General features: G+C 40.9%; 54 protein-coding genes (1 of these 54 running past the window's edge). 29 read left to right on the top strand and 25 right to left on the bottom strand.

Going from position 1 to position 57,671, the window contains the following annotated elements; all coding sequences use genetic code 11:
- Positions 1-49, top strand: partial view of a phosphoenolpyruvate carboxykinase (ATP) gene (gene pckA, locus C7972_RS02230; protein WP_110354562.1) — the 3' end only. It extends 1,568 nt beyond the left edge of the window; the window shows 49 of its 1,617 coding nt (coding positions 1,569-1,617); its start codon lies beyond the left edge, outside the window; it ends in the stop codon at positions 47-49.
- Positions 50-103: 54 nt separating this feature from the next.
- Here the strand turns inward: pckA and C7972_RS02235 are convergent, their stop codons facing one another.
- Positions 104-850 (bottom strand): uroporphyrinogen-III synthase, encoded by a 747-nt coding sequence (locus C7972_RS02235; protein ID WP_110354563.1) that lies wholly within the window; start codon positions 848-850, stop codon positions 104-106.
- The gene (locus C7972_RS02240; protein WP_110354564.1) at positions 847-1,512 is read right to left on the bottom strand and encodes a DUF4271 domain-containing protein; all 666 of its coding nucleotides are present in this window, start codon (positions 1,510-1,512) and stop codon (positions 847-849) included. The genes C7972_RS02235 and C7972_RS02240 overlap by 4 nt, the downstream gene beginning before the upstream one ends.
- Positions 1,513-2,056: 544 nt before the next feature.
- Here C7972_RS02240 and C7972_RS02245 point away from each other — a divergent pair.
- From C7972_RS02245 to C7972_RS02255, 3 genes are read left to right on the top strand one after another with little or no spacing between them, the layout of a single operon-like run.
- The gene (locus C7972_RS02245) at positions 2,057-2,785 is read left to right on the top strand and encodes a polyprenol monophosphomannose synthase (RefSeq protein ID WP_110354565.1); all 729 of its coding nucleotides are present in this window, start codon (positions 2,057-2,059) and stop codon (positions 2,783-2,785) included.
- Between the two features lie 2 nt (positions 2,786-2,787).
- Entirely contained in the window at positions 2,788-4,128 is a 1,341-nt protein-coding gene (locus C7972_RS02250) for a dihydroorotase (RefSeq protein WP_110354566.1), read from the top strand.
- The gene (locus tag C7972_RS02255) at positions 4,128-4,556 is read left to right on the top strand and encodes a DUF4296 domain-containing protein (RefSeq protein ID WP_110354567.1); all 429 of its coding nucleotides are present in this window, start codon (positions 4,128-4,130) and stop codon (positions 4,554-4,556) included. Before C7972_RS02250 ends, C7972_RS02255 begins: the two co-directional genes overlap by 1 nt.
- On the opposite strand, the gene C7972_RS02260 is transcribed toward C7972_RS02255, so the two are convergent.
- Positions 4,537-5,544: an NAD-dependent epimerase/dehydratase family protein gene (locus tag C7972_RS02260; protein WP_110354568.1), complete on the bottom strand. Its 1,008-nt coding sequence runs from the start codon at positions 5,542-5,544 to the stop codon at positions 4,537-4,539. The genes C7972_RS02255 and C7972_RS02260 overlap by 20 nt on opposite strands.
- Positions 5,545-5,649: 105 nt before the next feature.
- Between C7972_RS02260 and tyrS the strand changes: the two genes are divergently transcribed.
- Together tyrS and C7972_RS02270 are read left to right on the top strand one after the other, a co-directional pair.
- A complete protein-coding gene (gene tyrS, locus C7972_RS02265) occupies positions 5,650-6,945 on the top strand; it encodes a tyrosine--tRNA ligase (RefSeq protein ID WP_110354569.1) in 1,296 nt (431 codons plus the stop codon).
- A 69-nt stretch (positions 6,946-7,014) separates the two neighbouring features.
- On the top strand, positions 7,015-7,545 hold the full coding sequence (locus C7972_RS02270) for a hypothetical protein (protein WP_110354570.1): 531 nt from the start codon (positions 7,015-7,017) through the stop codon (positions 7,543-7,545).
- On the opposite strand, the gene C7972_RS02275 is transcribed toward C7972_RS02270, so the two are convergent.
- The 5 genes from C7972_RS02275 to C7972_RS02295 form a co-directional block, all read right to left on the bottom strand.
- Entirely contained in the window at positions 7,540-8,517 is a 978-nt protein-coding gene (locus tag C7972_RS02275) for an acyl transferase (protein ID WP_110354571.1), read from the bottom strand. The two genes, C7972_RS02270 and C7972_RS02275, sit on opposite strands and share 6 nt — an antisense overlap.
- Positions 8,518-8,793: 276 nt before the next feature.
- Positions 8,794-9,117: a T9SS type A sorting domain-containing protein gene (locus tag C7972_RS02280; protein WP_110354572.1), complete on the bottom strand. Its 324-nt coding sequence runs from the start codon at positions 9,115-9,117 to the stop codon at positions 8,794-8,796.
- Between the two features lie 182 nt (positions 9,118-9,299).
- Positions 9,300-9,617, bottom strand: coding sequence for a T9SS type A sorting domain-containing protein (locus C7972_RS02285; protein WP_110354573.1), 318 nt, complete (start codon positions 9,615-9,617; stop codon positions 9,300-9,302).
- A gap of 170 nt (positions 9,618-9,787) precedes the next feature.
- Positions 9,788-12,616 (bottom strand): TonB-dependent receptor, encoded by a 2,829-nt coding sequence (locus C7972_RS02290; RefSeq protein WP_110354574.1) that lies wholly within the window; start codon positions 12,614-12,616, stop codon positions 9,788-9,790.
- A gap of 94 nt (positions 12,617-12,710) precedes the next feature.
- Positions 12,711-14,129: a hypothetical protein gene (locus tag C7972_RS02295; RefSeq protein WP_110354800.1), complete on the bottom strand. Its 1,419-nt coding sequence runs from the start codon at positions 14,127-14,129 to the stop codon at positions 12,711-12,713.
- Between the two features lie 326 nt (positions 14,130-14,455).
- Between C7972_RS02295 and C7972_RS02300 the strand changes: the two genes are divergently transcribed.
- The 19 genes from C7972_RS02300 to argH all read left to right on the top strand — a co-directional run bounded on the left by C7972_RS02300 (position 14,456) and on the right by argH (position 34,972).
- Positions 14,456-15,142, top strand: a complete 687-nt coding sequence (locus C7972_RS02300; protein ID WP_110354801.1) for a response regulator transcription factor — start codon at positions 14,456-14,458, stop codon at positions 15,140-15,142.
- Positions 15,142-16,188 (top strand): cell wall metabolism sensor histidine kinase WalK, encoded by a 1,047-nt coding sequence (locus tag C7972_RS02305; RefSeq protein WP_110354575.1) that lies wholly within the window; start codon positions 15,142-15,144, stop codon positions 16,186-16,188. Before C7972_RS02300 ends, C7972_RS02305 begins: the two co-directional genes overlap by 1 nt.
- Positions 16,189-16,355: 167 nt before the next feature.
- Positions 16,356-17,702 carry an NAD(P)/FAD-dependent oxidoreductase gene (locus C7972_RS02310; protein WP_110354576.1) on the top strand — a complete coding sequence of 449 codons (1,347 nt, stop codon included), beginning with the start codon at positions 16,356-16,358 and terminating at the stop codon, positions 17,700-17,702.
- A 9-nt stretch (positions 17,703-17,711) separates the two neighbouring features.
- Positions 17,712-19,292, top strand: coding sequence for a 4Fe-4S dicluster domain-containing protein (locus tag C7972_RS02315; protein ID WP_110354577.1), 1,581 nt, complete (start codon positions 17,712-17,714; stop codon positions 19,290-19,292).
- A 134-nt stretch (positions 19,293-19,426) separates the two neighbouring features.
- Entirely contained in the window at positions 19,427-20,116 is a 690-nt protein-coding gene (locus C7972_RS02320; RefSeq protein ID WP_110354578.1) for a glycosyltransferase family 2 protein, read from the top strand.
- 1 nt (position 20,117) lies between these two features.
- Positions 20,118-21,602: a cellulose synthase family protein gene (locus C7972_RS02325; protein ID WP_110354579.1), complete on the top strand. Its 1,485-nt coding sequence runs from the start codon at positions 20,118-20,120 to the stop codon at positions 21,600-21,602.
- A 265-nt stretch (positions 21,603-21,867) separates the two neighbouring features.
- The gene (mptB, locus tag C7972_RS02330; protein WP_309148905.1) at positions 21,868-23,253 is read left to right on the top strand and encodes a polyprenol phosphomannose-dependent alpha 1,6 mannosyltransferase MptB; all 1,386 of its coding nucleotides are present in this window, start codon (positions 21,868-21,870) and stop codon (positions 23,251-23,253) included.
- A 217-nt stretch (positions 23,254-23,470) separates the two neighbouring features.
- The gene (locus C7972_RS02335) at positions 23,471-24,100 is read left to right on the top strand and encodes a GNAT family N-acetyltransferase (protein WP_110354581.1); all 630 of its coding nucleotides are present in this window, start codon (positions 23,471-23,473) and stop codon (positions 24,098-24,100) included.
- Between the two features lie 43 nt (positions 24,101-24,143).
- Positions 24,144-25,334 (top strand): argininosuccinate synthase, encoded by a 1,191-nt coding sequence (gene argG, locus C7972_RS02340; RefSeq protein ID WP_110354582.1) that lies wholly within the window; start codon positions 24,144-24,146, stop codon positions 25,332-25,334.
- The gene (gene argC, locus C7972_RS02345; RefSeq protein ID WP_110354583.1) at positions 25,327-26,301 is read left to right on the top strand and encodes an N-acetyl-gamma-glutamyl-phosphate reductase; all 975 of its coding nucleotides are present in this window, start codon (positions 25,327-25,329) and stop codon (positions 26,299-26,301) included. Before argG ends, argC begins: the two co-directional genes overlap by 8 nt.
- A gap of 107 nt (positions 26,302-26,408) precedes the next feature.
- Positions 26,409-27,203, top strand: coding sequence for a pyrroline-5-carboxylate reductase (proC, locus tag C7972_RS02350; protein ID WP_110354584.1), 795 nt, complete (start codon positions 26,409-26,411; stop codon positions 27,201-27,203).
- A gap of 59 nt (positions 27,204-27,262) precedes the next feature.
- Entirely contained in the window at positions 27,263-28,390 is a 1,128-nt protein-coding gene (locus C7972_RS02355; RefSeq protein ID WP_110354585.1) for an aspartate aminotransferase family protein, read from the top strand.
- Positions 28,387-29,583 (top strand): glutamate-5-semialdehyde dehydrogenase, encoded by a 1,197-nt coding sequence (locus C7972_RS02360; RefSeq protein WP_110354586.1) that lies wholly within the window; start codon positions 28,387-28,389, stop codon positions 29,581-29,583. The genes C7972_RS02355 and C7972_RS02360 overlap by 4 nt, the downstream gene beginning before the upstream one ends.
- Positions 29,584-29,618: 35 nt before the next feature.
- Complete coding sequence (proB, locus tag C7972_RS02365) at positions 29,619-30,380, top strand: glutamate 5-kinase (protein ID WP_110354587.1); 762 nt, start codon at positions 29,619-29,621, stop codon at positions 30,378-30,380.
- Between the two features lie 4 nt (positions 30,381-30,384).
- Positions 30,385-31,329 (top strand): acetylornithine carbamoyltransferase, encoded by a 945-nt coding sequence (locus C7972_RS02370; RefSeq protein ID WP_110354588.1) that lies wholly within the window; start codon positions 30,385-30,387, stop codon positions 31,327-31,329.
- Positions 31,330-31,348: 19 nt separating this feature from the next.
- A complete protein-coding gene (locus tag C7972_RS24130; protein ID WP_258364750.1) occupies positions 31,349-31,477 on the top strand; it encodes a hypothetical protein in 129 nt (42 codons plus the stop codon).
- 206 nt (positions 31,478-31,683) lie between these two features.
- A complete protein-coding gene (argB, locus tag C7972_RS02375; protein ID WP_110354589.1) occupies positions 31,684-32,463 on the top strand; it encodes an acetylglutamate kinase in 780 nt (259 codons plus the stop codon).
- Positions 32,464-32,465: 2 nt separating this feature from the next.
- Positions 32,466-33,533 (top strand): M20 family metallo-hydrolase, encoded by a 1,068-nt coding sequence (locus C7972_RS02380; RefSeq protein WP_110354590.1) that lies wholly within the window; start codon positions 32,466-32,468, stop codon positions 33,531-33,533.
- Positions 33,534-33,691: 158 nt separating this feature from the next.
- Positions 33,692-34,972: an argininosuccinate lyase gene (gene argH, locus C7972_RS02385; RefSeq protein ID WP_110354591.1), complete on the top strand. Its 1,281-nt coding sequence runs from the start codon at positions 33,692-33,694 to the stop codon at positions 34,970-34,972.
- Positions 34,973-35,256: 284 nt separating this feature from the next.
- Here the strand turns inward: argH and aqpZ are convergent, their stop codons facing one another.
- The gene (aqpZ, locus tag C7972_RS02390) at positions 35,257-35,946 is read right to left on the bottom strand and encodes an aquaporin Z (protein WP_110354592.1); all 690 of its coding nucleotides are present in this window, start codon (positions 35,944-35,946) and stop codon (positions 35,257-35,259) included.
- A 370-nt stretch (positions 35,947-36,316) separates the two neighbouring features.
- Between aqpZ and C7972_RS02395 the strand changes: the two genes are divergently transcribed.
- Positions 36,317-37,303 carry a metallophosphoesterase family protein gene (locus C7972_RS02395; RefSeq protein ID WP_110354593.1) on the top strand — a complete coding sequence of 329 codons (987 nt, stop codon included), beginning with the start codon at positions 36,317-36,319 and terminating at the stop codon, positions 37,301-37,303.
- 82 nt (positions 37,304-37,385) lie between these two features.
- On the opposite strand, the gene C7972_RS02400 is transcribed toward C7972_RS02395, so the two are convergent.
- The 12 genes from C7972_RS02400 to C7972_RS02455 form a co-directional block, all read right to left on the bottom strand.
- On the bottom strand, positions 37,386-38,231 hold the full coding sequence (locus C7972_RS02400; RefSeq protein ID WP_220020847.1) for a penicillin-binding transpeptidase domain-containing protein: 846 nt from the start codon (positions 38,229-38,231) through the stop codon (positions 37,386-37,388).
- Between the two features lie 104 nt (positions 38,232-38,335).
- Complete coding sequence (locus C7972_RS02405; protein WP_110354594.1) at positions 38,336-38,911, bottom strand: DJ-1/PfpI family protein; 576 nt, start codon at positions 38,909-38,911, stop codon at positions 38,336-38,338.
- Between the two features lie 1,118 nt (positions 38,912-40,029).
- Positions 40,030-40,590 carry a DinB family protein gene (locus C7972_RS02410; RefSeq protein WP_258364751.1) on the bottom strand — a complete coding sequence of 187 codons (561 nt, stop codon included), beginning with the start codon at positions 40,588-40,590 and terminating at the stop codon, positions 40,030-40,032.
- A 58-nt stretch (positions 40,591-40,648) separates the two neighbouring features.
- Complete coding sequence (locus C7972_RS02415; RefSeq protein WP_110354596.1) at positions 40,649-41,185, bottom strand: Crp/Fnr family transcriptional regulator; 537 nt, start codon at positions 41,183-41,185, stop codon at positions 40,649-40,651.
- A 12-nt stretch (positions 41,186-41,197) separates the two neighbouring features.
- On the bottom strand, positions 41,198-42,172 hold the full coding sequence (locus C7972_RS02420) for an NAD(P)-dependent alcohol dehydrogenase (protein ID WP_110354597.1): 975 nt from the start codon (positions 42,170-42,172) through the stop codon (positions 41,198-41,200).
- A 26-nt stretch (positions 42,173-42,198) separates the two neighbouring features.
- Positions 42,199-43,611, bottom strand: a complete 1,413-nt coding sequence (locus C7972_RS02425) for a BNR-4 repeat-containing protein (RefSeq protein ID WP_220020848.1) — start codon at positions 43,609-43,611, stop codon at positions 42,199-42,201.
- 6 nt (positions 43,612-43,617) lie between these two features.
- Positions 43,618-44,067 (bottom strand): N-acetyltransferase, encoded by a 450-nt coding sequence (locus tag C7972_RS02430; RefSeq protein ID WP_110354599.1) that lies wholly within the window; start codon positions 44,065-44,067, stop codon positions 43,618-43,620.
- A 447-nt stretch (positions 44,068-44,514) separates the two neighbouring features.
- Positions 44,515-45,111 (bottom strand): helix-turn-helix domain-containing protein, encoded by a 597-nt coding sequence (locus C7972_RS02435; RefSeq protein ID WP_110354600.1) that lies wholly within the window; start codon positions 45,109-45,111, stop codon positions 44,515-44,517.
- A 597-nt stretch (positions 45,112-45,708) separates the two neighbouring features.
- The gene (locus C7972_RS02440) at positions 45,709-46,551 is read right to left on the bottom strand and encodes a pseudouridine synthase (protein WP_110354601.1); all 843 of its coding nucleotides are present in this window, start codon (positions 46,549-46,551) and stop codon (positions 45,709-45,711) included.
- A 74-nt stretch (positions 46,552-46,625) separates the two neighbouring features.
- A complete protein-coding gene (locus C7972_RS02445; protein WP_110354602.1) occupies positions 46,626-47,531 on the bottom strand; it encodes a geranylgeranylglycerol-phosphate geranylgeranyltransferase in 906 nt (301 codons plus the stop codon).
- An 11-nt stretch (positions 47,532-47,542) separates the two neighbouring features.
- Complete coding sequence (locus tag C7972_RS02450) at positions 47,543-48,481, bottom strand: mevalonate kinase (RefSeq protein WP_110354603.1); 939 nt, start codon at positions 48,479-48,481, stop codon at positions 47,543-47,545.
- Between the two features lie 117 nt (positions 48,482-48,598).
- Positions 48,599-49,681 carry a diphosphomevalonate/mevalonate 3,5-bisphosphate decarboxylase family protein gene (locus tag C7972_RS02455; protein ID WP_110354604.1) on the bottom strand — a complete coding sequence of 361 codons (1,083 nt, stop codon included), beginning with the start codon at positions 49,679-49,681 and terminating at the stop codon, positions 48,599-48,601.
- Positions 49,682-49,775: 94 nt separating this feature from the next.
- Here C7972_RS02455 and C7972_RS02460 point away from each other — a divergent pair, with 94 nt between their 5' ends.
- The gene (locus C7972_RS02460; RefSeq protein ID WP_110354605.1) at positions 49,776-50,249 is read left to right on the top strand and encodes a TspO/MBR family protein; all 474 of its coding nucleotides are present in this window, start codon (positions 49,776-49,778) and stop codon (positions 50,247-50,249) included.
- Positions 50,250-50,641: 392 nt separating this feature from the next.
- Here C7972_RS02460 and C7972_RS02465 read toward each other — a convergent pair whose 3' ends face one another.
- Positions 50,642-51,196: a DUF1697 domain-containing protein gene (locus tag C7972_RS02465; RefSeq protein ID WP_181422799.1), complete on the bottom strand. Its 555-nt coding sequence runs from the start codon at positions 51,194-51,196 to the stop codon at positions 50,642-50,644.
- Between the two features lie 246 nt (positions 51,197-51,442).
- Between C7972_RS02465 and glpK the strand changes: the two genes are divergently transcribed.
- The gene (gene glpK / locus C7972_RS02475; protein ID WP_110354608.1) at positions 51,443-52,942 is read left to right on the top strand and encodes a glycerol kinase GlpK; all 1,500 of its coding nucleotides are present in this window, start codon (positions 51,443-51,445) and stop codon (positions 52,940-52,942) included.
- Between the two features lie 18 nt (positions 52,943-52,960).
- Positions 52,961-53,692, top strand: a complete 732-nt coding sequence (locus C7972_RS02480; protein ID WP_110354609.1) for an MIP/aquaporin family protein — start codon at positions 52,961-52,963, stop codon at positions 53,690-53,692.
- Between the two features lie 7 nt (positions 53,693-53,699).
- Here the strand turns inward: C7972_RS02480 and C7972_RS02485 are convergent, their stop codons facing one another.
- From C7972_RS02485 to C7972_RS02495, 3 genes are all read right to left on the bottom strand, one after another.
- Positions 53,700-54,986 carry an NAD(P)/FAD-dependent oxidoreductase gene (locus C7972_RS02485; RefSeq protein WP_110354610.1) on the bottom strand — a complete coding sequence of 429 codons (1,287 nt, stop codon included), beginning with the start codon at positions 54,984-54,986 and terminating at the stop codon, positions 53,700-53,702.
- On the bottom strand, positions 54,986-55,675 hold the full coding sequence (locus tag C7972_RS02490) for a glycerophosphodiester phosphodiesterase family protein (RefSeq protein ID WP_258364752.1): 690 nt from the start codon (positions 55,673-55,675) through the stop codon (positions 54,986-54,988). The genes C7972_RS02485 and C7972_RS02490 overlap by 1 nt, the downstream gene beginning before the upstream one ends.
- Positions 55,676-55,755: 80 nt before the next feature.
- Complete coding sequence (locus C7972_RS02495; protein WP_110354612.1) at positions 55,756-57,546, bottom strand: alpha-amylase family protein; 1,791 nt, start codon at positions 57,544-57,546, stop codon at positions 55,756-55,758.
- Between the last annotated feature and the right edge of the window lie 125 nt (positions 57,547-57,671).

Here is a 57,671-nt window from a genome sequence, read left to right on the forward strand (position 1 = left end):
TGCCAATGAGGAAATACGGCGTGGAGGGCCGCAACGATATGCATTCTAAAAGAAAAAACCCCGAGGCTTGCCTCGGGGTTTTTAATAATGGTGTATTGCCCAATTACTTCTTGTTTACACTAGTAATGTACCTCTGTAGTGCCATGGTCATGGACGGCGTTTCCGGGGTGGGAGCCTGAATATCTATTCTTAGGCCCGCTTCCGTGGCCGCTTTGACCGTTGAATTTCCAAATACAGCTATTCTGGTTTCGTTCTGCTTAAAATCAGGGAAATTCTTTAGCAATGATTCTATTCCGGACGGACTAAAGAATACCAAAACATCATAGTACACATCCCTTAAATCGGAAAGATCACTAATTACAGTTTTGTAAAAAATGCCCCTGGTCCAATCTATTCCCAGACTATTCAAAGTTTCGGGAACTATCGGTTTAAGAACATCTGAGGATGGCAATAAAAATTTTTCGTCCTTATATTTCTTGAACAAAGAATTTAAATCTGGAAAATTCATTTTCCCAACATAAATTTTACGCTTACGGTATACAACGTACTTTTGTAAATAGTAGGCTACTGCCTCTGATTGACAAAAATATTTCATGGTATCTGGTACCTTAAACCTCATTTCCTCCGCAATCCTAAAAAAATGATCCACCGCATTCCTACTGGTAAGTATAATGGCGGTAAAATTTTTAAGGTCAATTTTTTGTTGTCGGACCATTTTTGCATCAACACCTTCCACGTGGATAAAAGGTCTAAAATCTACCTTTATTTTCTCCTTATCAATAAGTTTGGAGTAGGGAGAATTTTCCATCTTGGGTTCTGGCTGTGAAACCAAAATCGTTTTTACTTTCATAGGTTTCGATCTATTAGATAGTTTCCAACTATAATAATTGGAGCTATTTCAAGAGCGCAAAGGTACAAAATAAAATACACAAAATTACTGGCGATGAATTTTTGATGATTTCTCAATGTTGTTATCCAACCAATGACGTTTATTAGGAATACCAATAAAAGACTTATAAAAATAACTGCTTTTGATTCCTTGAAAACATAATTTAATAGAAGATTGGCAAATAACATTACAATACCACTATAGTTAAGGTAGGAGAGTTTTTTAAAAATTATCTCGGAAATGATCTTATTGATATTGAAAATTATACCGTTGCCCAGTTGCAGGAGAATCTTTATGGTAAAAAATAATAAAAGCGTTATAAAAATAATGCCGTATGCAACAAACTGTTGCTCTTCTGGAATCTTAAAAAAAATTATATAGGTAAAATACAGGAAAAGGGAAAAATTAAGCAATTGGAAAATGCTGAAAATAATACTAAACCAATTAAATAGTTTGTCTTTCTTTTGGTAAAGGAAGATATATTTGTTGTTGAAAGGTAGGATGATATAGTTGAGGAAACGGCTATAAAAAATGGTTTTGGCAAGCACCATAAAAAAAATACTGGAAAATAGGATAATGGTTATCCAATCTACGGTATGCACATTTCTTAATATTGCTTCCATTTATACGGTCTAGTTTTTATTTCCCGATATATCCAAAAAAATCAAATTTCAAAATATCCCTCCCGATCTTCATGTTACGCATGGCCCTATGCTTTGGCGGCATTATTGTTAACAACGTACATTTGGGCTCCTTTAGTGCCATTGGCCAAATAATAGAATCCTATGGGCCGGACTCGGGATACTTGCCATTTTTCAGGGCGATTGGATAAATCAGTCCAAACCTAAGCTTTTTTAGAGCCAAATCCATGGAAAAAGATAAGAAACCATTTCAGGCTGTGAAATAAGCCCGTGAAGGCCAATGCCATTGGGTTTATAGGAACTCTTTCCCCTTTTAAAAACACTTGGTCATTGGTCACGCATCAAATATAATCCAATCTGGCCTATTTTTTCGGTAGAATTGCAAAGGTCTTGTCCAGGTGCTCCAAACGGAGGTCAAAACCATACATTTGTCCCTAAATGTAATCTTTAAAAAAATCATAAAACTTCCCTGATATTTCCCTACAGTTTTTAAAATACTATTTTTGCTAAAATTGCAATACCTAAGATGGCGGATAGCTTGGTCATTATTCCTACCTTCAATGAAATTGAAAACATTGAGCTCATTATTCATTCCGTCTTTGCTTTGGAGCAGGATTTTCATATACTGGTTGTAGATGATAATTCGCCGGACGGCACAGCTGAAGCGGTAAAAGCTCTGCAGGATCAATGTTTTAATAAACTATTTTTAGAGGTAAGACAGGATAAATTTGGCTTGGGAACAGCCTATATCCACGGTTTTAAATGGGCCATAGAAAAAAAATATGAATATATTTTTGAGATGGATGCCGATTTCTCGCATGCCCCTGCAGATCTTATAAGACTGCGACAGGCATGTATGGATGGGGCGGACGTGGCCGTAGGGTCGCGGTACAAAAAGGGAATCAATGTGGTAAATTGGCCCTTGCACAGAATATTGTTGTCCTATGGAGCCTCCTTTTACGTTAAGTTGATAACAGGTATGAAGGTAGACGATCCTACGGCCGGATTTGTTTGTTATAGGAGAAAGGTCTTGGAAACCATCAATTTGGATTCCATTAAATTTATTGGCTATGCGTTTCAAATAGAAATGAAGTTCAGGGCCCATCTTCAAAAGTATAAAATTCAGGAGGTGCCTATTATTTTTACCGATAGAATCAGGGGGAAATCCAAAATGAGCGCTTCCATTATCAATGAAGCCGTGTTTGGGGTACTGCAGATGAAGTTGCGAAGTTTGTTTCATAAAAAGAAGTTTTAAAGATGGGAAGAATACTTTTAAAAAACGCTACGGTCGTTAACGACAATAGAATATTCCCTGCCGATATACTGCTGGAGGATGAGGTTATTCTAAAAATCGAGGATCGGATTTCATCGGAGGGCGCAGTGAAGGTAATGGATTTGAAAGGCAAGTATATTATACCGGGGGCCATAGACGATCAAGTACATTTTAGGGAGCCCGGTCTCACCCATAAGGGTACCATTGCTACGGAAAGTAGGGCAGCGGTAGCCGGCGGAATAACTTCCTTTATGGAACAGCCCAACACCAATCCGCAAACTACTACCATTGAGGCTTTGGAGGATAAGTTTGAAATAGCGATAAATTCTGCCTTTGCCAATTACTCTTTTTTATTCGGAGGAACCAATGATAATTTGGAAGAGATCAAGAAATTGGACAAGAATGCCTGTTCCGGGATTAAACTCTTTTTAGGTTCCTCTACGGGGAATATGTTGGTAGACAATGAAGAGGTGATCGAAAAAATATTTAGGAATACCGAGATGGTCATTTCTGCTCATTGCGAGGATGAGTCCACAATTAAGGCCAACCTGGCCAAATATAAAGAGCAGTTTGGAGATGATATCCCTTTAAAATACCATCCTTTGATCAGAAGTGCCGAAGCCTGTTATCTTTCTTCTTCCAGGGCCATTGCCTTGGCCAAAAAAACTGGGGCAAGATTTCACGTTTTTCACCTTTCCACTGGAAAGGAAACGGAGCTTTTTAGGAATGATATCCCGCTAGAGGATAAAAAAATTACAGCTGAGGTCTGTATTCACCATCTTTGGTTTTCGGATGAGGACTACGATGCCAAGGGAACCTTAATTAAATGGAATCCAGCCGTTAAAACGGCAACGGACAGGAGACAACTTTGGGAGGCTTTATTGGACGATCGAATAGATGTTATTGCCACGGACCATGCACCGCATACCTTGGAGGAAAAGAACAATGTGTACACTTCCGCTCCCTCTGGAGGCCCTTTGGTGCAACATGCCTTGCCGGCAATGTTGGAGAGGTTTCATAGTGGACAGATAAGCTTGGAGAAAATTGTGGAGAAAATGTGCCATAATCCGGCTAAATTGTTCCAGATAAAAAAACGTGGTTTTATTCGGGAGGGATATTATGCCGATTTGGTGGTCTTGGATCTTAATGATTCCTGGAAAGTGACCAAGGAAAATATAGCCTATAAATGTGGATGGTCCCCTTTTGAAGGAAATTCGTTCAAATCCAGGATAACCCATACTTTTGTAAATGGCCATTTGGCCTATGGGAATGGTAATTTTTCGCAAGAGCGAAAAGCCATGAGGTTAACTTTTAATAGAGACTAATGCTAAAATATGTAATTGTCATTTTTCTGGGGTTGCTGCTTTCATGTAATGAAAAGGTAGTGGAGAAACCGGAAAACCTTATCCCGGAAGATAAAATGGCCGCCATTTTATACGACGTGGCATTATTAAATGCCGGAAAAATAATAAATGAAAGCACTTTAAACGAATATGATATACAGCCTATGGCCTATATCTATAACAAGTATGGGATAGACAGTGTTCAATTTGTAAAAAGTGATACGTATTATGCCTCCATTCCTACTGAGTACGAGGCCATCTATACGAAGGTAAAGGATAGATTGGAGCGGGATGAAAAGTTCTTTGAAGAGAAAAGGCAGCAGAAACAAGATTCTATAAAGGAGGCTAAAGAAAAGTTGAATCCCAATACTAAAAAAAAGCCAGTGGGTTCTAAGGATTCTCTTCCATAAATTTTTTGCAGGATAGCTCAATGGCGCTGTCCAAGGCTTCAAAGGAGTGCCCTAATTGTTTTTGGATCTTGTCCGCACTGAACAATTGGTTTTTACGCAAAGATTGAATCGAATTTTTGGTAAGTTTTCTTCCGCTGTTCCAGAAAATATTTCTAAGCCAATCCAATCTCCTAAACACCTCTAATTGCCAAAATTTGATTACCCTGCTTGGGGCTGGTTTGCCAAAGGCCTTTGTAATCATTGTTAGCATTTCTTGGTAGGTCAGATTTTGGGCCACGAGGATAAACTTTTCATTGATTATGGAAGACTGCATTAATTGGGTCATTACCTTGACCACATCATTTACAGTGACGAAACCTGTCCCTCCTGGCGGATAATATTTACGGGCCTTATAAGCGGTTTTAAATAAAATTCCAGTTCCCGTTTCCCAGAATCCAGGGCCCAAAATAACCCCCGGATTTACAATAACCGCAGGAACATTTTCCTGTGCTCCCCTCCACACTTCCAGTTCGGCATCCATCTTGGTCATGGCGTATACATTGCTTTGTTGGGTGGTCCAATCCGTTTCTTCAGTAGCCTCTTGGTTACCTACTGTTCTCCCTATGGCACCTATGGAACTGGTATAGCATAATTTTTTAACACCCTTGGTAATACAAAGATTGACAATGTTTTTGGTGCCTTCATAATTTACTGTACGCAACAGGTCATAATCATTGGGGTTGAAGGAAATTAAGGCCGCACAATGATAAACATGTGTCACATTTTCAAAAGCAATTTCCAAGGCTGGTAGGTCGTTAAGATCGGCCTTTACCCATTCAATTTTTTGAAACAGTTCCTGCGCTTGGTCGGTGTAATATCCAAATACCTTTTCAACCTCCCTTAGGTTGCTCTTTTCTCTATGGATGGCTTTTACCGTGGCACCTGTTTGCAATAAGTGCAAAAGAAGGTGCGCTCCTACCAAACCTGTTCCTCCTGTAACTAAAATCATAGCGCTAATTTACTCAATTGCCTCCAATTTATTCCGTTTATGGGAGGAGTTAAACAACCTATTATTTTATATTTGCCACAATTATTGAATTAGAAGATCTTAAGCATGACTACGAACTTTGTAGAAGAATTAACTTGGAGAGGAATGTTGCACGATGCAATGCCCGGTACGGAAGAACATTTGTTAAGTGGGATGCAATCGGCCTATGTGGGCATAGACCCAACAGCAGACTCACTACATATTGGACATTTGGTTGGCGTTATGATGCTTCGCCATTTTCAGTTGGCAGGCCATAAGCCTTATGCGTTGATCGGTGGGGCAACCGGAATGATCGGTGATCCTTCAGGAAAATCTACAGAGCGGAACCTTTTGGATGAGGCCACTTTGGCACATAACCAGGCCGGCATAAAAGCACAACTTTCCCGTTTTTTGGATTTTAATAACGGAAAGGATAACAGTGCCGTACTGGTAAACAACTATGATTGGATGAAGGGTTTTTCCTTTTTGGAATTTATACGGGATGTAGGAAAGCACATTACGGTAAATTATATGATGGCCAAGGATTCTGTAAAAAAACGTTTATCGGCCGAAGCCAAGGAAGGAATGTCCTTTACCGAATTTACCTATCAATTGGTTCAGGGGTATGATTTTTTACACCTGTACAAAGAGTATAATTGTACCCTGCAAATGGGGGGTAGTGATCAATGGGGAAATATTACCACAGGTACGGAACTTATTCGTAGAATAGGAGGCGGAAAGGGATTTGCCCTTACCTGTCCATTGATTACAAAGGCCGATGGCACCAAATTTGGGAAATCTGAAGGGGGGAATATTTGGTTGGATCCGGAAAGAACATCTCCTTATAAATTTTATCAATATTGGCTGAACACCTCGGATGGGGATGCCGAAAAATATATTAAAATTTTCACCTTTTTACCAAAGGACGAAATAGAAAATTTGGTAAAAACCCACCATGAAGCCCCGCATTTAAGGGTCCTTCAAAAGCGTTTGGCCGATGAGGTTACGGTAATGGTACATTCCCGGGAAGATTTGGACAATGCCGTAAAGGCAAGTGACATCCTCTTTGGAAAATCTACCTCGAGCGATTTAAAAAAGCTTAATGAAAAGACATTTTTGGAGGTGTTTGAAGGTGTGCCACAGGCGGAAGTTTCCAGGGAGGACTTAAACAATGGCCTGGATATGATTGCGGCCTTGGCGGCGAAAACCGGGTTTTTGGGCTCGAATGGGGAAGCCAGACGTGAATTGAAACAAAATTCCATTTCCGTGAATAAGGAAAAAGTCAAAGAGGACTATATCATTTCTTCAGAAGATCTTATCAACAATAAATTTGTTTTGCTACAGCGGGGGAAGAAGAATTATTTTGTGCTGGTGATTAGTTAAACACAGCATTTTTTCCAGTTATTCCCAATAAAATTAGGAGATTCCCGTTAGCCTAATAAATTGGAAAGAATGAAGAAGTATTTTATGTTGTTTGCCTTGGTGGGACTTTTTAGTTCTTGTGATAAATTGGACGAGCTTACAAAATTTGACATGGATTATGATCAGAGGGTGGTGATACCTTCAACAACAGGGGTGGATTTACCTTTTGAAGTCTTTACCCCTGAAAAAGAGACCAATTCATCTGCAGAATTTGAGGTGAATGATACTAGAAAGGATCTAATAGAAGAAATTGTCCTGAAGAAATTGGTGATGACGGTTGAGGCTCCTGAAGGGGAGGATTTCAGTTTTTTGGAATCGATTATTATTTATATGTCCGCAGAAGATTTGCCGGAGATTAAAATAGCTTGGAACGAAGACGTATCGGCCACTGCCGGGGAACAGTTGGAATTGGTTACCACGGCTGAGGATTTAAAGGAATATATTAAAAAGGATACTTATACCTTAAGGCTAAAAACGGTAACCGATGAGTTTTTGTCGTCGGACTATGAAATAAACATTGCCACTACCTTTTTTGTGGATGCCAAGATCTTGGGTTTATAATACCATTAAATTGCAGCCTCTAATATCGGAATGGTCAAATCTGCCCAGGATCTCGAAACTTCCATCGGAATGGACTTTTCCCAAATCCTGGGTGGCAATGAAGCTGCAGGAGTGTATGTTGGCCAGGTCTATGATATTTACACCTCCCGTTCTACCCTCTTTCTGCAAGCTTAAAGGGTCTTCGGTTTCTCTTGTCAAGACTTTCATCCATTTAGGGGAAAGGAAACGGCCATTGCCTTGGGAATAGGCTTGGGACAAAAGCTCTGTCATTCCATATTCCGAATGGATAGTCGGCACCCCAAACCCTTTTTTTAAGAGTTGGTGCAATTCCTCCCGGATCAATTCCTTTTTTCGTCCCTTCATGCCTCCGGTTTCCATGACAATGGTATTCTTTAGATTTAATTGGAATCTTTCGGCCATATCCAATAGTGCAAAGGAAACACCCAGCAGTAATATTTTGGTGTTATGGCCATCCAGGTCGACCATGGTCTTTTGTAAACGGTCAATATCATCCAAATAAAAGCCACTTTCCGGATGTCTACTTTTATTGATGAGATCGTTGGCCATATAGATTAAGGAAGATCCCTCCCTTTCCAGATAGGAGGGCAGTAAGGCCAATACACAATAGTCCTCTATTTCCCCATAAAACTGTCTGAAGGCGGATAGATAACTATTCTCATACAGCTCAACACTTTTTACATAATGCTTGCTTACTTCGCTTCCTGTAGTGCCACTGCTCGTAAAGGTTATCCGGGGCTCAAATGAACCGCAAATTACTTTTTTGGATTTAAAGAATTCTATCGGTAGAAAGGGAATATCTTCAATAGTTTTAACGGAGGACACACTTTTTCCTAGATGTCGACAAAACTCCCCGTACACCAAGTTTTCGTGAAATTGGACCTGAAATGTCTTCAATGCCAGGGCATTGAACTCTTCTTCCGTTGAAATTGTAAAAATATTTTCGAGAGGCATATTGTAAATCAACTACTACAAAAGTAATGATAACAACATAGTGGAAACCCTATTTTATGGTTTTATTGGTGAAACTCAATTTTGGGAAGTCGGTAAAACGCACTTAAAACTGCAAGTTGAACTAATCCCGCCTTTTTCGGCAGACAGGCCTGCCCTGAGGATTAATACCTTTTATTGGTATAGATTTAATTCTCCCTTCCCGTATTCCTACTATTGGACGTTTAAATAGTTATATTAGGGAAGGGTGTAGAAAGAAGAATGTACCTTCTGAAAGGCTTATTTTACGACCAATTTCCTGGTCATCTTAACCCTGTCTTCGGTAATTTGTAAGACATAAACTCCCGGTGCCAATTTGGATATATTTAAAAGCGTATTGCTTATCCGGTCTTCCAAGACAATGGTTCCAAAAACATCATAGATTACAACGTCCTTTATTCCATTATGTTTAGTGGTAATATAAACTACCTCCTGATAGGCCGGATTAGGGTATAATTTAAACGTATTGGCCGGGGCATTTCTGTCTGCAGGTTCTTCAACGAATTCCTGTGCAGAAACGGCCATAGAAAATACCACGAACAGTAGGGTGTAAAATATTTTCATAGGTTAGCATTGATTTGGGATCAATACAGTAAATGTAGGTAAACACGGCAATAAGTGGTAATAAATGTTGCAAAAGGGTGTTTTTTGTATGTGTAACCCTTTTTTAATAGTTGTATTGGGATAATAAGACCTGAAAATGAGGTGATTAAGGAAGTATTGAGCTGTTATTAATTTGGGAAAGGCTATTTTATAATCAACTTTCTCGTAGCTATTTTGTTTTTTTCGTTGACCCTGAGCATATAGACACCAGCATCCAAATCGTTGACATTCAATTCCGAACCAATAATAGTGGTTTCCAGTACCTTGGATCCAAAAATATCGAAAATTAAAATCTGTTTAGGAGCGTTCAGGGAAGTGCTAATATACACCCTGCCATTGGTAACAGGATTGGGATATATCTTAAACCCAGGAATATCCCCACCCCCAGCATTGCCTTTGGGTTCCTGTCCAAAGGAAATAGAGATAAAAAGTAAGGCTATAACTAAGTAGAGTTGCTTCATAGAAACTTTAACAACAAATAATATACCGTAAATGTAAGAATTTTAGGTGCAGCACATTGTCGGGAGCTAAATTTATACTCAAAAATTCGATGAAATGCAAAAAGAGGCCGAATTATATGTTAAAAAACATGGAACTCGACCTCTTTTTTTTCAAAATGGAAATAAACTTTTTAGAATTTTATATTGTATCCTATGGAGAATGACCTTCCAGGGCTTCTTTTGGAGAAAGTCTGATTTTGCGCCTTGTAGGATTCATACTCGCTTTCCACGTCATCGCCCAAGATATTGCTTATTTTAAAACTTAGGCTCTGATTTTGGTTTTCGCCAAAGCTTTTGGAGAAGTTAAAGTTTAAATTGTGAAAGGGCATGGTATACACATCCGGTACAAACCCGTTACCAACCACCTGTAATGTTTTTCCCTGAACATTGTAGTTCATTCCCATTTGAACACCGTTTTCGGCACCTTCGTAATTTAAACCGGAATTGATAAGGAAAGGGGATTGTCCCTGTAGTTCCCGGTCATTGCCCAAGGTTTCCCCATCCCTTAGTCCCAGTGTTCTTAAAGTACGCTCGCTTTCGCTATAAACTTGGGTAGATTTAATGATGGAGGTATTTACGTTTAGACTAAAATTTTGAAGTGCTGCTGCAAGGAACCCTAAATTTTTCCTTAGTTCAAATTCCAATCCAATTACGTCCGCATCACCCAAGTTTTGTGGGGTAAAGTTATCGGATGAAGATTCAAAGTACGTAAGTTCAATGGGGTCGGTGAATTTTTTGTAAAAACTGCTCAATGCGATCATCTCTGCACTTTCACCAAACCATTCAACCCTAAAATCGAAATTGTTGATGTAAGTAGGATCCAAATCAATATTACCTATGAAGGTGTTGTTGGATAATGGGTCAAAGATCTTGGCAATGGAAGCTTCCTTAAAAGAAGGTCTTGCGGTAGTGCGGGAATAAGACCCCCTTAAATTGACATCTTCTGTAAGTTCATAGATTAAATTGGCTGTGGGAAAAAGATCAAACTTATCTATGATGGTTTCATTATCATAGATAATCTTTTCAGGGTCATTGATGTCCTTGTTGTCCTCTCCGGTATATTTGGATTCGAACTTCTCCACCCTAACACCAAGGATAGTTCTTAATTTTTGTCCCAGTTTAAACTCGTTGGATACATAACCTGCTATATTTTGTTGGGCAGCCTCGTAGGTGTTGGCCGGTTCGGCCACCGAGATGTCCGGGTCAATATAGGAACCGGAATTGTTGTTGACGGTCCAAAGGTTTTCTTCCAAAAGGATGTTGTCTGCAATACCATTGAACTTGGTAGTGGATCCATTGTTCTCGATCTCAAAGTTCAATATGCCAAAATTCCTATTCTTGTAGGAACCATAGGCACCAAATTTTAATTTGGCGTCTTTTTCCAGAAAATCATATTTTTTGGTAAGATCCAATTTGGCAACTGCATTTATTTCTTCCAAATCCCTCCAGATTCTTTTTGGCTGGTTGTTCTGTGGAATGGAATAAACTCCGTCCTCTACCCTAAATGATGTTGTTCTGATATCTTTGTCCTGAATTTTGGATAGCGTAGGGGAAAGTGCCCATTCCGTAGTCCATGAAGCATCTTCGCTGGAGTGTATTCCGCTCAGCAATGCGTTGGTGATGGAACGTTGTGTATATTCCAAGTTATCTTTTGAGAAATTCACAAAGTCTGAAAAATTAAGGGTCTGACTAAAATAACCGGCCGTAGACTCCCCGTTCTGTAAGTGGAGTATGTTTAGTTTGTATTTGGATTTCCCGGTTTTAAAGGAAGTCCCTAACAAACCGCTGACCAAAACATTATTTCTGCCTAAATCCCCTGTTTGCGTCCTATCGGTTTCCAGTTCAAATACGGAGGTGTCCGCATTTCTCCTATAGAAATTGTTTTCCGCCCCTTCATAGAAGGTAGTGGTATTTTTATAGGATAGGGAAGCCAAAAAGCCCAATCTATTCTCACCTTCGCCAACATTGTATTGATTGCCCGTAGTAAACCCAAAACTATAGTCCATGGCACTATTTGCTTTCATTGCCGAGAGCACAGGATTAAACTTTTTGGTAATTGCCGTTAATAATGGATTGTACTCAAAAGTGTTGGGAATATCCTGATTCCGGTTAATGGGAACAGCGCGGTTACCATTGTCGAATCCTAGGAAATCTGTAGAACTGCCCTTGTAGTCCAAATAGTTTTCGTTAAAGTGCATATCGGGATTGTAACTTCCGCTAAGGGAAATACTGTGTTCCTTTTTTGTGGGGTAGTCCTTGGTTACGATATTCACGATGCCACCAGTAAAATCTGCAGGTAAATCTGCGGAAGCCGATTTAAGTACCAATATATTGTCTATGATGTTGGTAGGAAAAATGTCCAACTGAATAGTATTTCTATCTGGGTCCAGACCGGGAATGTCCACTCCGTTCAGAATAGATTTGGTATACCTATCCCCAAGCCCCCTTACATAAACATATTTGCCGCCTTGAACAGATACGCCAGGCACAGATTTTATGGCGCTGGCAACATCGCTGGAGCCCGATTTTTTAAAGGCTTCGGCCGATAGTCCGTCCAAAAGGTTAACGGCTTTTTTCTGTATACCCAAAACAGCAGTTTCCGTATTTTTTTTAACGCTTACGGATACCACCACTTCATCAAGGCCTTCGGCCAGGGTTTCCATGGTAACATTTACGTTGGTTACTTCGTTCGCTTTAATGAGAACATCGGTAATTTCTACAGTTTTATAACCAAGGAATGAAAAAGTAAGGGTGTGGCTTCCCTCCTCAAGGGTAAGTTTGTAATTGCCATCAAAATCTGAGGTGGTACCTATGGTGGTACCTTTAACTAAAATGTTGGCAAAGGGTACAGGGTCTTGAAAATCTGCATCGATCAATGATCCCGTTACCTCGCCCGTTTGTGAAAAAATGAGTTGAAAAATAAAAAAAGTAAAAGTTGAAAGTCTAAGTGAATATCTCATAAGTAATTGATAGTTAAATCGTAATAAACCAAATGCCCGCCATTATGTTTGGGCGAGCAATTGATTGTTGTTTTAAAGGGGTGTATAGTTTCTGTTAGAAACCCAAACCAGCTTTAGCACTTGCATAGGTCCAGGAAAATACCGTCAGGTCCGCACCTACCGTCTGGGCACCATCGGTAACTTGTGTGGTCCAGTCTGCAGCTCTTTCCGTAAAAGTTGGATCAAGGATTATTTTAGATTCCACTTCGTTTCCGTCGTCATCTTTTTTAACTTTTTCAGCGAAAATACTGTTGTTGAAACCTACAATTTGCCAGGCTTCGAATTTTAATTCGCCGTCCAAGAAGTTTTGGGCCACATCATTGGCGTCCAATTCCACATCTTTTCCATCTTGGAATCCAAGGGCGTAGATATTCTTGGTGGTTCCCATAGCATTACTTCTGTAATCCGCATACTCACCATCGGCGGCCGTTGAACTGCCAAAAATAGTGGCGTTTTGCAGGGTGAAGGAACCGTTGATGGAACCTTCCGGACCGTCAATTTCAAAAGCATGGTCTGAAGCCTCACCTGATATTACCACCGCATTGTCTATAGTTCCGGAATAAGCTTGGTCAATATCCAAAGCATCATCGCCCTGGGCCCAAACCAATAGATTCTTTGTGTTTACAGTTCCTCCAAAAAATTCGATACCATCATCAACATTGGCAACAACTTCAATATTTTCGATCTTGGTGCCACGACCCACTGAACCTAAGGTAAGGCCGTTGATTTCGTTTCCTTCCCCGATCAAAGCACCACCATGGCGAATGGAGATATATTCCAATTCTCCTGAACTGTCATCATCGTCCAAGGCATCCCCAGGACCGTAAAGTCCAAAAGTGTCATCGGCAGGTATACCTTCAATCTGTACCTCTGTTACATCGCCTTTGAAAGAACCGGTAGCTCTTCCCAAAACAATTAGTCCGCCCCATAGTCCTCTTTGATTGGAGTCCAAATTGGTTCCAGCTGCCTGTCCAACACCTATATTGTCTGCCTCGGCTGTAAATATAATTGGCTTATCGGCCGTACCGTTGGCCATAATGGTAGATCCTCTTTGGACAATCAGAGCAGATGCCAAAGATCCTGAACCCGGCTTGCCTTTAATGATAGTGCCTGGCTCAATGGTCAAGGTTTTCCCTATTCCAATAACAACTTTGCCTGCCAATAGATATATATTGTCTGCAGACCAAGTAGTGTCGGTGCTTATTTCTCCAGAAACTGTAATAATTTCGGCACATGAACCACCTATGTCCACGCCTGTCTCATCTCCGTTCTGGATGCCATCCTCACAAGTAGCCGTTGCTTCTGTACATGGCTGACAATTAGGTCCGCCGCAATCAACACCAGTTTCTCCCTGGTTTTGAATTCCGTCATTACAGGTAGCTACTGTTTCAGCTATTGGCGGTTCATCATCATTACTACAGGACGTAAATGCTAAGGCACCTATGGCCAATGCGGATAATAATAGTTTTTTCATTTCAATTGAATTTTTCGGTTTCATTTTTGAGTTCACTTGTTTTATTTAAACATGGCAAATAAATGACCCAACTGTAAAAGTCGCGTTACCCTCAGATTAATAGTTTGTTGGCTTAATGTTATCTAAATGTTACTATATTAAATCCGTGTTAAGTGGTTTGGTGTAATAGTATTATCTTTACTTTTGGCGCGGATAACCAATAAATATTAAGGCTAAACGGGCATGGTTAAATTGGTTCCTGTTAAGGGTTGTGATAGACCACAGTAACCTCCGCTTCCAAAGGGAATAGGTTGCAGATGACCGTTTATGGACAAAAAAAATATGGCATGAAAAAAAAGGACATTAAGATACTTTTGGTGGATGATGAACCGGATATTCTAGAAATTGTAAGTTATAACTTGTCTGCCGAGGGGTATGAGGTTATTACTGCAAAAAATGGTATGGAGGGGGTTTCAAAGGCAAAAAAGAAGAAGCCCCACTTAATTATTTTAGACGTAATGATGCCAGAAATGGACGGTATTGAAGCCTGTGAAATTATTAGGCGTACCGAAGGTTTGGAAAATACCTTGATTACATTCCTCACCGCTAGGGGCGAAGACTATTCGCAAATGGCCGGTTTCGATGCAGGTGCGGACGATTATATTACCAAGCCCATTAAGCCTAAGGTTTTGGTGAGCAAAGTAAAGGCTTTGCTAAGAAGGTTAAAGAATGAGGAGCAGGAGGTAGAAGATATCTTTAACGTTGGGGAGATTACCATAAATAGGGAGGAATATAAAATTGTTAACAAGGGAGAGGAGATTGTTCTTCCCAGAAAAGAGTTTGAACTCTTGGCGTTATTGACCTCCAAGCCGAACAAGGTTTTTAAAAGGGAGGTAATCCTGGATAAGGTATGGGGCAATGAAGTGGTTGTTGGTGGTAGGACCATTGACGTCCATATTAGAAAACTTCGAGAAAAAATTGGGGATGATCATTTTAAAACGGTAAAAGGGGTAGGGTATAAGTTTGTACTATAATGGTTACGAGGATTAAAAAATCATATAGGTTTGCCCTACGTACTACAATTCTAATTTCATTTATCTTAACTACAGTCCTGGGAATATTTTTGTGGAACAGTGGTTCCATGGATTGGCAACTCCTTGCGGTTATTTTGGTAACTTCTTCCTTTATTTCATTTCTTGTAGTACAATTAAGGATAGAAAAATTTATCTACCGTAACATAGAGCGTATTTATAATGATGTATCCCTCTTGGAGTCCACCTCTTTGGCTCCCAAGACCATTACAACGGATATGCGGTCCCTGACTGATGAAATAGAGAAGTTTGCCAAGGACAAAAAAATTGAAATAGATACCTTAAAAATCCGGGAGGAATATAGAAAGGATTTTTTGGGTAACGTTTCCCATGAATTAAAAACACCATTATTTACGGTCCAGGGCTATATTTTAACCCTCTTGGATGGTGCCATGGACGATAAAAGTCTTAGGAAAAAGTATCTTCAACGCGCCAATAAGGGGGTAGAGCGACTTATCTACATTGTTAAGGATTTGGATCTTATAACCAAATTGGAAGTTGGGGACCTAAATTTGGAGATAGAGGAATTTGATATTTTGGAACTGGTGCAGAATGTTTTTGAGCTTTTGGAAATGAAAGCCGCTAAAAAGAATATTACCCTGACCTTTGACATGGATTATAAGGATCCAATCTTTGTTAAGGCCGATAAGGAAAAAATACAACAGGTCATTACAAATTTGGTGGTCAATTCCATTAAATATGGGCAGCAGAACGGTACTACCGAAGTGAGTGTGGAGAATTTAATCAAAAATAAGGTGATTATCCGGGTGACCGACAATGGTGAGGGCATTTCCAAACAAAACCTTGCCCGAATTTTCGAAAGATTTTACAGGGTCGATAAAAGTGGGAGTAGGGCCGAAGGTGGGTCTGGCTTGGGATTGGCAATTGTAAAACATATCATAGAGGCCCACAATGAGAAGATCTATGTGGAAAGTGTAATCGATATAGGCTCCGAATTTTCTTTTACTTTGGAAAAGACCACCAAATAATCCTGAGCGGCACTATTGTACGGATTTCTTTATTCAAGGCCAACCTCTGGTCCTTTCCAATGACTTCATTAAAGCAATTTTCCGTTACCTTGAATAATTCTAAATTAATGGGGAACGATTAAGTTATTATCTTTAGATACGACCTAATAGTTATCAACCTAAACCCTATGGAACATATTGTTATTATTGGTAATGGAATCTCCGGTATTACGGCGGCGCGCCATATCCGAAAACTATCCGACAAAAAAATCACCATTATTTCAGCTGAGAGCGATTATTTTTTCTCTAGAACGGCTTTGATGTATGTTTATATGGGCCATATGAAGTTTGAGCATACCCAGCCTTACGAAAATTGGTTCTGGAAAAAAAACCGATTGAATCTGGTTCATGGTTATGTAACCCAAGTAGATACGGCCAATAAAAAGCTAATATTAAATGGTTCCGAGGAAATGGGATATGATAAACTCATTATTGCCACAGGTTCCAAACCCAATAAGTTTGGGTGGCCAGGACAGGATTTGAAGGGGGTACAGGGATTGTATTCCAAACAGGATTTGGAATTGTTGGAGACCAATGCGCCAAACAATGAAGTTTGTAAGAGGGCAGTAATCGTTGGGGGCGGATTAATCGGGATCGAATTGGCGGAAATGCTTAGGAGTAGGGATATCCCTGTTACTTTTTTAGTCCGTGAGGACAGCTTTTGGAACGGAGTCCTGCCCGAAGGTGAATCCCAAATGATCAATGAACACATTTTGGAACATCATATAGATCTAAAATTGGGCACCAATCTAAAGGAGATTATTGCGGATGAAAATGGTTGGGCAAAGGCCGTGGTTACGGATAAGGGGGAGATGATCCCATGTACGGTGGTGGGGCTAACCGCAGGGGTTGCTCCAAACATTGATTTTCTAAAAGGCTCTGGAATTGAGCTAGGTAAAGGAGTAAAGGTCAATAACTTCTTGGAAACCAATATAACCGATGTCTATGCTATAGGGGACTGTGCCGAACAACATGAATCCATAGGCAACCGCAGGCCGGTGGAGGCCGTTTGGTATACGGGAAGAATGATGGGGGAAACGTTGGCCCAGACAATTTGCGGTAACAAAACGGCCTATAATCCTGGCCATTGGTTCAATTCCGCAAAATTTTTGGATATAGAGTATCAAACTTATGGATGGGTATTTAGCGAAAGAGCCAAAAAAGACCATGAACAGCATTTTCATTGGCGGCATCCCAAGGAGAAAATATGTGTCACCATCGCCTTCCACAGGGATACTAAACTGTTTTTGGGGATCAATACCTTTGGAATTCGAATGCGCCACGAGATTTTGGACCGATGGCTTACAGAGAAAAGAAGTGTATCCTATGTGTTGGAATATTTAAAGGATGCCAATTTTGACCCTGAATTCTACGCGGAATATGAGCAAGCCATTATATCCTGCTATAACTCCCATTATGGTACGAACATAAGGCCCAAAAAGAAAAGTTGGAAACGAATTTTTAGCAACGTATAAAGTCTTAAGATGCAAATAATAAAAAAAATAGGACTCTTCATTTTTTTGATAGGCCTTACCGTATTTACCATTCTACCCTTTATCGGGGAATTTAAGGTGACCCCTGCGACAATGGATCAAATAATTCGGGAAAAAGGAATTTCAAGCGAATTTTTTATAGATCGGATGCAAGAAAATGTGGTTGGCAAACAGTTTCAAGGAATGCTTTCATTATCGCCCAAAATAACTCAGGCACTGGAGGCCGCCAATGCACAACATAGAAAAAACAAGGAATATAAAAAGATTATCTATACGGGGCCGCATGATTTGGCTGCCACGGTGGGCAAGGGCTCTGGGAGTGGGTTTATAGTAGAAAACAAGGGATTAATGTGGTTTCTGACCTTTGGTCTGGGAATTATAGGGGCTTTACTTTTTATTGTTCCCAATGTGGTTTTGTTAGGGCAAAAGGGAATAAAAAATAATGGGATCTACCATGAAAATGCCACCAATAGGGGATGGATTGCCTGGTTGGTCTTCGTTTTTCTGGTTTCTTTTTATTTGGTACTTTATTTCCGCTCGGAATTTGCCGTAAATTGGACTTACCTAGTGGATCCTATCAGTGAGTTTCTAAGTGGAAATCCTGCCGGACATTGGTTTGTGTACGGCTTTATGTATTGTACGGTAATGACGGTTATGGCCGTAAGAATGTATATTAAATACAGGCACAATATGTACCAGATGGTACGGACCACCTCTGTATTGTTCTTTCAAATTGTCTTTGCCTTTCTTATTCCAGAAATAATGGTACGGCTGCAGATGCCGTATTACGATTTTAAAAATGCATTTCCGTTAGACTATGATTTCTTCTTCCAATGGAATTTAAAATCCTTATTGAACAGTGGGGGTATAGGACTTTTTATTTTAGTTTGGGGCATAGTGCTTACTTTGGTAATTGTGCCCGTTATGGTCTACTTTTTTGGAAAGCGATGGTACTGTTCCTGGGTCTGTGGTTGTGGTGGATTGGCAGAGACTCTGGGAGATCCCTATAGACAGCATTCGAGCAAGTCGCTTTTTTCTTGGAAAGTGGAAAGATGGTTGGTGCACGGGGTATTGGTCTTTGCCGTGGGAATGACCATGATGACACTCTACAGTTTCTTTACCGAGTCTGGCACCGTCTTGGGTTTAAAAACACAAAGTGTGCAAAATACCTATAGTCTTCTGATCGGAGCATTTTTTGCAGGAGTAATCGGTACCGGATTTTACCCCATTTTTGGGAATAGGGTATGGTGTAGGTTTGGTTGTCCCTTGGCGGCCTATTTGGGATTTGTACAGCGGTTCAAATCGCGCTTTAGGATTACCACCAACGGCGGTCAATGTATCTCCTGTGGCAATTGTTCTACCTATTGTGAGCAGGGCATAGACGTCAGGGCATACGCCCAAAAAGGTGAAAACATTGTCAGGTCCAGCTGTGTGGGCTGTGGCATTTGTTCCGCCGTTTGTCCTAGGGGGGTCTTAAAATTGGAAAATGGACCGCTCAAGGGAAGAATAAATCCCACGGAAGTGCTTTTGGGGAACGATGTTGATCTAATGGAGTTGGTCAATAATAAATAGGCATTTGGTGGGGGTAGAAATAATTGTTGCAAACCTTGGGGTAGCTCCATGGATTGATCAAAGTATTGATACCTTTGCGCTATCAAAACAATGGGTAACCATGGATAAATAAGAATGACCCTTCAACTACGCTAATGACCGATATAAAAGTAATTATCCCTGCCTATAATGAAGCTGATTCCATTGCGAACGTTATAAAGGAAATTCCTAAAATTGTTTCTGAAATAATTGTTGTAAACAATAATTCTACAGACGATACGGCCCTTAATGCCAAGGAGGCCGGGGCCACTGTCCTCACCGAGGATAGGATGGGATATGGCTATGCCTGCCTAAGGGGAATTAATTATATTTCCAAACAATCCAAAACACCCGATATTATCGTATTTATGGACGGAGACTATTCGGATTATCCCGAAGAACTCTCCAAAGTGGTAAAGCCTATACTGGAAAACAATTTGGATTTTGTTATCGGTGCCAGAACAAAGGGCCTGAGGGAAGAAGGATCCATGACGCCACAACAGGTTTTTGGCAATGCATTGGCCACCACTTTAATGAAATGGTTCTTTGGAGCTTCTTATACTGATTTGGGTCCGTTTAGGGCCATAAAGTACAATAAGCTTTTGGCGTTGGAAATGGAGGATAAGACTTACGGATGGACCGTGGAAATGCAGTTGAAAGTTCTAAAAAAAGAGTTTACATATACCGAAGTACCAGTGCGTTATAAAAAAAGAATTGGCATATCAAAAGTATCAGGTACTGTAAAAGGTAGTATATTTGCAGGCATAAAAATCCTGGGTTGGATATTTAAATATAGTTTAAAATAAAATGGGACTAACAATTACTTACTTTATCATTGCGATTTACAGTATATCCTTATTATTAATATTTTTTTATAGCTTGGCCCAGCTTAATTTATTGGTCAACTATCTAGGTTATAAAAGGAGAAATAAGGAGGCTCCAAAATTCAATTTATTGGATCCAAAAGAAATACCATTTGTAACCATACAACTTCCAATTTATAATGAGGAATACGTAGTGGAGCGTTTGTTGGACAATATTTCGAAAATAGAATATCCTTTGAGTAAATTGGAAATTCAGGTATTGGACGATTCAACGGACGAATCCGTACTGGACACTGCCAAGAGAATAAAAGCCCTTCAGGAGACTGGCTTGGATATACAACATATTAGAAGGTCCAATAGGCAAGGCTATAAGGCAGGTGCTTTAAAAGAAGGACTGGATAAGGCCAAAGGAGAATTTATTGCCATTTTCGATGCAGATTTCTTGCCTTCCAGTGATTGGTTGAAGAAAACCGTTATTTATTTTAAAGATAGGGAAATTGGTGTTGTTCAGACAAGATGGGGACATATCAATAGGGAATATTCTACTCTGACCCGTATACAGGCTTTTGCTTTGGATGCCCACTTTACGTTGGAACAGGTAGGACGTAATGCCAAGGGCCATTTTATAAACTTTAATGGTACGGCAGGTATTTGGAGAAAAGAATGTATTTTGGATGCCGGAAATTGGGAAGGAGATACCCTGACCGAGGACTTGGATCTTAGCTACCGTGCCCAATTAAAGAATTGGAAATTTAAATATTTGGAGGATGTAGAGACGCCTGCAGAACTTCCTGTAGTAATCAGTGCTGCCCGTTCCCAGCAATTTCGTTGGAACAAAGGTGGGGCCGAAAACTTTAGAAAAACGGTTTGGAGTGTTATTTCCGCTAAGAACATCTCGTTCAAGACCAAATTTCACGGGGTGATGCACTTGTTGAATAGCTCCATGTTCCTTTGTGTATTTTTGGTGGCATTGCTGAGCATTCCCATGATGTACATTAAAAATACTTATGATCACTTGGGGTGGATTTTTGAAGCCACCAAGTTTTTTATTTTAAGCACTATTATCCTTTTCGTTTGTTATTGGTTTACCTATAAGAGTATACAGGGTAGTAGTTTTGATAATTTTGTAGACTATATAAAAATCTTTTTTACCTTTTTCTCTGTGGCCCTTGGATTTTCATTGCACAACTCCATTGCAGTCCTGGAAGGTCATATGGGTAAAAGATCTGAGTTTGTCAGGACCCCAAAATTTAATTTGAACAGTATAAAGGACAGCTGGAAGGGGAATAAATATCTGGCTACCAAGCTTTCTCCCAATATGATTTTGGAAGCGGCCTTAATGCTTTACTTCCTTTTTGGAATGTACAGTGCCATTCCTTTGAATGATTTTGGACTTTTCCCATTTCACTTTATGTTATTTTTGGGCTTCGGTTATGTATTCTTCAAATCCCTTATGGCAAGGGCATAAATAATATTTATAAACGTTTTTCAAAAGCCCTGTTCTTGTTAAAGAAAGGGCTTTTTTACTTTTGAAATTATTCATCGGATTTATGTTCCTAAACCCTTAGTTAAGAAATAAATAGGATTTCTTTTGCGCCGATGTTGGAGCAATGATCTTGTTTGTCGTCATTCCTGAATTTTAAAAAAATCAGCTTTCTATTGCCAAAATCAAAATTGGAAGTATAGATATTTGATAATTTCATTTAAATTTGGGAGATTGCTGAATTAATAAAGTGACCAAAAACCACCAGACGACCATGACCCAAAGGGCCATTTCTTATTGGAAACTCCATAGGATTCCAATTTTAATGGTGCTGCTTAGCATCCTCTTCTATATTTCCTTTGGTTACCATTTGGACCGGCCCGATTTTATGAAGCTGCTGAGTCTTTATTTGGGGTTGTTTTTTTTATGCTATAAGCTGATACAATTTGAAAAATGGAACTTTAAGTTTCTGGCTATTTCCGGGACACTTTTCCGGTTGTTGCTACTTTTTGCAGAACCTAATCTTTCACAGGATTTTTATAGATTTATCTGGGACGGGCAATTGATCAATATTGGGATGAGTCCCTACCTTCATCTTCCTAAGGACTTGATAATTCAAAACGGCCACCTCATGCACAATGCCGCAGAATTGGTGAGTGGCATGGGCAGCCTCAGTGCATCAAATTACAGTAATTATCCTCCATTGAATCAGTTTATTTTTGCGTTGTCCACTTGGTTGTCGGGAAAGAGTATAGTGGGCAGCGTATTGGTCATGAGAACCATTATAATTTTGGCCGATTTGGGAATCCTGTATTTCGGTCGAAAATTACTGCAAAAGCTCAATAAATCCACCCATCTGATCTTTTGGTATTTCTTAAATCCCTTGGTTGTTTTGGAACTAACGGGGAATCTGCATTTTGAAGGGGTGATGTTGTTCTTTTTTGTTTGGGCTATTTGTCTTCTCTTCAATAAGAAATGGTTGTTGGCAGCTGTTGTATACGCGCTATCCATCTCTATTAAATTGGTCCCATTGCTATTTCTGCCCTTGTTCTTAAAGTATTTCGGGTTTAAGAAAAGTATTCCATTCTATGCGGTTGTGGGTTTAACAACGGTCCTTTTAATACTCCCGTTCTATTCCCAGGAATTTGCAAATAATTACTTGCAGACGGTAGGGCTGTGGTTCTCCAATTTTGAATTCAATGCAGGGCTGTACAACGCCATAAAGAAAGTGGCCCTAAATTTCGATGTCAAGCCTTGGGAACTTATCAAGGATTATGGAAAGATTACCCCGATAATCGTTATTGCCTCAGTAGCCCTGTTTACGTTTTTTAGGGACAATAAAAAGATGTCAAGTTTGCTGACCTCTATGTTGTGGGTGCTTACCTTATATTATTTTTTGTCCGCAACGGTGCATCCATGGTATATTATTTTCTTATTGACTTTAAGCCTGTTTACCGAGTTTAGGTTCCCTATGGTTTGGTCCCTGAGTATCGTATTGAGCTACTGGGCCTATTCCAATGAAGGGTTTAGGGAGAATTATTGGCTGTTGGCCGTTGAATATATTGCAGTATATGGATTTATGTTTTATGAAATTGTTAGATTACATAACAAAAAGATACTATTTAGTAAAAATTAGCACATCAATCACATAAATTCATTTTTATTTGTACTTTTGATGGTAGAATGAATAACTTATATTACATACTAAACGTAAACGGGGTTTCCAACCTTGCATATTCATTTACGCCTACACGTCGTCGCCCGTAAGGGTGCGCTTCTTTTATGGAAATAGGTGAGTCCATTTCCCTCTCAAAAAAAATAAATTATAATTTTAATTTTAAAAGCAACATTCAATGAAGATTGTTATTGCTAACGATTCCCATTTTAAATATGCCGAGATCATCTGTGATACCATTGCGGAATCGGCCAAAGTGCGCGGCACCGGGATTGCCAAGCGTACTCCTGAATATATTCAAAAAAGACTGCATAATGGCAATGCCATTATTGCCTTGGACGGCGATAAATTTGCAGGATTCTGTTATATTGAGGTATGGGGACATGAAAAATTTGTAGCCAATTCGGGCCTTATAGTACATCCGGATTACAGGAATCAGGGTTTGGCCAAGCAAATAAAAAAGGAGATTTTCAACCTTTCCAGAAGTAAGTTTCCCGATGCCAAAATATTTGGGATTACTACAGGCTTGGCAGTGATGAAGATGAACTATGAACTGGGCTATAAACCGGTAACTTTTTCGGAACTTACCACTGATCCAGAGTTTTGGAAGGGCTGTCAGACCTGTAAAAATTTCGATATCCTTACTAGGACAGAACAAAAAATGTGCCTTTGTACCGGAATGTTGTACGACCCCGAAACCAAAGTCAAGGAGATTAAACAGGAGCCGAAGGAAAAATTGAATTCCAAGGCTTTTCAACGATTAAAAAGTATAAAGGAAAGTCTGTTCCTGAATAAGAAAGCAAAGTAGTGGATCAATACTACTGTGAATATAACAATAAGATAAGTTTAGCATGAAAAAATTAGTATTAGCATATAGTGGTGGATTGGACACTTCCTATTGCGCAAAGTATTTGTCAAAGGATCAAGGTTTTGAAGTACATGCCGTAAGTGTAAATACCGGTGGGTTTTCAAAGGAGGAAATAGAGAGCATTCACAAAAAAGCCTTGGAATTGGGGGCTACTACCTACACTTCCATAGATGCTGTAAACACCTTTTATGAAAAAGTAGTAAAGTATTTAATTTTCGGAAATGTTTTAAAGAACAATACCTATCCCTTATCGGTTAGTGCGGAGCGAATTGTTCAGGCCATTGAAATTGTTAATTACGCCAAAAAAGTAGGTGCCAAATATATAGCCCACGGTAGTACAGGGGCCGGGAACGATCAGGTTAGGTTTGATATGATCTTCCAGATCATTGCACCGGAAATTGAAATTATTACCCCCATTCGCGATAATAAATTGGCCCGGGAGGTAGAAATTGAATATTTGAAACAGAATGGGGTAGATTACCCATGGGAGAAGGCAAAATACTCTATCAATAGAGGTTTGTGGGGAACTTCCGTAGGGGGTGAGGAAACACTTACCTCGCACAAATCCTTACCGGACTCTGCTTATCCAAGCCAATTGCAGGAGACGGAACCCACCCAGTTGAAACTTACTTTCCACAAGGGGGAATTAATTGCTGTGGATGGCGATAACGATACCCCGGTGAACAACATCATAAAATTGGAGGCAATAGCTTCCAAATATGCCATTGGTAGGGATATACACGTTGGCGATACTATTATTGGAATTAAAGGTAGGGTAGGGTTTGAGGCACCTGCTTCCCTGATCATTATCAAAGCCCACCATTTATTGGAAAAACATACCCTTACCAAATGGCAACAGTATCAGAAGGAAATGCAGGGCAATTTCTATGGTATGTTGTTGCATGAAGGAAATTATTTGGATGAGGTAATGCGAAATATTGAGGCCTTCCTGACCGATACCCAAAAGAACGTTAGTGGTGATGTCTTTGTAAGCCTGCACCCTTATCGATTTGAATTGGACGGGATATCCTCTTCGCACGATTTGATGAACGCCTCTTTTGGTAGTTATGGAGAGATGAACAAAGGATGGACGGCAGATGATGCCAAAGGATTTATTAAGATACTTTCCAATTCGGGAAAAATATATAACCACGTAAACCAGCATAATGATTAAGGTAGGAATTATAGGAGGGTCAGGATATACCGGTGGGGAACTCATTAGAATTCTCCTGAACCACCCTAATACAACCATAGATTTTGTTTTTAGTACTACAAGGGCAGGTAAAAAGATTACCACGGCACATCCAGACCTGTTGGGGGTTACCGATTTGGTTTTTACAGGAAAGGTAAACAAAGATGTGGATGTCGTATTTCTTTGTCTGGGTCATGGCAATTCCACGAGTTTTTTAAAGGAAAACGAGTTTTCCAAGGACACAAGAATCATTGATTTAAGTAATGATTTTAGGTTGGAGGCCGATGCCGTTCTGGATGGAAAGGCTTTTGTCTACGGCTTGCCGGAACTAAAAAAGGAAGAAATAAAAAAAGCGAACTATATTGCCAATCCAGGTTGCTTTGCTACCTCTATTCAGTTGGGGTTATTGCCGTTGGCAAAAGCCCATAAGTTGGATAAACCGGTACATATCAATGCTGTTACTGGAAGTACAGGGGCAGGAGTAAGCCTTTCGGCAACCTCACATTTTAGCTGGAGGAACAATAACGTATCCTGGTACAAGCCCTTCACGCACCAGCACCTAGGGGAAATTAATGAAAGCTTGCACAGTCTTCAGGAAAATACCGGGGAACTATTTTTTCTTCCCAATAGGGGGAATTTTACCCGAGGGATATTGGCCACGGCCTATACCGAATTTGATGGGAGTTTGGAAGAAGCCTATGAACTGTACAGGGAGTTTTACAAGGATGCGGCCTTTACCCAGGTAACAGAGGAGGACATCAACCTAAAACAGGTGGTGAATACCAACCAATGTCATATTCATTTGCACAAGCATAACAATATACTGCTGATCACCTCTGCCATAGACAATCTATTGAAAGGGGCATCAGGGCAGGCAGTGCAGAACATGAACTTGGCGTTCGGATTTAAGGAAACGGAAGGCCTGCAGTTGAAAGCAGGCGTATTTTAAAATCGTTGCCCCCTGGGGTTGATGGTGATATTATGACCGACCGACAAACAAATTGATCAACCATTGGATTCTCTTGGTTTAGGGAATGAACAAATAACAAATAAGGAATGAAAATAGCTATTATTGGAGCAGGTAATTTAGGTCTATCCATAGCCAAAGGTATTTTGAGCACCAATGGGGCCACTTCCATGGTCCTGACCAAGAGAAGTCTTAATGGACTTAAGGAGATTGAAAATTATGGAATTGTCACCACTACTACGGATAATAGGGAGGCGGTGGCCAAATCCGATATCCTGATTTTTGCGGTACAGCCTGGCCAATTTGTAAAAATATTGGGAGAGGTGAAGGACATCCTTACGGAGAAACATGTTATTATTTCAACTATTACCGGCTTTAGTATTGCCCGAATGGAAGAAGTTATAGGGCCAGATCATTATATTATTCGAGCCATGCCCAATACAGCTATTTCCGTGGGGAAATCCATGACCTGTATCTGCAGCAATGAGAAAGGGGCCAAAAGGGTAGACCTGGCCAAGGCCATCTTTAACCGTATGGGGCATTCCATGCAAATTCCGGAAGACCAGATGCAGGCCGCTACCGTTATTTGTGCCAGTGGAATTGCGTTTTGGATGCGATTGATCAGAGCTACCACACAAGGGGCCATTCAATTGGGATTCGATGCCAAGGAAGCACAGGAATTGGCCATGCATACCTGTAACGGGGCTGCCAGTTTGTTGATAGAATCTGACAGTCACCCAGAAAATGAAATAGATAAGGTTACCACCCCAAGGGGATGTACTATTTCCGGATTGAACGAAATGGAACACCAAGGATTAAGCTCCTCCCTGATCAGGGGAATAGTGGCCTCATTTGACAAGATAAACGAAATAAAAAAAGGATAACCTCTATCGTAAACCTACAAGGTTATAAGACAATGGAGGTTCATAATACAATATAGAAGATGGAATTATTTGATGTATACCCATTATATAAGGTTACTCCCGTTTCGGCACAGGGAATCGTAGTCACCGATGACAAAGGACAGGAGTATTTGGATTTTTACGGAGGACATGCCGTAATTTCGATTGGACATTCCCATCCACATTATGTAAATAGATTGAAGGATCAGTTGGATAAGATCGGTTTTTATAGCAATGCCGTACAGAACCCCGTCCAAGAAGCCTTGGCGCATAAATTAGGGGAACTTTCCGCTTGTGAAGATTACAACCTTTTCCTGTGCAATTCAGGGGCGGAGGCCAACGAAAATGCCCTAAAGTTGGCATCGTTCCAAACAGGTAAGTCGCGTGTAATATCCTTTAAACATGGATTCCATGGAAGGACTTCTGCCGCTGTGGCCGCTACCGATAATGAAAAAATAAACGCACCTATCAACAAGCAACAAAAAGTAACCATACTTCCTTTCGAGGATTTGGCCGCTTTTAAAACTGAGATTTCAAAAGGGGATGTCTGTTGTGTAATTATAGAAACCATTCAAGGGGTAGGGGGTCTAGATCGGCCTTCCCAAGAATTTTATCAAAATATAGCCGCACTTTGTAAGGAAAATGGTGCCTTGCTTATAGCAGATGAGGTGCAATGTGGTTATGGAAGGAGCGGTAAGTTCTTTGCCTTTCAGCATTACGGGATTAAACCGGATATTATTACGGTAGCCAAGGGAATGGGGAACGGATTTCCCATTGGCGGGGTGCTTATCCACGAGAGCATTAAAGCTTCTTACGGAATGTTGGGAACCACTTTTGGCGGGAATCATTTGGCCTGTGCCGCTGGATTGGCGGTTTTGGAAGTGATCGAAAATGAGAATTTAATTGAAAATGCCGCGGACCTTTTTGAGTATTTTAAGGAAAAGGCAGCCAGCATTCCACAAGTAAAAAGGGTAAAGGGAATGGGTCTTATGCTGGGGCTGGAATTCGATTTTGAAGTAGCGGAGCTACGCAAGAAGCTTATCCATAATCAGCATATGTTCACCGGTGGCGCCAGTGACAAACACGTTTTGAGAGTATTACCTGCATTGAATATTACCAAAGAAAATTTGGATCAATTTTTTGATGCCCTAAAAAAGGAATTGGCATGAGTTTAAATTTAGACATATCCCAAAGAAATGCGGTGCTCAATACCATGGCACAGCTTATCGATGGCGAACGAAAAACTATCCTTGAGGTCAATAAAAAAGACCTCGAGGCCTATAATGGCGATGATTTGGCAATGTATGACCGGCTCAAGGTGGACGAAGCCAAAATAGATGGCATGATCCTATCCTTGCGGCAGTTGGCGGGACAGGATGATCCCTTGGGTTTGGAACGTTTTAATTTCATCCACGACAATGGGATGCGCGTAAGTAATAAAACGGCCCCTTTTGGAACCGTTCTTATAATTTATGAGTCCAGGCCCGATGTTACCATAGAGGCAGCAGCCATTGCCTTTAAATCCGGTAACAGAATTTTATTGAAAGGCGGAAAGGAATCGCTACAAAGCAATTTGGTATTGGTCAATTTTTGGCATAAATCTTTGGAGCAACACGGTATTTCCAAGGATTGGGTCACTTATTTGGAATTTGATCGGGCGCAGACCCAAGCATTTTTGGAAAAACCGACCCAAAAGTTAGACCTTATAGTTCCTAGAGGAGGGGAAAAACTGATCGCTTTTACCAAAAAACACGCCACCTGTCCCGTAATCGTCAGTGGAAGGGGAAATAACTTCCTCTATGTGCACCCCAAGGCCGACCTTAAAAAGGCAATGTCTATTATCCTAAATGCCAAGACCACAAAGATCTCGGCCTGTAATGCCTTGGACAAGGTATTGATAGATAGCGCACTGCCCAACAAAGAGGCATTTATAAAAGATTTGATAGCAGAATTAAAAGTGAAAAAAGTAGAGGTCTTGGTTGATAGTAGCCTTGCCAGTACAGTGGATACTACGGAGATTATTGCAGAGGACAGCTGGTATGAAGAATTTTTGGATTATAAGATCCTTATAGGGGAAGTGGGAAGCACGGAGGAAGCGGTTGAAAAGATCAATACCTATGGTGGAGGTCATTCCTCGGTAATCGTAACCGAAGAAGAACAAGGAGCCGATTTTTTTATGAATTCCGTGGATTCCGCAGCGGTATATCACAATGTTTCCACCCGTTTTACCGATGGTGGACAATTTGGCCTGGGCGGTGAATTGGCCATTAGCACGGATAAATTGCACCAAAGGGGCCCCATAGGGCTACAACATTTGGTGACCAACAAATGGTATATTAAGGGGGATGGTCAAATAAGATAGTAGCCGGACCTTTCATTAGGTCTAAAAAAAAGCACATGCAGAAGAAAAGAATATTATTAAAAATAGGATCCAACACCCTCACCAAGGAAACGGACCATATTTCCAGGGGGAAAATTGAGGATATAGGGAGGCAGATTGCGAAACTAAAGGATAGTTACGAATTCATCATCGTAAGTTCGGGGGCCATAGCCGCTGCCAAACAGTTTGTAAAACTGGAACACAACGGACAGGAAATAACCGTTAAACAAGCTTTGGCCTCCATTGGTCAGCCCCATTTAATGCGAATTTTTCAAGAGAATTTTAGGGAATTGGGCTTGTTTACCTCCCAATGTCTTTTGTCCTATTCCGATTTTGAAAAGGAAGTTTCCAAAGAAAACATCTGCAATACCATTAATGTACTGGTGGCCAATAATTTTATTCCCATTATCAATGAGAACGATACGGTAGCTACCGATGAGATCCAATTTGGGGACAATGATAAATTAGCAGCATTGACCGCAGCCTTGATGAAGGCAGATCTGTTGATCATTGCAACCAATACCAATGGTATTTACACCAAGGAATCGTTCATTAATAAGAAGCCCGAAACCATTCGACTAGTGGGCGATTTGATAGAGCTGCAAAAGGAGGTCAGTAGCTCTAAATCTTCCCATGGTACCGGGGGAATGGAATCCAAGATAGAGGCGGCCAACATAGCCAGACAGGCCCATGTGGAAACCTGGATCGTGAACGGCCTAAAGGACAATTTTATTATTGATGCCCTAGAAAACAAAACTGCTTTTACAACCATAAAATAAAGAAATGCAACACTATTTATCCTTAAAAGATATCGATTCCCTACCGCAATGGGTAGAAGAAGCTAGATCATTAAAGGCGAATCCGCTTCAATTCAAAGCCTTGGGACAGGCTAAGACCATATGTTTATTATTTTTCAATAACAGCCTTAGAACCCGTTTAAGTACACAAAAAGCGGCCATGAACTTGGGGATGGAGGTTATTGTGATGAACTTTGGAAGTGAAGGATGGGCTTTGGAGTACGGAGATGGTACCATCATGGACCAAGGTACCTCCGAACACATTAAGGAAGCGGCCCAGGTAGTGGCACAATATTGTGATATAGTCGCCATTAGGGCCTTTGCCTCCTTGACCGATAAGGAGCAGGATGAGGCAGAAGTGGTCATGAACGGTTTTAAAAAATACGCCGGTATTCCGGTGGTGAATATGGAAAGCTCTGTGGGCCACCCATTACAGGCGTTGGCAGATGCCATAACCTTGGCAGAGAATAACACCAAGAAGAGACCTAAAGTGGTCCTGTCCTGGGCACCACACCCTAAGGCATTGCCGCATGCAGTGGCCAATTCCTTTGTGGAAATGATGCATTTGCAGGATGCCGATTTTGTAATTACCCATCCCAAAGGATATGATTTAAATCCAGAGGTGACCAAGGGCACCAAAATAGAGTACGATCAGGACAAGGCCTTGGAAGATGCCGATTTTGTTTATGTAAAAAACTGGAGCAGCTACCAGGATTATGGGAAGGTGGTGAGTCAGGACAGGGATTGGACCATGACCAATAAAAAGTTGGGCAAAGCCAAGTTTATGCATTGTTTACCGGTAAGACGTAATGTAGTGGTAGCCGATGAGGTTTTGGATGGCAATAATTCCTTGACCATACAACAGGCCAATAATAGGACCTATTCCGCACAAATTGTGCTGAAGAAGTTGCTGGAGAGCTTGGAGGGTTAAAAGTGAACAGTTATCAGTAATGAGTAAACAGTTGGGTAGTGAACAATGGCAATCGAACAATGACGATAAGAAGGGGTTCCTTCCCTTGGCAAGGGAAGGTGGCTTCTCCGACGATAGGAGGAGAGGACGGAAGGGATTGAAAACGTAGGTAGATGATTTTATGTAGTGAAACGAAATAAAATTATACCGAGAAGTAGACTTTGAATGGTAACAAGTGACTAGTTGTTTAGTGTGATAGGGTTATAAAGTGCGAAGTCGGGAGACTTTACACAACAGCGGAGTAGAGACCTCAATGAAAGGACTGAAACAGCTGGTCAGAAAAAACAGGGACCTAAGCAGGAAGTATAAAAAGACATGAAACAAAAACTATCGATAATAAAAATTGGAGGGAACGTTATTGAGAACGAAGTGGAACTCAACAAATTCCTAGATTCCTTTGCCGCTATGCAAGGACCTAAAATATTGGTCCACGGCGGGGGCAAACTGGCTACCCAGATCGCTGAAAAATTGGGGATAGAATCCAAATTGGTGGGAGGAAGACGCATTACCGATGAAGAGGGACTAAAAGTAATTACCATGGTCTATGGTGGATTGGCCAATAAAAATATAGTGGCCCAATTGCAGGCCAGAGGTACCAACGCCATAGGGCTTAGTGGGGCCGATGGCAATACCATCCGGGCCGTGAAAAGACCGGTACGGCAAATCGATTACGGATTTGCAGGAGATGTAGAGGAAGTAAATGCAGCGGCTATCGGCAAATTGTTGCAGGCCAAATTTGTTCCAGTGTTCTGTGCCATCACGCATAACAAAGAAGGGCAGTTGCTGAACACCAATGCCGATACCATTGCTTCGGAAGTGGCCATTGGAATGAGCGGGGATTATGACACCACCCTCTACTATTGTTTTGAAAAGAAAGGGGTGTTGATGGATATTGCAGACGAAACCTCTGTGGTAAAACACCTGGAGCCTAAGAATTACCAAGAATTATTGGAAAAGAAGATTATAGCGGATGGCATGCTACCAAAATTGGAAAATTGCTTTCATGCGCTTCATAAAAATGTGGGCAAGGTCTGTATTGGGGACTTGGATATGTTAAACCCTAATGCTACCTTATTTACCACTATTACCTTATAAACATGGATCAACAAAAACTTACGGAAAAGGCTATTGAGCTGTTACAGAAATTGATTTCAATTCAGTCGTTTTCCTCCGAAGAAGATAAGACGGCAGATGCCATTGAGGCATGGTTTACACATTTCGACATCCCTTTTAAAAGGGAGAAGAACAATGTATATGCCTTTAACAAATACTATGACGAGAGCAAGCCTTTGCTGCTGCTCAACTCCCATCACGATACGGTAAAACCCAATTCGGCCTATACCAAAGATCCCTTTCATCCACATATTGAGGACGGAAAATTGTTTGGACTGGGCAGTAACGATGCCGGCGGATGCCTGGTATCCCTGATCGCTACCTTTACCTATTTTTACGCTCAGGAAAACCTGAGCCATAATGTAGTGATCGTGGCCTCTGCGGAAGAGGAAAGCTCCGGTCCCAACGGTCTTAACAGTATGTTGCCGATCCTACCAAAAATTGATGTGGCCATAGTGGGGGAACCTACCCTGATGAATTTGGCCATTGCCGAAAAAGGTTTGGTGGTGTTTGAAGGCAAGGTAAGTGGAACGCCCTCCCATGCCGCCCACCCCAACGATAATAATGCCATTTACAATACCATTGAAGTATTGCAGTGGTTTAAGGATTATAAGTTTCCAAAGGTATCGGAAGTGCTCGGCGAGGTAAAGCTTACGGTAACCCAGATGAATGCCGGCAACCAGCACAACGTTGTGCCTGGTCATGTGGATCTGGTGATCGATGTACGGGTAAACGATTGCTATTCCAACAAGGAAATAGCGGACATACTTACTGCCGAAGCACCCTGTGAGGTAAAGCCCCGTTCGTTACGACTAAACTCATCCTCGATCAATAAGGATCACGCTTTGGTACAGTCGGGCTTGGCCTTGGGCAGAAGTAGCTATGGCTCCCCAACCCTATCCGATCAGGCGGCCCTCTATTGTCAGTCCTTAAAATTGGGGCCTGGCGATAGCACCCGTAGTCACTCTGCGGACGAATTTATTTATGTGGCGGAAATAGAAGAGGGAATAGATTTGTATATTAAGATCTTGCAAGGATTTTTGAAACAATAAACAATAAACAATGTTGGTTTGTTCATTGTAATTGACCTATAAAAAAAACAATAAAAAAATATCAAATGAACCGAGCCGGAACGAACCTGTTTATTTATTAGAGAGGTTTAAAGGCGAACTACATTTGACCTTTAAAAAAAAACAAATAAAAACGACAAATGAAACTTTGGGACAAAGGATTTAGCACCGACAAGAAAATAGACCATTTTACGGTGGGCAATGATAGGGAACTGGATTTGCTTTTGGCAAAATACGACGTAATCGCCTCCAAGGCACATGCCAAAATGCTGGGCAAAATTGGTCTGTTGACCCTTAAGGAAACCGAATCCTTGGTACATGAGCTGGACAATATAGCCAAGACCATAGAAAACGGCACCTTTACCATAGAGGACAGTTTTGAGGATATGCATTCCAAAATTGAATTCCTTCTCACCCTTAGGTTGGGCGATGCAGGTAAAAAAATTCACACTGCACGTTCCAGGAACGATCAGGTTTTGGTGGCCATGCATTTGTACCTAAAGAACGAATTAACAGAGATTAAAGATCAGACCAAGGAGTTGTTCCACCTGCTCTTGAACTTGGCGGACAAGCACAAGAATGTGATGTTGCCCGGCTATACCCATTTACAGGTAGCTATGCCATCTTCTTTTGGACTCTGGTTTTCGGCCTATGCCGAAAGTTTGGTAGACGATCTTTATTTTGTGGATGCCGCCTATAAGGTAGCGGACCAAAACCCCTTGGGTAGTGCCGCGGGTTATGGAAGTTCCTTCCCTATAGACCGCAGTTTTACTACAGAAGAAATGGGCTTTGAAACTATGAAATACAATGTGGTGGCCGCCCAAATGGGCCGTGGCAAAGTAGAAAAGGCAGCCGCCTTTGGGATGGGCAGCATTGCCGCCACCCTGTCTAAAATGGCGATGGACATTTGCCTGTATATGAGCCAGAACTTTAATTTTGTCTCTTTTCCAGATGAGCTAACCACAGGGTCCAGTATAATGCCCCATAAGAAAAATCCGGATGTGTTTGAGCTGGTACGCGGTAAGTGTAACCGACTCCAGACCGTACCCAACCAATTGATCTTGATTACCAACAACCTTCCCAGTGGCTATCACCGGGACCTGCAATTGGTAAAAGAGGTGATCGTACCTGCCATACAGGACCTAAAGGCCTGTTTGGAAATAATGACCTTTAGTTTAAAGGAAATACGGGTAAACGAAAATATTTTGGACGATCCCAAATACGACTACCTGTTTAGTGTGGATACCTTGAACGAACTGGTATTGACCGGCACGCCTTTCCGTGATGCCTATAAGAAAATGGGCAAGGAGATCAATGAGGGTACATTTACGCCCAAAAGAGATATTAGACACACCCATGAAGGCAGTTTTGGCAATCTATGCCTGGCAGAGATCAGAAAGAAAATGGACAAGATTTCTTAAACAGTGAACAGTTGTTAGTGAGATAGGGTTATAAAAGTGCGAAGTCGGGAGACTTTGCACAGCGGAAAGAAAATGGACAAGATTTCTTAAACAGTGAACAGTTGTTAGTGAGATAGGGTTATAAAGTGCGAAGTCGGGAGACTTTGCACAGCGGAGACTTTGCACAGCAGCAGGGATTGCCAAAATCAAGTGAACTGTCCCGATATTTCTACCGGGAGCAACTCACCTATTCATTCTATCTTTTTTACTTTAAAAAGGTTAACACCTACTTGGCAGAAAATGTGCTAAGCTGTTTTTTCAGGAGAAATATACTTGTACACCAATCCAGCTAAAATGGCACCTACTATTGGGGCCACCCAAAATAACCATAGTTGGCCCATGGCCCAGTCCCCTGCAAATATAGCCTGACTAGTACTTCTTGCTGGGTTTACCGAAGTGTTGGTTACCGGGATGCTTATTAAATGTATGAGCGTCAAGCCCAAACCTATGGCCAGTCCCGCAAAACCCTTAGGGGCTTTGGAGTGCGTAGCTCCCAAGATGATGATCAAGAACATAAAGGTCATAACAACTTCCGTAATTAAGGCGGACATCATATTATAACCGTCCGGAGAATGATCCCCATATCCATTGGCGGCAAACCCTCCAATTTCAAATCCGGCTTTTCCGCTGGCAATAAGATATAAAATACTGGCTCCTGCAATTCCCCCCAGAACCTGGGCCACAATATAGGGAAGCAGTTCTTTTTTGTCGAACCTGCCGCCTATCCATAGTCCAATGGATACGGCCGGATTTAAATGACATCCCGAAATATGCCCAATGGCATAGGCCATGGTAAGCACGGTTAATCCAAAGGCCATGGCTACGCCTACGAAGCCAATTCCCAATTCCGGATAGGCAGCGGCCAATACAGCACTTCCACACCCTCCTAATACTAACCATAAGGTTCCAATAAATTCTGCGACTAATTTTTTCATACTTTATTTTGTTTTGGTGGTTACAATTGATATCCCTAATATAATAAATACTTGCGCTCCTTTTTTATTTAACACTCTAATTTTCAAATAATAAGGTTTAGGAATATCTAAAATGGCTTGTAAGTCCAGGCTTAAATATTTTGAACGAAAGGATTTATAAAGTGCGAAGTCGGGAGACTTAGCACAGCCGGTGCGAAGTCAGGAGACTTTGCACAGCAGGGGAAGGGATTGTAAGTTCAAGCATGGTTGTTTAGTGAGATAGGGCTTGTGAAGTGCGAAGTCAGGAGACTTTGCACAGCAGGAGACTTTGCACAGCGGAAATTACTTTCTTATTATTGTAAACTGTTAACCACAATTACTATCAGTACCTATGAAGTTCAGATTTATTTTATTGTTTGCACTATTTTTATCTCCCTCTGTACAGTCCCAAGACATTTCCCAATTATACTTTAATGGGAACAAGGAGTTTAAAGTGCTGCAGTTTACGGATACCCATGTTAATGTAGAGAGTGGTAAAAACGTGGATGCCTTTATCACCATTAAAAAAATCATGGCCATAGAAAAACCGGATTTAGTAGTCTTAACGGGCGATGTAGCTACCGATGGCAATCCGGAAAAGACTTATAAAGAATTTGAAGCTATTTTTACCGAAGCCAAAATGCCATGGATCGTTACCCTGGGAAATCACGATTCCCAAGCCGATCTTTCAAGGAAAGAAGTGGCCGACTTTCTTCAGAATTTGAATTACTGTCTAAACAATGACCAGGGAGAGACTTATGGCCACTCCAACTTTGTTTATCCTGTTCGCAGTACCGATAATAAGAACAAAGCGCTTATTTATGTCATGGATTCCAATGCCTACAGTACCTTAAAACCTGAAGTGGATGGGTGGGGCTGGTTTGATAATAGTCAAGTAAGCTGGTACAAGGAAAAAAGCAGGGAATTCACCCAATTAAACAACCACCGACCCTTACCGGCCATTGCCTTTTTTCATATTCCGTTACCTGAGTATTACCAGGCATGGAAGAACAAAAAAGTAAAGGCCATAGGGAAACGCAAAGAACAGGAATGTGGTCCGGAAATTAATACGGGTATGTTTGCCGCCATGTTGGAAGCCAAGGATGTCATGGGCACTTTTGTAGGTCATGATCACAATAACGATTACATAGGGGTGCATTACAATATGGCCTTGGCATATGGTAGGGTTACCAAAACAAAAACCTATAACAAAGCTCCTATAGAAGGTGGAAGAATAATTGTTTTAAAAGAGGGGAAACGTAGCTTTGACACTTGGATACGGGAGGTTAACGGCAAAAAAGTCTATCCCTGCACTTGGCCAGATTCATTTGTGGAATAGATGGGTGGAACTCCCCCCAACCCTCCCGCAATGACCATAAAATTTTAGGTTGAGCGTCCCAATGGCTATCATGAGAGATTTATTATAACATATTCAATTGCCGAAGGATGTTCTTGGTGATTTCTTTTCTACAGGCGCCAAAATCGGGATTTTTATCGGCCCTATTTTTGATCAATCTGGTAGCGCAAAAATAAACATTATCACTTCGTTCCAAATAACCTACCCACCAACCGGTATCTTTACCGCCGTCCCTGGTCCAACCAGTCTTGGCCCGTAATGTATAATCTGCCGTCCGCTCTTGGACCATCATATCTTTTAGGATCTGAAAGGAAGTCTTTTTAAAGGGTAGGGTTTCTTCATATACCCCTATTAAAATGGCTACTTGATTGGCAGGGGAAATGGCCAAATTTCCAAAATTCCAGAAATCGTCATCGTTTATGGACAGGTCGGTGTTGCCATAATTGGAGGCCTGCAAATATAGATTGTATTTTTCTTTTCCAATTTTTTTTGCCAACTCAACATATACCCAGCCCGCCGAGGTTGTAAATGCCTCTTTCATGGACATATTGTGATAAATATCAGGGCGATAACCGTATTTAATGGTATCCGTGGCCCCAGGCCAATTAATTATGTCATTTTCAGTTTTAACCACCCCCGTCTCTAAGGCGATCAAGGTGTTGATGATTTTAAAGGTGGAAGCGGGCAAAGTGCCTTTGTGGCTGTCCTCAATATCACTTGAAATCCATTTTTTGGCATGGTAATCATAAATTGTTGTACTTCCTTTTATATTGCAGTCGCTAAAAGGTTTGGACAGGTCCTCTTGGCCGAACAAATAGAAAAAACTGCAATTTAAAACAGCGGCCACAAGCACTATTTTCTTCATTATTTCCTTATAAATAAATGTGTTGAAAGGGATTTTTACACTCATTTTCTTAAATCCGCAAGGCCCACTTATTTAAGTGGGCCTATTGGATATTCAGCATATTACAGGTCCTAAATACTTTGGATCTAGGTCACCATTTTTTATATTCTTTACAATTGGATCTTAGCGCCCATCACTTTTAAAAATTCCCTTATAAAACTAGGATGTGCAGGCCAGGCGGGGGAGGTAACCAAGTTGCCATCTACAAAGGCCCCATCTACGGGAATGGATTGAAATTCCCCTCCAGCCAAGGTTACTTCCGGCCCCACTGCTGGATAGGCCGTGAGTTTTCTTCCTTTTACAACTCCTGCAGCAGTTAAAATTTGAATGCCATGGCAGATGGCGGCAACAGGTTTGTTGGTGTTGAAAAAGTGTTGTACTATTTCGAGCACCTTTTTGTTCAATCGCAAATATTCAGGAGCCCTTCCTCCTGCAATCACCAAACCATCATAGTCGGACGCATTCACATCTACAAAGCTGTAGTTCAAGGCAAAATTATGACCAGGCTTTTCCGTGTAGGTCTGGTCGCCTTCAAAATCGTGTATGGCTGTTTTAACAATGTCCCCCTTTTTCTTGTCCGGGCAAACGGTATGTACGGTGTATCCCACCATTTCCAGCATTTGAAATGGGACCATGGTTTCATAATCTTCAGTGAAATCTCCGGTTAAAAACAATACTTTTTTCATTGCTATTCTTTAGGGTTAAAAAATTATTTACGCTTTATTATTGGTATTTAAGATTTTTAGGTGAAAAGTTACTAGCCTTGTCATAACAATAATACCCTTCAAGTTAGTAAATATTTGGTTTGCGTTGGGCCTAATAATTTTTATAAGGGTTTGTATAATAGAGGTAATTAATTGTTATTTAGGTGGTTACAGTTGTGGGGCCTTTCAAAAATTAACCTTCTTTTAATACACTTTTGTTGTTTTGTTGGCATTACAGGGTTCATGTGTTTCAAGTTCCAGGTTCCAAGTTGAAAGTTGAGTTGACATAGAAAAGGTAGTTGTTTAATGACAAGTCAGCAGAATTTGTACAGCAGGTTATGAAGTGCTAAGTCCAGAGACTTCGCACAGCAGAGTAATTAATTGTTATTTAGGTGATTACAGTTATGGGGCCTTTCAAAAATTAACCTTCTTATAATACACTTTTGTTGTTTTGTTGGCATTACAGGGTTCATGTGTTTCAAGTTCCAGGTTCCAAGTTGAAAGTTGAGTTGACATAGAAAAGGTAGTTGTTCTAGTGACAAGTCAGCAGAATTTGCACAGCAGGTTATGAAGTGCTAAGTCCAGAGACTTCGCACAGCAGAAATTAATAGCCCAGAACTTTTACCTAGACAGTTATGAGTTCACAGAAGGCCGTTCTTAGTTTACAGTGATAAGTGGACGCGGCAGTCACTTCGACATGAGCCCAATTTCAGGGCGATTGAGAAGTCGCACACAGTAGGGTAATTCTTCAGGACACGGTCTAGTTGATGACATTTCTATTTTAAGGAGATACGGAAGCTGTCGATTTTTCCGCGCTATTTCTTTCTAAACGGATGACCTTCCAGCCGCATCCAATACTTTAAACGAGAATCAAATTCCCCCTCCTTGGAAGGGGGCTAGGGTGAGGATTTCAAGGCAGGATAATCAACCTTACTATAAGCAATCTCGTCAGTCAATAACTGATTGTCGCACTATGCCTACCTGCCGGTAGGCAGGCCTACCTACCGGCTAGGTATTCTCGCTATGACCTTAAAAGGTCAGGCAGAGCGTCCCGATAGTCATGGTTAGAGACCATAAGGTGCCACCTACATACTTTCTTGCTAAACCGCTGACAGCCTACCAGCCTCCTTTAATGCTCTTTCCGCTTGGGCCAAGTGTCTCTGATTGTGATAGATGACCACCCTAAACGTATCGCCCAATCTAAGCTTGATCCATTTTGAAATGGAAATGCCCGTTTTGGTCTTGATGAGGTTTACTTCATTGGAATTGTTCAATAGGTTGAACATAACCTGTTGTTGGTCCAAAAACTTCTCGATCGTGTCCATGTTAAGATTACTGCCTATGGGATCCATGGACTTAAAAGTTTTCATCTTGTTCAGCTTTTTCTTGGGGAGCATGGTCTTGGCAAAAAAATTGCCCAACCAGCCGCTTTTGAATGTTTCGGAAGGTCGATGTTGGGAGGTTTTTAGCTGTTTTTCAATTTCAGGAATATAAAAATCCCCATACCGGTTTAAGTGTTCCAAACATTCCAAAATACTCCAACTCTCAGGAGAGGCTTTCCAATTCAAGGTTTCCAATGGCAAGGTTTTAAAGTGCTCGACCTTGCTTTTGTTTTCCTGGGTACGCTCCAATAAATCCTGTAATAAATCCTTAGAGGTCATTTCCATTGTTTTTTAGGGCAAAATTCGCTGCTTTTAGCATTTAAAACATTGATTGAGATTAAGATTTTTTAATCCTGGAAAGTGTTTCAGGGGTCATTCGTAAATAGGAGGCTATGTATTTGCTGGGTATTTCCTGAAAGAGTTGGGGACTGCGCATTAGGACTCTCCTATACCGTTCCACGGGAGACACGGTTAAAATATCCCGCTCCCTTTCCATCTGTTGCAATACCAATTGCTCTAAAATAAGTTGCCATTTTTCCATATTTTCAGGAGAGGATTTAATATAATTGGTGAAGGCCGACTTGCCAATGACTTTTAGTTTGGTTTTTTTTAGTGCCTGTATATACAAGTCGGAAGGCTTTTCATTTAGAAAGGAATCCAAGGCAGCTATAAAGTTGTCTTTATAGCCAAATCTGATGGTGTGTTCCTCATTTTCCGATACCACAAAAATTCTTAAACTCCCCTTTGCTACCCAGTAGAGGTTGGTGTCCAAGCTCCCCTGTACTTTTACATATTCGTTCCGGCCCAATTCCAGATCTGAGCTCCATAAACCTTTCCGGTCTATTTGTTCCTTTAGGTGGGTAATGGGATTCATATGTCTAGCTGATTAGGTTTTAATGCTCATAACAATTTTCCCTTTATGTTTTCCCTCGCCAAAATACTGGATCAAGCGCCCTGCATCTTCCAAGGGATATGGGCCATCTATATGGCATCGAATTTTCTGCTGTACTATAAGGTCACAGATATAATCCAACCCAATATTTGATTTTAGGGCGAGTATCTTTAATCTTTTAGTACTGAACAGGGGAACCAGTTTACCCCATAGTAACAATCCAATAAGATTGAAAGGCCTGCCGCCTATACTTACATACCGCCCCTTGCGATTTAAGGCTTTGAGATAGGAAAGAGAAGCTTTGTTGGACTTACAATCCAGGATGAGGTCATACCGTTTCCCAATCCTAGTGAAATTTGTCTTTTTATAGTCGATTACCTGATCAAACCCTAGGGAGGTCATCATGGGCAGTTTTTCTTGGGAATCCACTCCGGTTACTTCACAATTATGGAGTTTGGCCAACTGTAGCCCAATAGTACCCACGCCACCACCGCCACCGTTGATCAGAATTTTTTGTCCCTTTTTTATGTGCCCTATGTCCTTTAGGGCCTGTAACGCCAGACAGGAGGCATGTGGAATGGCTGCTGCTTCCTCAAAACTTAGGGCCTCGGGTTTCCGGATGACCCCCTTTTCGTCAATGTTGATATATTCTGCAAAGGTGCCAAAGCCAAAATTAGAGGTGTCGCCCATGACCATATCCCCGACCTTGAATTTTGTGGCCTTAGCCCCCAGAGCAGCAACGGTACCCGATAATTCCATTCCCAAAAGGCCATGCTTAGGTTTAAACAGGCCAAATAATAATCGGTACAAATAGGGTTTTCCCCTGACTAGGCTCCAGTCGTAATCGTTTACGCTAGTGGCATGGATCTTTATTAGTACCTCATTGTCCTTAGGGGAGGGGAGTGCAATTTCGGTTATCTTAACCACCTTTTCGGGCGGACCATAGGATTTACATGTAATAGTTTTCATTGGGTTCTATTGATGTCCTAATTTAATCATTTGATCTTAATGGGCATTTCATAATCTTCGGTCATGTTATAGGGCATTTTCCAAATGTCACCTTCAAAATTTCCAAAATAAAGTTCGGATTTGCTGAACTGGTGCGAGTCTCCATCGGCCCAGAAAAAACAAAATGGGTCTTTATAATTTACGGGTCTTCGTACATAGGAATGGCTAAAGGGACTATGCTCTGTTATGGCTTTTACCTTTTCCCATGTTTCTCCCTTATCCTTGGATTGCCAAATGGCCAGTTCCCCACCTACGCCCCAATCCTGGTCCCCTTTTTCGGTAGGTCCAACAATTTTCCAATCGTCTGGGGTTATAAAGAGACTCCCCATATCATAATTATGGTCCGAGGTAGTTACCACAGTAGTTTGCCATTCCGTGCCGTTCCATTTGGTAATACACCACTCGTACGGAGCGCTCACAGGACCGGGTTCGTGGCCATTACTTCTAATATATAGGCAGGTTGGATTACCCATGGCATCAAAGCCCATATCTTTTAGGTACACATTTTTTTCCTGGGAGGCGTAATCCATCACTTTGGAGCAACTGTTCAGGTCTATCACCGGAAGAGGTGTTTTTACGCCATCAACGGTTGTCCATGTGGCTCCAAAGTCGCCCGATTGTATATAGTATAGATCCGTCCTTTTGTCCACATTTCCATTGGGGTGTCGGTTAAAAAACGTTCCTAGCACCTTGCCGTCATATAGGTCGCTGGTCTGGTAATGCCCAGATTTTTCACCTTCCATTTCAGGGATGGCGGCAAGCAATTTATCATCGGTCCAAGAGATGCCGTCCTTGCTGGTTTCAAAATAGAGTTGGCGTACGCCGGTGTATTTTGTGAAAAATTGAAAGAAGCCAAAATTGGTATACCGGGGTTGTGGGTAGGTCATTTCCTCTTCCGTAATCTGTACAAATTCCTTAATGGAATAGGGCGTCTTACTTTTGTATTTATAACCTGGTCTTTTAGCACCCCGCCCACTGATAAACACCCAAATGTAACCAGCGCCATCTAGCAATATGGAGGGATTGTCATGTGGGTCGTCTACCCCATTTTTGTCATAGACTATGGTGGGTCGTGAGACCATTCCCGTTTTATGGTCGAACTCCCCGATCATACAGAGCAGGTGACGTTGGTCTGCAGAGGGTGTTCCCCCATATACAAAGAAGGTTTTTTTAACTTCGGGGGCGTATATGGCTAGGGGAACATGTTTTGCGGTGTAGGTTCCTAATGCTCCTGAGTATTTGTCTCCATACTCGTACTTCTGATTTAATTGGAACCAAATGCCCCTGTAGCCGTTGATTTTTGTATTGGTCAAGCTTTGTCCAAAGGCATTTCCAGCAAAAAAAATAATAAAAAGAAGGGGCATTAAGTTGAAGTTCGTTTGAGCTTTAATACGTTGCATTTTTTCCTATTTTGTTTTACTAAAGCATTTTTTTTTGATGCCCCCCGGACCAATATATTCACCTGTCTCTTGAAACCCAAACTTCTCATATAAGTTTATTGCTGGGGCATTGGCCCAACCAGTTTCTACAATAAGGGTCTCAGAATTGTCATAATCTTCCACGAACAATAAGAGCTTACGGGCAATTCCCTGCCTAAAATATTTTGGATGTACTACCAGGCTACAGATTTCAAGCGTATTTTTAAGTTGGTTTATTTCAACTGCAGCAGCCAAAACTTCACCTTTCCATACACCATAAAATTGGGTGTTCCTATTTTGAAAATCGGAAGTAGTCCTTTGTAACGGAGGAAAATCCGAGACCCCCAGTAAGTCTGCCTCGATGCGGTAGGATTCTTGAAAAAGCGTGTGGAGTTTTTCCGCATTGGAAATTTCTGAATGGATTATTTTTTTGATCATTGTTTCTTTAATAGACCTTGCTTTGAGGAATAAAGTCCCTATAATAGCCTAAGATAACAATTCCTTTTTACTACCTATTATTTGTTTAAAATTCAAGATTGATATGGGGATGACAAAACAATAGCTCCTTCCCTTGGCGAAGCCTGTCTTGCGTTTTTCGTGGGAGGACAAGGTGGCTTCTCCGACTATAGGAAGAGAAGACGGAAGGGATTGAAACGCAAAGCTAGTTGTTTTACGTGAATGGGTTTATGAAGTGAGAAGTGGCAAGACTTTGCACAATTCATTCCCCTCTTCGTTCCAAGAGGGGAGCTAAAAGAATTGGTCGTTGGGAGCCTGCCTATAGGTAGAAAAGGAGCTATAATGACGAAGGAAGCTCCTATTACAAAAGAAAAAATAGCCTCACTTTGCCTAGCAGATCAAAGGTTGTTAAGTTTTTAGATATTTGCATTATTTGAATATTTTAAGGGCAGGTATATAGCGAGGTCTTTTGTTCTTAAACACTTTCATGGCGTTTACAATTATTATGGTAATATTATAGATGTATAGGACTATTACCGGAATATATAATTTTAAGAGACTTGCCGGTCCTACGATGGTCCCAAAATACCCCATTATTACGCCTAAAAATCCAGAAAATAGTATAATAAAATAGGAGAAAAGAAGTAGGCACCAGGTGATTTCGAAATTTAAAATAGACATGCCTAGTTCACTTACACCCTTATATTTATCCTTTTTCAGGATCCAAAAAATTAGGGGAAGAATAATCCCTAAAATTGGAAAGAATAAAAATCCCAATGCCGATAAACTCATAAGTGTCAAATATCCTTTGTCCTCGAGAATTGTCCAATCCAACATTTCATCGGGAGAAGTATCCAATGCTAGTGCCAGTCTTTTTAGTGTATCCCCTCTAGGTGCAGATTCGCTATTCTCTATTCTTTGAACAGTCCTTAGACTCAAACCGGATTCTTCGGCCAGTAATTCTTGGGACATCCCTTTTCTACACCTCAGTTCCTTAACTCGCTGTGATAAACTCAAATTGCTCACTTATTATGATTTTTGTTTGATGTAAAAGTAATTCAGGTTGCCAGTTTCAATAACGTCTCCTATACGACATGTTTGCGTCATTAATGTCAACCCCTTATTCCAGGGGCAGTAAACGGGAATGGATAATTATATTTCTGTATAATCCAAAAATAATCAAATTCAATCTTTGTATCACTTATTATAAAACCGAGTCTTATTAAACTTGCAGTAACGTTAAGAACAGGCTCCTTCCCTTGGCTAAGCCTGTCCCGCGTTTTCCGCCGGAGGACAAGGTGGCTTCTCCGACTAGAGGAGGAGAAGACAGTAGGGATTGAAGGCTCAAGACATTGCTGCATTGACCAAAGTATTGGAAATACTTTAGTTCTAATAAACTATTTAAGGATAGGTTTGTTGAGGGGGATAGGGGGGAGGAACCAATGGTGTGCGACTTCTCTCCCGATAGGCGTCGGGGGTCCATGAAAAACGGACTCTGTCATACTAAGTGGATTGGCAGTGTGGGTACTGTCGTGACGAAACAATACCCTCCTTTAAAAAAGGGATGTGTCCAAATAGGATAACTAAGCCAGTTGTTAATGAAAGGCAAAAGATTTTTAAGCCTTATTTGATCATCCCCAGATTAATGACTTCCTGTTCGGTAAGATGTCTCCAGTGTCCACGGGGAAGATCTTTTTTGGTGAGTCCGGCATAGACTACCCTATCCAATTTTACGACCTCGTATTCCAGTTCTTCAAAAATACGCCTCACAATTTTGTTACGGGTACTTTTAAGTTCTATTCCTACCTCTCGTTTAGGGGCATTTTCAATAAAACTAACATCATCTACCCTAACCACGCTGTCGTCTATAGATATGCCTTCCTTGATCTTAATAAGGTCTTCTCCCCTTAGGTTCTTGTTCAGCTCAACATGATATATTTTGCGAAGTCCGTTTTTCGGTTTTGTAAGTCGCTTTGTCATTTCCCCATCATTCGTAAATAACAGTAAACCAGTGGTGTTCTTGTCCATTCTCCCTACCACCGAGAGTTTGGATTTGGAAGCATTGGAAATAAGGGAGGCCACCGTTCTTTTTCCGTGCTCATCCTTTGGCGAGGTAACAAAATCCTTGGGTTTGTTCAGTAGTACGTATTCCTTTTTCTCGGGATTTAGCAAACGGCCGTCAAACTTTACTTCATCGGTCAGTTTTACCTTGTAGCCCATTTCGGTAATTGGCTTGCCGTTTACGGTGACGTTTCCTGCAGAGATATAAATATCGGCATCCCTACGTGAACATACGCCAGAGTTGGCTACATAACGATTTAAACGCATTACATTGGGGTCGGAAGGTGGTTTTGCTTCCGTTCTCTTTCTTATAGGCGCATTGCCCCGTGCATGGCTCTTTTTTCTAAAAGTGCCCCCTTGTCTTCCTGATGCTTTCTTGTCATTATTGGAATCTGACCTACTCATATGTACTATAATTTATTGCAAAGGTAGCAAAGGAAATCGTATGTATAGGATATTGTAGGGGTTATTAGCAATTCTTAGAGAATTCTATTCAATACCAGATCTATATTGATCAATAAAATACTGAATACTCCCAGTATGATGATCAGTTTTAGAATATTGTGCAGCCATACATAGTGTTTTTTGCTGTTCGATTTTACCAAAAGGACTAGAAATCCCATCAACAAAAAAATACAGCCTATAAAATAAAGGTACATATAGCCCACATCAAAATATTCTATCAGAAGGTAGGAGGGGAGCAACGTTAGGCCGATCAAAATAGCGATACAGGTCTTGGAAAATTTTGCTCCGTACAATATGGGAATGGTCTTGTAGTTCTGGGCCATATCCCCTGCCATGTTTTCCAGGTCTTTGATCATTTCCCGGGCCAATATCAACAGGAAAAGAAAAAGTGCATGGACAAAAATTACGGTATCAAAATTCTTGTAATACACAAAAACAGCAAAAAAGGGGGCAATGGCCAGGGTGGCCGAAACGAAATTTCCCAAAAAAGGGACCTTCTTTAACTTGTGGGAATAAAACCATATTCCAAAAATATAGGCCGAAAAGAACACTACGGCCCTAAAGGAGACATAACTAGCAAAGAATACGGAAAGAAAATTCAGCACAAAATAGGTGGTGAGTTTGGTGCGCTGACTAACCAAACGATCCAGCATACTCTTACGAGGTTTATTGATCAGGTCTTTTTCCGCATCGTAAAAATTATTGATGATATAACCTGCTGCGATTACCAAGGCCGAACTGAGAACAATAACGAATAGGTTGCCATCAAAAACAACTTTTCGCAGTGGTAAATGGGGAGCTAAAATATAAATGGAGGCCAAGTACTGTGCCAAGGTAATCATAAGAATGTTGTAACCTCTGACCACAGAAAACAGGCTCAGGAACTTTAATAGCAAGAGCTTGTTTTTTCTACTAAGCATAGGGGTTGGATTTAGAAGTTATAAACCACTTCCAAATTATAGCCTTTCAGGGCCTTTTTTGCCTTGTTGAAGTCTTCGGTAAATCCCAAAATATAGCCACCGCCGCCAGAGCCACAGAGTTTTAGATAATAGTCATTGGTATCTATCCCCTGCTTCCACAGTTTGTGGAATTCCACGGGGATCATAGGCTTAAAATTATCCAGGACTACATGGGACAACTGCTTTAAATTCCCAAACAGGGATTTTACGTTCCCATTTATAAAATCTTCCACACAAGCATCGGTGTGCTTAATAAACTGATCCTTTAGCATCGCCCGAAAACCTTCGTGTTTCATTTGCTCCATAAACAAATGTACCATCGGAGCAGTTTCCCCAGTGCTACCACTGTCCAAAAGGAATACAGCACCCTTGCCATCCAAATTTTGTGACGGAATGCTGGTAGATTCTATATTGTCCTTGGAATTTATGAGTATTGGCAGACTTAAATAGCTGTTCAAGGGGTCCAATCCGGAGGATTTACCATGGAAAAATGATTCCATTTTTCCGAAAATGGTCTTCAGTTTTAATAATTTTTCCCTTGTAAGATTCTCTAATACGGTAATTTTTTCAAAGGCATATTTATCGTAAATGGCCGCCACCAAGGCGCCGCTACTACCTACGCCGTATCCTTGCGGAATGGAACTGTCAAAATACATTCCGTCGGCTATATCCTTATTCAAGGCCTTCAGGTCAAAAGTCACCAATTCATGGTCTTTCTGCTGCAGGTCTTTTAAATATTCTGCAAAGGCCCTAAGGCTGGCGTTCGACTTCTTTGCCGCCTCAGAATTCTTGTTTTTTGATTTTAGAGCTCCCTTAAAAAAATTATAGGGTATGGAAAGCCCTTTGGAATCCTTTATGATTCCATATTCCCCAAAAAGTAAAATTTTAGAGTAAAATAGCGGTCCTTTCATTTCTTTAAGATAACTATAAATAATTTAAATTCTTTCAAAGACATTAAAATAACAAAAGATGCAACTGAATGATTAACGTAATATCCCACAATTAATTATTCACTTTCCGTTTGAAAATTATAGCTTTCTTGCCCCTTTTCCAATTTGATCGCAAATATACTGCCCGTTTTCGCAATATACAACCAACTCATTATTAATAAATTGATAAACTTCTTCTTTTTCGCTTTCCGGATATAGCACATGCACATTGGCCCCAGCATCCAATGTAAAACAGAGGTGGGTTTTGGACGATTCCCTAAAGGTCCATATTTTATTGATGATCTCCAGGGTGTTGGGCTTCATCAACATAAAATAGGGCATACTGGTCATCATCATGGCATGCAAGGTCAGTGCTTCGCTTTCTACGATTTTAATAAACTCCAATAAATTTCCTTCTTCAAAAATCCTTTTTAATTTAGACAGATTTTTATGCGCTTGGTCGAACCGTTGTTCCGCAAAAGGATGATCGTGCATTAAATTATGGCCAAGGCTACTGCTTACCTGTTTGGATCCCTTGTCTACCAAAAGAATGGTATCCTGATAATTCTTAAAAATCGGATGCACTTTATAGGGATATTTTATGGCATAAAGATCGGTGCTGTCCAAGGTGTCCTTATGTGCCCCCCACTGCATTAAATCCCCTTCAATACTACGGCAAGCGCTTCCAGATCCCAATCGGGCTATAAAAGAGGCTTTCTTTTTAAAGAAATCAGGGTTCATTGTTGGATTTAACTCCCTTTCCAGTTGTATAAGGCAAAGTGCTAGGGCAGACATGCCACTGGCCGATGAGGCAATACCACTGCTGTGGGGAAAGGAATTGGAAGTTTCTATCGTAAAATGATAGGCTTTTAAGAAGGGCAGATAGGGCTCCGTCCTCTTTAAGAACGTATTTATTTTTGGTTTAAAATCTTCTTTGGGCTTCCCGTCAAAAAAAAGGTCAAAAGAAAAGTCCAAGGCCTTATTTTTTAATTTTTTGTAGGTAATGGTTGTTGTGGTAGCGCAAGTGTCCAGGGTAAAGCTGATGGATGGGTTGGCGGGAATCTGATGTTCCTTTTTCCCCCAGTATTTTACTAAGGCAATATTACTGGGCGATTTATAAGTAACTTTTCCTTCCATTTTGTCTGTAGTATAAGAGGAAGGTATAAAGTCTTTATCGGTCATATTGCAATCAATTTGTACAAAGATAGCTTTTAAGTGGTTTTACTATAGATCCTGTTAAAATAAATTGTTAATTTAGGGCGTAAACAACCAACCTTTGAAAAAGCAACTTACCTATATCACAATTTCAGTAGCCGTATGTTTAACCATTGGGTTTTTATCAAGTTTTGCAACGCAATCCTCGGTAAATGGTTGGTTTTTGGAACTGAATAAACCAAGTTTTAATCCGCCTAATTGGATTTTTGCCCCAGTCTGGACCGTACTTTATATAATGATGGGGGTTGCAGCGGGGATTGTCTGGGCAAAGGGGTTTTATCATATTTGGGTAAAAACGGCCTTGTACCATTTCGGGATACAGTTGTTGTTCAATGCGCTATGGAGTATAATTTTCTTTGGATTTAAGAATCCGTTCGCCGCCTTACTCGTTATTCTCACCTTGTTAATATTGTTGATCTTTACCATAAAATGGTTTAAGGTGGTGAGCACGACTGCAGCCTATTTATTGATTCCTTATCTACTGTGGGTGTGTTTTGCCACGGCCCTGAATTATAAGATTTGGGAATTGAATTAATTTTTTTCTTAGCCTTATATTGAAAGTGGTAAGAGAAAAGACCCTTCTTCACTAGGTGGTCCCTAAAATCTCGGGATTTTATGGACCGATGCCATGGCCTAAATTATTTCCAAGGCTTCAATAATTCTTTACGGCCATGTCATCTCCACGACGGAAAAAGAATCAGCCTGGCCTCGGCTATAACTGGCTCCTCATAACCAAGGAACACCGCACCTTGGTTATGAGGCCCTGGTCGTTTTTATTCATCGGCTGGTCTATTGATATTTAATGGTATTCATGAATGCTACGCATTTGGGCGATGCAAAAAATGAACAGACCCGAACTTTTGGGCAGTTTACTCTAGCTATTTCTAATTCGCACAAAACTTTTGAGAAGGATTATTTAATTACTGATTACTGTTTACTAATTTGTTCCCCCATTTCCAACAACTTCATCATGGTCCTGTGATTTCTGGTAGTAGCCTGCACTTTAAGTTTTTTTTCAAAAAAATTATTATCGCATTTTGTTTTGCCATAACCTTGGTCCGTGCATAGGTAGACACAACTATGGGAAATTATAAACCGTTCGTTGTTGAATTGTTCTTGTTGCAAACTATTGATCAATGCAAGCTTGGGAGTTTCCTGTAACAGTACATAGTACCATTTTTTAGTTTTCAAGTCGTTAGGTTCATCATAAGGGGATTGCTCCATAATTTTTTTCCATTCTATGTATGTCCTGGCCAATACGGGAACATCATAGCCAAAGGTGTCGCAGATACCCTCTTTGATTATTTGTGATACTTCTGTGTTCGAATCTACATCACTTTTTAAAACAATATTGCCGCTTTGTATGTAGGTTCTTACCATTTTAAAATCCAGATCATGGAGCATGGCCCTTAAATTGGACATTAAAACTTTCTTGTGGCCGCCAACATTGATTCCCCTTAGTAAAATAATATACGTCGTCATGATGGTCCAGTATTGGGAGAGGCTCATAAAATTAAGAATAAAAGCGCTCTGTGGAAATAATTATGTTTTTTTATCAATTAATTTCTTCTTTGGATGCGATAATTTAAGACTGATTATAAGTAAACCTGGAGGTATGCAAGGGAGCAGGGATTATTGTTATAATCTTGGGAACCTGATTATTAATTTTTCAAAATTAGTGCCCATATTTTGTTATCTTGATACCCATTTTAAAAATATACCACCCTTATGGAAAAATATATACTAGCGTTGGATCAAGGTACCACGAGCTCCCGTTCCGTTGTTTTTGATAAAAAAGGCAATATAATTTCGGTCGCCCAAAAGGAGTTTACGCAATATTTTCCAAAACCGGGATGGGTAGAGCACGACCCCTTGGAAATTTGGTCCTCCCAGGTGAGCACCGCAGCAGAGTCCACCACAAAAAAGGGAATTTACGGAGCGGATATAGCTGCAATCGGGATAACGAACCAAAGGGAAACGGTAGTAGTTTGGGATAGGAACACAGGAAAGCCCGTGTATAATGCCATTGTTTGGCAGGATAAAAGGACCTCCAACTATTGCGATGAATTAAAGGGCCAGGGAAAATCCAAACTTATAAGGGAAAAAACCGGTTTGGTCATCGACTCCTATTTTTCGGGAACCAAGGTGAAATGGATTTTGGATAATGTGGAAGGGGCCAGGGAAAGGGCGGAAGCAGGAGACTTGGTTATGGGGACCATAGATTCTTGGTTAATTTGGAATATGACCAAGGGGGAACTTCATATCACGGATGTTACCAATGCATCCAGAACATTGCTTTTCAATATAAACACCTTGGAATGGGATGATGAGTTATTGGAGCTTTTTACCATTCCAAGGAGTATGTTGCCCAAAGTGAAACAGTCCAGTGAGGTATATGGTAATACCAATCCAAATTTCTTTGCAAGTAAAATACCTATTGCCGGAATCGCAGGTGATCAACAGGCGGCATTATTCGGCCAAATGTGCACAAAACCTGGCATGGTTAAAAATACCTATGGAACGGGTTGTTTTATGCTAATGAACATTGGGGAAAAACCCATTGTTTCTGAAAATAACCTTCTAACCACGGTAGCATGGACCATAAATGGCAAAACCCAATATGCCCTGGAAGGAAGTATTTTTATTGCTGGTGCCGTTGTACAATGGTTGAGGGATAGCTTAAAAATTATAAAACGGTCCGAAGATGTGGAGAAATTGGCCAGTTCTGTAGAGAGTACCGATGGGGTTTATTTTGTACCTGCCTTTGCAGGCTTGGGCGCGCCCTACTGGAACCAACATGCGCAGGGAACGATTTTTGGGCTCACAAGAGGGAGTACGGATGCCCATATTGCCAGGGCATCTCTGGAATCAATTGCATTTCAGACCATGGATGTCTTAAAGGCGATGGAGGCCGATTCTAAAATTTCCATAAAAGAATTAAGGGTCGATGGGGGCGCTACGGTCAATAATTTATTGATGCAGTTTCAGGCCGATGTGTTGAATACTTCCACCGTTCGGCCAAAAGTGATAGAGACAACGGTTATGGGAGCAGCTTATTTGGCAGGTTTGGCGGTCGGATTTTGGGAAAGTTTGGAAGAGATACAGGAAATTTGGCAAACTGATGTAAATTTTGATCCCACAACCGAGAGAAAAGAAATAGAGAAAAATATTAAAGGCTGGTACAGGGCCATTGATGCTGTAGAATATTGGTCCAAACTAAACGATTAAATATAAAACCAACCAACTATGACTCCTTTTATTGCTGAAATTATAGGTACTTTTTTCCTGATCCTCTTGGGGGGCGGGGTTGTTGCCAATGTAATCCTGAACAAAACCAAATCCAACGATTCGGGCTGGATGGTCATTACCACTGCTTGGGGTCTGGCCGTATACGTTGGGGTGGCAGTGGCCGCACCCTATAGCGGGGCACATTTAAATCCGGCCGTAAGCATAGGCCTTGCTATGGCCGAAAGATTTGAATGGGCTTTGGTGCCCACTTATGCCTTGGGACAATTTATAGGGGCCATGTTGGGTGCCTTGGTCGTTTGGCTCTTCTACAAAGATCATTTTGATGCAACTGAGGACCAGGACACTAAAAAAGCGGTATTTTGTACAGCTCCCGCCATAAGAAATCCCATTAATAATCTATTTAGTGAAATAGTAGGTACTTTTACCTTGGTGTTTGTAGTGCTCTATTTTACCGATGCCTCAATAACCGATACGGATACCGTTATTGGACTAGGGTCTTTGGGAGCCCTGCCCGTTGCATTTTTGGTGTGGGTAATTGGGCTTTCCTTGGGAGGTACCACGGGTTATGCCATAAACCCGGCCAGAGATCTGGGTCCACGAATAATGCACGCTATAATGCCTATTAAGGGAAAGGGTGGGAGCGACTGGGGTTATGCCTGGATTCCCATTGTAGGACCAGTGATCGGGGCAATTTTGGCGGCCTTGCTAATGATATTGTTGGGTAGTTAGCCCATCATTAATGTTTGGCAATTGCCTGAGCGGCAATATAGGCCCCTGTCCAGGCATTTTGAAAGTTAAAGCCGCCGGTAATGGCATCCACATTTAACACTTCCCCGGCAAAATAGAGTCCGGGTAAAATTTTACTTTCATAGGTTTTAAAATTTATTTCCTTTAAGTGCACCCCACCGGCAGTAACAAATTCCTCCTTAAACGTACTTTTTCCATCTACCCTGAATACCGACCCCGTTAATTGCTTTGCTAAGTTTTGTAGTTGTATTTTGGAGATATCGGCCCATTTATCGGTGTCCGAAATTTGCGCTGCCCTAACCATACTGCCCCACAACCGTTTTGGTATGTCAAAAGCTTTGGTGCGCAGTATGGTTTTCTTGCCTTCAACCTCCTTGATTTGTTGAAGTTGTCTCTGTAGGCCTTCCTCATGATAGGCAGGTAGCCAGTTTATTTGAATTGAAAACTTATAATTCAAATCATTCAATATCCGTGCCCCCCAGGCAGATAACCTTAGGATGCCCGGACCGCTCATTCCCCAATGTGTAATTAATAGAGGGCCTTCGGATTCCAGATCGGAGGGCTGGATGGAATATTTTTTTAAGGCCGACTTAAATTTGCTGTTGTTGACCTGGGAAGGAATTATTTTGATATTGGCATTGGTGCTAACACCTTGTATTCCAGTTATTCTTTCATCCTTAATATTAAAAGTGAAAAGTGAGGGAACAGGGGGAATTATTGTATGCCCCATTTGTTTTAAAAGATCCCAAATTTTGGGATTGCTGCCCGTGGCAACCAATATTTTTTTGGCTTGGTAGGTGTTGCGAATTGTTTTGATTTCCCAGGGGTAATTCCCTTTTTCCACATTTTCGTACTGCGATGTTATCCCCACAATGGAACTGTTCTTAAGGACTTTGATTCCCAAACGGTCGGTTTCTTTAAGAAAACAATCTATAATGGTTTGGGAAGAATTGGAGGAGGGGAACATTCTTCCATCGGCTTCAATGTTCAATGCCACACCCCTTTTTTCAAAAAAAGACATGGTATCTCCAGTGCAATAAGTGTGAAATGGCCCCACCAATTCCCTTTCTCCCCTGGGATAATTCTTGGTAAGTTCTTTGGGGTCAAATTCGGCATGGGTAACGTTACATCGCCCTCCCCCGGATACTTTTACCTTGGTCAGTACCTCTTTGCCGCGTTCCAAAATGGCTACCCTTAACTTGGGATTGCGTTCCATTATATGAATGGCACCATAGAAACCTGCGGCACCACCTCCTAACACAATAACATCGAACATTAATTGATGCGTTCTGGATAATTGGTGATTATGCCATCCACTCCCAATCTCTCTACAGCTTCAATTTCTTCTGGTTCATTTACCGTCCAGGGATAAATTTTGAATCCGGCCTTTTTAATTTCATTGACGTTCTCCAAAGTGAGGTCCTCAAAATACGGATTAATGGCCGCGGCGTGCAATTCTTGGGCAATATCCAAGGCTTTTAATGGATCACCGCTTATAAGGATGGCAATGGGGACTTCCGCATTCAGAGCACGCATGGTCTTAAGTTCCTCCCATTTGAAGCTGGAGATTATAAATTTATCCATGGACCAACCCTTTTCCTTTATGTAGTAGTTTATTATAAAGTTTACCCTATCGGCTGTATTGGACCCTTTGAGCTCAATATTTAACTGAACTTTTTTGTCTATTACATTTAGAACCTCCTGTAAAGTTGGTATTTTATGGTTGCCTATCAAAGTTAATTTCTGTAGGTCTTCAAAATTATAATCTTCGATATTCCCAATACTATCAGTAAGTCTTTCCACATCCTTATCGTGGAAGACTACTGTTTCACCGCTTTTTATTTTAAATACATCAATTTCAATCATGTCAACACCCAGATCTATTGCTTTTTGAATGGATGCCAAGGTGTTTTCCGTTTCATGCCCCATGGCACCTCTGTGGCCAATAACCAAGGGTTTATTCATATTGTCACAACTTATAATTAATAGAAACAAGAAAAAAGAGCCAACTAATGATGATGTTTTCATAATGCAATGCTATAAATTTAATTTAAACTTAAAATTAAGGATTCCAAGGGTTGTATATCTATTCTTATATGGCCAATTTCGTTTTCTACATGTAAGGATAACTCCTTTTTCTTGAACAATTGGTCTTTTACAGGGTAGATAATATTTTGTAGCCCCCATTCCCTGATGACTTCCCTTGGCAGCTTTAGATCAAATCCAAAAGCCTGGCCACTATCAAAATTAGCAATAATTATGAGTTTTTCGTTCTTAGACCATCTAACAAAGGATAAAACCCGATGATTATAATATTCTGTATGATCTTTGTTATAAAAATGAATATCCTTGTATTTTCCCATTAAAGCGCTACTGTTAATGGTGAAATTGAGCAAGTTCCTGTAAAATGTCCTTAACTCTTTTTCATTTGGGGATAATTGGCCTCCGTCATATTTCTTATTGTTAACCCAGCGTTGAAAATGGGGAACCCCAACATAATCGAAGATGGAGGTTCTACCTGGAGATCCAAATCCAGGACTTTCACTGGCTGGTTCACCTACTTCCTGCCCAAAGTAGATCATGGTGGGTGAGGTACTTATAGTAGCGGTAACCACCATGCCAGGCTTGGCTTTTTCGGCATTACCCAAAAATTCCGGAGAGGCAATACGCAGCTCGTCATGATTCTCCAGAAAGTGAAGCATTTGATGTTCAATATCCATGAGTCCGTTTTGGACTACAGGTATATGGTCTGTCCACCCATGGCCCTGCATGATATGTTTTAAGGAGTCATAGAACTCAACCTTGTCATAGAGGTAGTCCATTTTCCCTTTAAAGATATACTCCCTGTAAAGGTTGGGGTTGTAGACCTCTGCCATTAAAAACGTCTCAGGATTTTTCATTTTTATGGACGAATTCATAAAGCTCCAGAATTCTACGGGAACCATTTCGGCCATATCATAACGAAACCCGTCCACTCCCTGATCTAACCAAAAGAGGGCAATATCCCTAAATTTTATCCAGGAATCGGGAACGGCTTGATTTTTCCAGAATTCAAAATGTTCGGAAAAATGTTTATGGCCAAAATCTTCTGGCAAGGTTGCAAAATCCCTGTGTCCGTCCGGACTAATTCCATAATTAATTTTTACGGTCTCATACCAATCATTAAAATCGGGTTTGGACAAACGGGATCCATTTCCAGTCCATTTTGCGGGGGATTCAACAAATTTACCATCGGCCATGTTAGTTTTTTCCCCTCCCAAGGGTAAGTAGCCATCCCGCCAATCCGGGACAGAGAAAGATTCCCCGGGATTGTAATAAAAATTGTTGTCCTTGGCATAGACTACAGTGGTGTCGTCGTTGATTCCAAAATCCACCACCCCTTTCGGATTGTTTTTACCTTCATATTTTCGGGCAATATGGTTGGGAACGATATCAATGATAACCCTTAGACCTGCTTTGTGACTCCTGTCCAACAGCTCCTTGAACTCCAAATTTCTGTGGTTGGGGTCATTGGCCAAATCTGGGCTAACACTGTAATAATCCTTTACGGCATATGGCGAACCCGCCCTGCCCTTAACTATATCCGGGTCGTCATTGGAAATGTTGTAAGCGGTATAATCCCTTATGAGGGCGTGATGGGGAATACCCGTATACCAAATATGGCTTACCCCCAGATCCTTTATTTCTTTTAGGGCCTTTTCCGTAAAGTCGCTAAATTTGCCCACACCATTTTCCTCTATGGTCCCCCAAGGCTTATTGGTGGTATTGGTATTTCCGAACAATCTGGTAAATACTTGGTAAACTACTGTTTTTCGAATTTCAGTGGTCTCTTTCATTTGGTGCTTTCTTTTCGGAACAAAAGGCCTAACTATGTATTGCTTGGCTTTACGGTGCAATAATGGTACTTGTTTTTGGATTTAGAGTCTATTTTTTCAAAATTTTTATTTTGGGCGTAACATTT

Source organism: Arenibacter sp. ARW7G5Y1 (genome assembly GCF_003201775.1).
Lineage (GTDB): Bacteria > Bacteroidota > Bacteroidia > Flavobacteriales > Flavobacteriaceae > Arenibacter.

Coding starts and splice junctions, on each gene's coding strand:
- C7972_RS02235 (WP_110354563.1), bottom strand. CDS start 850: ATGAAAGTAAAAACGATTTTGGTTTCACAGCCAGAACCCAAGATGGAA.
- C7972_RS02240 (WP_110354564.1), bottom strand. CDS start 1,512: ATGGAAGCAATATTAAGAAATGTGCATACCGTAGATTGGATAACCATT.
- C7972_RS02245 (WP_110354565.1), top strand. CDS start 2,057: ATGGCGGATAGCTTGGTCATTATTCCTACCTTCAATGAAATTGAAAAC.
- C7972_RS02250 (WP_110354566.1), top strand. CDS start 2,788: ATGGGAAGAATACTTTTAAAAAACGCTACGGTCGTTAACGACAATAGA.
- C7972_RS02255 (WP_110354567.1), top strand. CDS start 4,128: ATGCTAAAATATGTAATTGTCATTTTTCTGGGGTTGCTGCTTTCATGT.
- C7972_RS02260 (WP_110354568.1), bottom strand. CDS start 5,544: ATGATTTTAGTTACAGGAGGAACAGGTTTGGTAGGAGCGCACCTTCTT.
- tyrS (WP_110354569.1), top strand. CDS start 5,650: ATGACTACGAACTTTGTAGAAGAATTAACTTGGAGAGGAATGTTGCAC.
- C7972_RS02270 (WP_110354570.1), top strand. CDS start 7,015: ATGAAGAAGTATTTTATGTTGTTTGCCTTGGTGGGACTTTTTAGTTCT.
- C7972_RS02275 (WP_110354571.1), bottom strand. CDS start 8,517: ATGCCTCTCGAAAATATTTTTACAATTTCAACGGAAGAAGAGTTCAAT.
- C7972_RS02280 (WP_110354572.1), bottom strand. CDS start 9,117: ATGAAAATATTTTACACCCTACTGTTCGTGGTATTTTCTATGGCCGTT.
- C7972_RS02285 (WP_110354573.1), bottom strand. CDS start 9,617: ATGAAGCAACTCTACTTAGTTATAGCCTTACTTTTTATCTCTATTTCC.
- C7972_RS02290 (WP_110354574.1), bottom strand. CDS start 12,616: ATGAGATATTCACTTAGACTTTCAACTTTTACTTTTTTTATTTTTCAA.
- C7972_RS02295 (WP_110354800.1), bottom strand. CDS start 14,129: ATGAAAAAACTATTATTATCCGCATTGGCCATAGGTGCCTTAGCATTT.
- C7972_RS02300 (WP_110354801.1), top strand. CDS start 14,456: ATGAAAAAAAAGGACATTAAGATACTTTTGGTGGATGATGAACCGGAT.
- C7972_RS02305 (WP_110354575.1), top strand. CDS start 15,142: ATGGTTACGAGGATTAAAAAATCATATAGGTTTGCCCTACGTACTACA.
- C7972_RS02310 (WP_110354576.1), top strand. CDS start 16,356: ATGGAACATATTGTTATTATTGGTAATGGAATCTCCGGTATTACGGCG.
- C7972_RS02315 (WP_110354577.1), top strand. CDS start 17,712: ATGCAAATAATAAAAAAAATAGGACTCTTCATTTTTTTGATAGGCCTT.
- C7972_RS02320 (WP_110354578.1), top strand. CDS start 19,427: ATGACCGATATAAAAGTAATTATCCCTGCCTATAATGAAGCTGATTCC.
- C7972_RS02325 (WP_110354579.1), top strand. CDS start 20,118: ATGGGACTAACAATTACTTACTTTATCATTGCGATTTACAGTATATCC.
- C7972_RS02335 (WP_110354581.1), top strand. CDS start 23,471: ATGAAGATTGTTATTGCTAACGATTCCCATTTTAAATATGCCGAGATC.
- argG (WP_110354582.1), top strand. CDS start 24,144: ATGAAAAAATTAGTATTAGCATATAGTGGTGGATTGGACACTTCCTAT.
- argC (WP_110354583.1), top strand. CDS start 25,327: ATGATTAAGGTAGGAATTATAGGAGGGTCAGGATATACCGGTGGGGAA.
- proC (WP_110354584.1), top strand. CDS start 26,409: ATGAAAATAGCTATTATTGGAGCAGGTAATTTAGGTCTATCCATAGCC.
- C7972_RS02355 (WP_110354585.1), top strand. CDS start 27,263: ATGGAATTATTTGATGTATACCCATTATATAAGGTTACTCCCGTTTCG.
- C7972_RS02360 (WP_110354586.1), top strand. CDS start 28,387: ATGAGTTTAAATTTAGACATATCCCAAAGAAATGCGGTGCTCAATACC.
- proB (WP_110354587.1), top strand. CDS start 29,619: ATGCAGAAGAAAAGAATATTATTAAAAATAGGATCCAACACCCTCACC.
- C7972_RS02370 (WP_110354588.1), top strand. CDS start 30,385: ATGCAACACTATTTATCCTTAAAAGATATCGATTCCCTACCGCAATGG.
- C7972_RS24130 (WP_258364750.1), top strand. CDS start 31,349: ATGAGTAAACAGTTGGGTAGTGAACAATGGCAATCGAACAATGACGAT.
- argB (WP_110354589.1), top strand. CDS start 31,684: ATGAAACAAAAACTATCGATAATAAAAATTGGAGGGAACGTTATTGAG.
- C7972_RS02380 (WP_110354590.1), top strand. CDS start 32,466: ATGGATCAACAAAAACTTACGGAAAAGGCTATTGAGCTGTTACAGAAA.
- argH (WP_110354591.1), top strand. CDS start 33,692: ATGAAACTTTGGGACAAAGGATTTAGCACCGACAAGAAAATAGACCAT.
- aqpZ (WP_110354592.1), bottom strand. CDS start 35,946: ATGAAAAAATTAGTCGCAGAATTTATTGGAACCTTATGGTTAGTATTA.
- C7972_RS02395 (WP_110354593.1), top strand. CDS start 36,317: ATGAAGTTCAGATTTATTTTATTGTTTGCACTATTTTTATCTCCCTCT.
- C7972_RS02400 (WP_220020847.1), bottom strand. CDS start 38,231: ATGAGTGTAAAAATCCCTTTCAACACATTTATTTATAAGGAAATAATG.
- C7972_RS02405 (WP_110354594.1), bottom strand. CDS start 38,911: ATGAAAAAAGTATTGTTTTTAACCGGAGATTTCACTGAAGATTATGAA.
- C7972_RS02410 (WP_258364751.1), bottom strand. CDS start 40,590: ATGACCTCTAAGGATTTATTACAGGATTTATTGGAGCGTACCCAGGAA.
- C7972_RS02415 (WP_110354596.1), bottom strand. CDS start 41,185: ATGAATCCCATTACCCACCTAAAGGAACAAATAGACCGGAAAGGTTTA.
- C7972_RS02420 (WP_110354597.1), bottom strand. CDS start 42,172: ATGAAAACTATTACATGTAAATCCTATGGTCCGCCCGAAAAGGTGGTT.
- C7972_RS02425 (WP_220020848.1), bottom strand. CDS start 43,611: ATGCAACGTATTAAAGCTCAAACGAACTTCAACTTAATGCCCCTTCTT.
- C7972_RS02430 (WP_110354599.1), bottom strand. CDS start 44,067: ATGATCAAAAAAATAATCCATTCAGAAATTTCCAATGCGGAAAAACTC.
- C7972_RS02440 (WP_110354601.1), bottom strand. CDS start 46,551: ATGAGTAGGTCAGATTCCAATAATGACAAGAAAGCATCAGGAAGACAA.
- C7972_RS02445 (WP_110354602.1), bottom strand. CDS start 47,531: ATGCTTAGTAGAAAAAACAAGCTCTTGCTATTAAAGTTCCTGAGCCTG.
- C7972_RS02450 (WP_110354603.1), bottom strand. CDS start 48,481: ATGAAAGGACCGCTATTTTACTCTAAAATTTTACTTTTTGGGGAATAT.
- C7972_RS02455 (WP_110354604.1), bottom strand. CDS start 49,681: ATGACCGATAAAGACTTTATACCTTCCTCTTATACTACAGACAAAATG.
- C7972_RS02465 (WP_181422799.1), bottom strand. CDS start 51,196: ATGACGACGTATATTATTTTACTAAGGGGAATCAATGTTGGCGGCCAC.
- glpK (WP_110354608.1), top strand. CDS start 51,443: ATGGAAAAATATATACTAGCGTTGGATCAAGGTACCACGAGCTCCCGT.
- C7972_RS02480 (WP_110354609.1), top strand. CDS start 52,961: ATGACTCCTTTTATTGCTGAAATTATAGGTACTTTTTTCCTGATCCTC.
- C7972_RS02485 (WP_110354610.1), bottom strand. CDS start 54,986: ATGTTCGATGTTATTGTGTTAGGAGGTGGTGCCGCAGGTTTCTATGGT.
- C7972_RS02490 (WP_258364752.1), bottom strand. CDS start 55,675: ATGAATAAACCCTTGGTTATTGGCCACAGAGGTGCCATGGGGCATGAA.
- C7972_RS02495 (WP_110354612.1), bottom strand. CDS start 57,546: ATGAAAGAGACCACTGAAATTCGAAAAACAGTAGTTTACCAAGTATTT.